At 61.1% G+C, this 57,671-nt stretch carries 49 protein-coding genes (1 of these 49 running past the window's edge); 17 read left to right on the top strand and 32 right to left on the bottom strand.

The features are described 5' to 3' along the window. Positions 1-99: 99 nt before the first annotated feature. From H7698_RS15575 to H7698_RS15585, 3 genes are all read left to right on the top strand, one after another. On the top strand, positions 100-801 hold the full coding sequence (locus H7698_RS15575) for an AzlC family ABC transporter permease (protein ID WP_194691996.1): 702 nt from the start codon (positions 100-102) through the stop codon (positions 799-801). Then, positions 801-1,112, top strand: coding sequence for an AzlD domain-containing protein (locus H7698_RS15580; protein WP_194692226.1), 312 nt, complete (start codon positions 801-803; stop codon positions 1,110-1,112). Before H7698_RS15575 ends, H7698_RS15580 begins: the two co-directional genes overlap by 1 nt. 66 nt (positions 1,113-1,178) lie before the next feature. Continuing rightward, positions 1,179-1,349 (top strand): hypothetical protein, encoded by a 171-nt coding sequence (locus H7698_RS15585; protein WP_178114319.1) that lies wholly within the window; start codon positions 1,179-1,181, stop codon positions 1,347-1,349. 143 nt (positions 1,350-1,492) lie between these two features. On the opposite strand, the gene H7698_RS15590 is transcribed toward H7698_RS15585, so the two are convergent. From H7698_RS15590 to H7698_RS15610, 5 genes are all read right to left on the bottom strand, one after another. Then, positions 1,493-1,765 carry a hypothetical protein gene (locus tag H7698_RS15590; RefSeq protein ID WP_194692227.1) on the bottom strand — a complete coding sequence of 91 codons (273 nt, stop codon included), beginning with the start codon at positions 1,763-1,765 and terminating at the stop codon, positions 1,493-1,495. 264 nt (positions 1,766-2,029) lie between these two features. Next, on the bottom strand, positions 2,030-2,710 hold the full coding sequence (locus H7698_RS15595) for an SOS response-associated peptidase family protein (protein WP_194691997.1): 681 nt from the start codon (positions 2,708-2,710) through the stop codon (positions 2,030-2,032). Between the two features lie 216 nt (positions 2,711-2,926). Beyond that, a complete protein-coding gene (locus H7698_RS15600; protein WP_194691998.1) occupies positions 2,927-5,107 on the bottom strand; it encodes a TonB-dependent siderophore receptor in 2,181 nt (726 codons plus the stop codon). 94 nt (positions 5,108-5,201) lie between these two features. Next, positions 5,202-6,089 carry a YghX family hydrolase gene (gene yghX / locus H7698_RS15605; protein WP_194691999.1) on the bottom strand — a complete coding sequence of 296 codons (888 nt, stop codon included), beginning with the start codon at positions 6,087-6,089 and terminating at the stop codon, positions 5,202-5,204. Positions 6,090-6,165: 76 nt separating this feature from the next. Then, on the bottom strand, positions 6,166-7,929 hold the full coding sequence (locus H7698_RS15610; RefSeq protein ID WP_194692000.1) for an L-lactate permease: 1,764 nt from the start codon (positions 7,927-7,929) through the stop codon (positions 6,166-6,168). A 193-nt stretch (positions 7,930-8,122) separates the two neighbouring features. Between H7698_RS15610 and H7698_RS15615 the strand changes: the two genes are divergently transcribed. Further along, on the top strand, positions 8,123-8,359 hold the full coding sequence (locus tag H7698_RS15615) for a hypothetical protein (protein WP_162439222.1): 237 nt from the start codon (positions 8,123-8,125) through the stop codon (positions 8,357-8,359). Between the two features lie 106 nt (positions 8,360-8,465). On the opposite strand, the gene H7698_RS15620 is transcribed toward H7698_RS15615, so the two are convergent. From H7698_RS15620 to H7698_RS15650, 7 genes are all read right to left on the bottom strand, one after another. Then, the gene (locus H7698_RS15620; protein WP_194692001.1) at positions 8,466-9,890 is read right to left on the bottom strand and encodes a gamma-aminobutyraldehyde dehydrogenase; all 1,425 of its coding nucleotides are present in this window, start codon (positions 9,888-9,890) and stop codon (positions 8,466-8,468) included. Positions 9,891-10,062: 172 nt separating this feature from the next. Then, positions 10,063-11,601 (bottom strand): APC family permease, encoded by a 1,539-nt coding sequence (locus H7698_RS15625; RefSeq protein WP_194692002.1) that lies wholly within the window; start codon positions 11,599-11,601, stop codon positions 10,063-10,065. Positions 11,602-11,856: 255 nt separating this feature from the next. Further along, entirely contained in the window at positions 11,857-12,897 is a 1,041-nt protein-coding gene (locus H7698_RS15630) for a heme-dependent oxidative N-demethylase family protein (protein WP_162440915.1), read from the bottom strand. Positions 12,898-12,915: 18 nt separating this feature from the next. After that, positions 12,916-13,884 carry a PDR/VanB family oxidoreductase gene (locus H7698_RS15635; protein ID WP_194692003.1) on the bottom strand — a complete coding sequence of 323 codons (969 nt, stop codon included), beginning with the start codon at positions 13,882-13,884 and terminating at the stop codon, positions 12,916-12,918. After that, positions 13,881-14,483 carry a dimethylamine monooxygenase subunit DmmA family protein gene (locus H7698_RS15640; protein WP_162440917.1) on the bottom strand — a complete coding sequence of 201 codons (603 nt, stop codon included), beginning with the start codon at positions 14,481-14,483 and terminating at the stop codon, positions 13,881-13,883. Before H7698_RS15640 ends, H7698_RS15635 begins: the two co-directional genes overlap by 4 nt. 280 nt (positions 14,484-14,763) lie before the next feature. Next, the gene (locus tag H7698_RS15645) at positions 14,764-16,203 is read right to left on the bottom strand and encodes a sigma-54 interaction domain-containing protein (RefSeq protein ID WP_194692004.1); all 1,440 of its coding nucleotides are present in this window, start codon (positions 16,201-16,203) and stop codon (positions 14,764-14,766) included. Beyond that, the gene (locus H7698_RS15650) at positions 16,200-17,330 is read right to left on the bottom strand and encodes a PAS domain-containing protein (RefSeq protein WP_194692005.1); all 1,131 of its coding nucleotides are present in this window, start codon (positions 17,328-17,330) and stop codon (positions 16,200-16,202) included. The genes H7698_RS15645 and H7698_RS15650 overlap by 4 nt, the downstream gene beginning before the upstream one ends. Positions 17,331-17,736: 406 nt before the next feature. Here H7698_RS15650 and H7698_RS15655 point away from each other — a divergent pair, with 406 nt between their 5' ends. Then, positions 17,737-18,624, top strand: a complete 888-nt coding sequence (locus H7698_RS15655) for a Dyp-type peroxidase (protein WP_162440920.1) — start codon at positions 17,737-17,739, stop codon at positions 18,622-18,624. Between the two features lie 14 nt (positions 18,625-18,638). Beyond that, positions 18,639-19,607 carry a Gfo/Idh/MocA family protein gene (locus tag H7698_RS15660; protein ID WP_194692006.1) on the top strand — a complete coding sequence of 323 codons (969 nt, stop codon included), beginning with the start codon at positions 18,639-18,641 and terminating at the stop codon, positions 19,605-19,607. Positions 19,608-20,074: 467 nt separating this feature from the next. On the opposite strand, the gene H7698_RS15665 is transcribed toward H7698_RS15660, so the two are convergent. After that, positions 20,075-20,812, bottom strand: coding sequence for a TorF family putative porin (locus H7698_RS15665; RefSeq protein ID WP_194692007.1), 738 nt, complete (start codon positions 20,810-20,812; stop codon positions 20,075-20,077). Positions 20,813-20,920: 108 nt separating this feature from the next. After that, entirely contained in the window at positions 20,921-22,663 is a 1,743-nt protein-coding gene (locus tag H7698_RS15670; RefSeq protein WP_194692008.1) for an amidohydrolase, read from the bottom strand. A 103-nt stretch (positions 22,664-22,766) separates the two neighbouring features. Between H7698_RS15670 and H7698_RS15675 the strand changes: the two genes are divergently transcribed. The 5 genes from H7698_RS15675 to H7698_RS15695 all read left to right on the top strand — a co-directional run bounded on the left by H7698_RS15675 (position 22,767) and on the right by H7698_RS15695 (position 31,110). Next, entirely contained in the window at positions 22,767-23,702 is a 936-nt protein-coding gene (locus tag H7698_RS15675) for a LysR family transcriptional regulator (RefSeq protein WP_194692009.1), read from the top strand. 1,676 nt (positions 23,703-25,378) lie between these two features. Beyond that, positions 25,379-25,996 (top strand): transcriptional repressor LexA, encoded by a 618-nt coding sequence (gene lexA / locus H7698_RS15680; protein WP_194692010.1) that lies wholly within the window; start codon positions 25,379-25,381, stop codon positions 25,994-25,996. Continuing rightward, positions 25,996-26,613 (top strand): translesion DNA synthesis-associated protein ImuA, encoded by a 618-nt coding sequence (imuA, locus tag H7698_RS15685; RefSeq protein ID WP_194692011.1) that lies wholly within the window; start codon positions 25,996-25,998, stop codon positions 26,611-26,613. Before lexA ends, imuA begins: the two co-directional genes overlap by 1 nt. A 7-nt stretch (positions 26,614-26,620) precedes the next feature. Continuing rightward, on the top strand, positions 26,621-28,036 hold the full coding sequence (locus tag H7698_RS15690) for a Y-family DNA polymerase (RefSeq protein WP_194692012.1): 1,416 nt from the start codon (positions 26,621-26,623) through the stop codon (positions 28,034-28,036). Further along, on the top strand, positions 28,012-31,110 hold the full coding sequence (locus H7698_RS15695; RefSeq protein WP_328803741.1) for an error-prone DNA polymerase: 3,099 nt from the start codon (positions 28,012-28,014) through the stop codon (positions 31,108-31,110). Before H7698_RS15690 ends, H7698_RS15695 begins: the two co-directional genes overlap by 25 nt. Before the next feature lie 229 nt (positions 31,111-31,339). Here the strand turns inward: H7698_RS15695 and H7698_RS15700 are convergent, their stop codons facing one another. The 7 genes from H7698_RS15700 to H7698_RS15730 form a co-directional block, all read right to left on the bottom strand. Continuing rightward, positions 31,340-32,002 (bottom strand): flavin reductase family protein, encoded by a 663-nt coding sequence (locus H7698_RS15700; protein ID WP_162439298.1) that lies wholly within the window; start codon positions 32,000-32,002, stop codon positions 31,340-31,342. A gap of 12 nt (positions 32,003-32,014) precedes the next feature. Then, complete coding sequence (locus H7698_RS15705) at positions 32,015-33,517, bottom strand: amidohydrolase family protein (RefSeq protein WP_194692014.1); 1,503 nt, start codon at positions 33,515-33,517, stop codon at positions 32,015-32,017. Further along, positions 33,514-34,710: an amidohydrolase family protein gene (locus tag H7698_RS15710; RefSeq protein ID WP_194692015.1), complete on the bottom strand. Its 1,197-nt coding sequence runs from the start codon at positions 34,708-34,710 to the stop codon at positions 33,514-33,516. The genes H7698_RS15705 and H7698_RS15710 overlap by 4 nt, the downstream gene beginning before the upstream one ends. A 158-nt stretch (positions 34,711-34,868) precedes the next feature. Further along, positions 34,869-35,930 carry an extracellular solute-binding protein gene (locus H7698_RS15715; protein ID WP_194692016.1) on the bottom strand — a complete coding sequence of 354 codons (1,062 nt, stop codon included), beginning with the start codon at positions 35,928-35,930 and terminating at the stop codon, positions 34,869-34,871. 26 nt (positions 35,931-35,956) lie between these two features. Beyond that, complete coding sequence (locus tag H7698_RS15720; RefSeq protein WP_194692017.1) at positions 35,957-36,745, bottom strand: ABC transporter permease; 789 nt, start codon at positions 36,743-36,745, stop codon at positions 35,957-35,959. Next, complete coding sequence (locus H7698_RS15725; RefSeq protein WP_194692018.1) at positions 36,742-37,659, bottom strand: ABC transporter permease; 918 nt, start codon at positions 37,657-37,659, stop codon at positions 36,742-36,744. The genes H7698_RS15720 and H7698_RS15725 overlap by 4 nt, the downstream gene beginning before the upstream one ends. A 1-nt stretch (position 37,660) precedes the next feature. Then, positions 37,661-38,746: an ABC transporter ATP-binding protein gene (locus H7698_RS15730; protein WP_162439303.1), complete on the bottom strand. Its 1,086-nt coding sequence runs from the start codon at positions 38,744-38,746 to the stop codon at positions 37,661-37,663. A 140-nt stretch (positions 38,747-38,886) separates the two neighbouring features. On the opposite strand from H7698_RS15730, the gene H7698_RS15735 reads away from it, so the two are divergent. The 3 genes from H7698_RS15735 to H7698_RS15745 all read left to right on the top strand — a co-directional run bounded on the left by H7698_RS15735 (position 38,887) and on the right by H7698_RS15745 (position 44,762). Continuing rightward, entirely contained in the window at positions 38,887-39,576 is a 690-nt protein-coding gene (locus H7698_RS15735; protein WP_162439304.1) for a GntR family transcriptional regulator, read from the top strand. A gap of 300 nt (positions 39,577-39,876) precedes the next feature. Then, the gene (locus H7698_RS15740) at positions 39,877-41,988 is read left to right on the top strand and encodes a hybrid sensor histidine kinase/response regulator (RefSeq protein ID WP_194692019.1); all 2,112 of its coding nucleotides are present in this window, start codon (positions 39,877-39,879) and stop codon (positions 41,986-41,988) included. 140 nt (positions 41,989-42,128) lie between these two features. Next, positions 42,129-44,762: an excinuclease ABC subunit UvrA gene (locus tag H7698_RS15745; protein WP_194692020.1), complete on the top strand. Its 2,634-nt coding sequence runs from the start codon at positions 42,129-42,131 to the stop codon at positions 44,760-44,762. A gap of 146 nt (positions 44,763-44,908) precedes the next feature. Here H7698_RS15745 and H7698_RS15750 read toward each other — a convergent pair whose 3' ends face one another. The 6 genes from H7698_RS15750 to H7698_RS15775 are packed head-to-tail and all read right to left on the bottom strand — an operon-like array spanning position 44,909 to position 50,336. Then, positions 44,909-46,852, bottom strand: a complete 1,944-nt coding sequence (locus tag H7698_RS15750) for a response regulator (RefSeq protein ID WP_194692021.1) — start codon at positions 46,850-46,852, stop codon at positions 44,909-44,911. Continuing rightward, complete coding sequence (locus tag H7698_RS15755; RefSeq protein ID WP_194692022.1) at positions 46,842-47,717, bottom strand: sensor histidine kinase; 876 nt, start codon at positions 47,715-47,717, stop codon at positions 46,842-46,844. The genes H7698_RS15750 and H7698_RS15755 overlap by 11 nt, the downstream gene beginning before the upstream one ends. Beyond that, on the bottom strand, positions 47,710-48,720 hold the full coding sequence (locus H7698_RS15760; protein WP_194692228.1) for an ATP-binding protein: 1,011 nt from the start codon (positions 48,718-48,720) through the stop codon (positions 47,710-47,712). Before H7698_RS15760 ends, H7698_RS15755 begins: the two co-directional genes overlap by 8 nt. Beyond that, a complete protein-coding gene (locus H7698_RS15765; protein WP_194692023.1) occupies positions 48,717-49,121 on the bottom strand; it encodes an anti-sigma regulatory factor in 405 nt (134 codons plus the stop codon). Before H7698_RS15765 ends, H7698_RS15760 begins: the two co-directional genes overlap by 4 nt. After that, on the bottom strand, positions 49,118-49,480 hold the full coding sequence (locus tag H7698_RS15770) for an STAS domain-containing protein (protein ID WP_162439310.1): 363 nt from the start codon (positions 49,478-49,480) through the stop codon (positions 49,118-49,120). The genes H7698_RS15765 and H7698_RS15770 overlap by 4 nt, the downstream gene beginning before the upstream one ends. A gap of 4 nt (positions 49,481-49,484) precedes the next feature. Continuing rightward, on the bottom strand, positions 49,485-50,336 hold the full coding sequence (locus H7698_RS15775) for an STAS domain-containing protein (protein ID WP_194692024.1): 852 nt from the start codon (positions 50,334-50,336) through the stop codon (positions 49,485-49,487). 261 nt (positions 50,337-50,597) lie between these two features. Here H7698_RS15775 and H7698_RS15780 point away from each other — a divergent pair, with 261 nt between their 5' ends. Then, entirely contained in the window at positions 50,598-50,858 is a 261-nt protein-coding gene (locus H7698_RS15780; protein ID WP_194692025.1) for a hypothetical protein, read from the top strand. 70 nt (positions 50,859-50,928) lie between these two features. Here H7698_RS15780 and H7698_RS15785 read toward each other — a convergent pair whose 3' ends face one another. Then, positions 50,929-51,450 carry a DUF4142 domain-containing protein gene (locus tag H7698_RS15785; protein WP_162439313.1) on the bottom strand — a complete coding sequence of 174 codons (522 nt, stop codon included), beginning with the start codon at positions 51,448-51,450 and terminating at the stop codon, positions 50,929-50,931. A gap of 206 nt (positions 51,451-51,656) precedes the next feature. Between H7698_RS15785 and H7698_RS15790 the strand changes: the two genes are divergently transcribed. Both H7698_RS15790 and H7698_RS15795 read left to right on the top strand, forming a co-directional pair. Next, a complete protein-coding gene (locus tag H7698_RS15790) occupies positions 51,657-51,899 on the top strand; it encodes a YdcH family protein (protein WP_162439314.1) in 243 nt (80 codons plus the stop codon). Positions 51,900-52,008: 109 nt separating this feature from the next. Further along, on the top strand, positions 52,009-52,251 hold the full coding sequence (locus H7698_RS15795) for a hypothetical protein (protein ID WP_194692026.1): 243 nt from the start codon (positions 52,009-52,011) through the stop codon (positions 52,249-52,251). Between the two features lie 234 nt (positions 52,252-52,485). Here H7698_RS15795 and H7698_RS15800 read toward each other — a convergent pair whose 3' ends face one another. From H7698_RS15800 to H7698_RS15815, 4 genes are all read right to left on the bottom strand, one after another. Then, a complete protein-coding gene (locus H7698_RS15800) occupies positions 52,486-53,577 on the bottom strand; it encodes an SMP-30/gluconolactonase/LRE family protein (protein ID WP_194692027.1) in 1,092 nt (363 codons plus the stop codon). Continuing rightward, the gene (locus H7698_RS15805) at positions 53,574-54,719 is read right to left on the bottom strand and encodes an SRPBCC family protein (protein ID WP_194692028.1); all 1,146 of its coding nucleotides are present in this window, start codon (positions 54,717-54,719) and stop codon (positions 53,574-53,576) included. Before H7698_RS15805 ends, H7698_RS15800 begins: the two co-directional genes overlap by 4 nt. Before the next feature lie 107 nt (positions 54,720-54,826). Beyond that, the gene (locus H7698_RS15810) at positions 54,827-55,690 is read right to left on the bottom strand and encodes a LysR family transcriptional regulator (RefSeq protein ID WP_194692029.1); all 864 of its coding nucleotides are present in this window, start codon (positions 55,688-55,690) and stop codon (positions 54,827-54,829) included. 398 nt (positions 55,691-56,088) lie between these two features. After that, positions 56,089-57,671, bottom strand: the 3' portion of a protein-coding gene (locus H7698_RS15815; RefSeq protein WP_194692229.1) for an amidohydrolase. 265 nt of this gene lie beyond the right edge of the window; the window shows 1,583 of its 1,848 coding nt (coding positions 266-1,848); the start codon falls outside the window, past its right edge; its stop codon occupies positions 56,089-56,091.

Here is a 57,671-nt window from a genome sequence, read left to right on the forward strand (position 1 = left end):
CGTAGGGATTCGTGCACCCTTCAACGAATGACAAATTTTTAAAGCCATCGGCGATGAGTGCTGGCAAAGTCTGACATCTTTTTTTCGGTCAAGAGCGTTATGTCCAACTCACACCTGCCCCGCAGCGCATTTTGGCGCGGCGCTGTGGCGATCCTGCCATTATCCCTGGCGACCGCGCCTTGGGGGCTGCTGGCCGGCTCCATGGCGATTGAAGCGAATCTCACTCCTCTGCAAGGCCAGGCGCTGTCCGGCATTGTGTTTGCCGGCGCCGCGCAATTGGTTGCCATTGGCATGCTCAAGGGCGGTGCCGGGATCTTTTCGATTCTGCTGACCACGTTGTTGCTGACGTCGCAACATTTGCTCTACGGCATGAGCCTGCGCTCGGTGATTTCGCCCCTGCCGGGTCGCTGGCGGGTGGGGTTGGGTTTTTTGCTTACCGATGAGCTGTTCGCCCTGACCAGCCAGTATGACAAGCAGCAATTCAACCGCTGGTACGCGCTGGGTGTCGGGCTGACGTTCTACATCGCCTGGAACCTCTTCACGCTGGCCGGCATCGTGCTCGGCAGCAGCATTCCGGGGCTTGAGCATATGGGCCTGGATTTCTCCATCGCGGCGACCTTCATCGCATTGATCACACCCGTGGTGCGCAACGTGCCGACGGTGGCCTGCGTGGCGGTCTCGTTGTTCTGCTCGGTGCTGTTCAGCTACTGGCAATTGGGCTCGGCGCTGGTCCTGGCGGGACTGGCGGGGATGACCACAGGGTTTCTCTGCAACAAATTCTATGTGAGGCAAGCAGCATGATGGTCTGGGCGGTGATTTTCGGGATGGGCGCGTTGGTGTTTCTCAACCGCTACGTGTTTCTCGAGCCACGGCTGCCGGTGCGCCTGAGCAGTAATGTCCGGCAATTCCTGGGGTTCGCTGTGCCCGGCATGTTGACGGCGATCTGCGGGCCGATCGTATTCATGCCCGACAGGCAACTGAACCTGCAGTGGGACAATCCGTACCTGATCAGCTCGTTGGTGGCCGTTGTGCTGGTGATTTACACCCGCAACACGCTGCTGAGCATGTTGTTGAGCATGGCGTTTTTCTTCTTGCTGCGTTGGTGGCTGTGAGCCAGATGCCGGAATGTGTTCTACGCTGAAACCTGATGACTGATCCCTTCAGGAAGAGAGGTGAACATGGCAAATGATCCCAAGCATCCAGGCTCGGATAATGGCGTGAATGAAGACACGGATGAACCAACGGAAGAAGAGATTCAGCGGCAGCGACGTTCTTCGCCGGACTGGAAGCATCCCGACGATGGTAAAGAATTGTCGGACCGCGACAGAGAGTTCCCTCTAAAACCTTGATCAGATCAAAAGATCGTCCGCACGCGGCCCGAGCCTTCGGCATCTCTCACGATCCATGTGAGCCGCCGGAGGCTGCGATCTTTTGATCTTGATCTGCTGATTTTTTGCGGTCACAACGAATAAGCAAACCCTGTCGAGTCGCCTCAAACATCTTCCACAAGCAGCTCGTCAGGGTGAGCCGCTCGATAACCCAACGTCTTGTCGATCCAGGCATTCAGTTCATTGACCATCACCGGATGTTTACCCGGATAGTTGCGCAAGGCGGCGCGCAGGACCGCTTCAATGGCGGGTATTGATTGCAGGTTTCGGGTGTTGATGTATTGCCCGATAAAACAATCGAGTGCATAGCGTTCAGTGGTCGAAAGAAAAACACACTCCAGACCACCAGGTACATTGGTAGATAAATCGTCGCGCAACTTAATTCTCTGCAAGGCTTGAGTTTCAGGGGCTCCTTTTTCGCTTGTTGACTCTTCGGTCAATCAAGCTGAGGCCATGGGAATGGCGGCGCGCATGCTAGCGGCAGTCGTCTCAAATGTATGTATGACAATCGAAATGTCAGACAGGCGGTGGAGGCGGCAAACTGCCACTTTTGCAAGGCAGTGTTTCCTGGATGAAACAGTGAGTGTAACGATTTAACTTATGGGCCTGTCTATACAACTAAGACTGATTCGTTGAAGTGTTCAAGCAACTTTCTCAATTAACGCCGGCCCCTGGTTTCTTGAATTGCCGACGGCTTTGTCCACCTTGTACCACTCGAAAACGTCACTGCTTTCACCTTGCATCAGCGCTATCTGTTCTGCGCGTTCCCTCGGGGTCGCAGGATCAAGCCACTCCCGCGCAAGTTCGGGTGACAATACGATCGGGCGTCGGTCATGGATGTCGAGCATGCCGCCAGCGCTGTCCGCCGTGACAATAACGAATCCGTCATCCGCCCGCGGCTCGGTGCCTCGGCTGGGGAACTGGCCGATGGCGGCGCAGAAAACCGGTTCGCGGTCTTTGCGGCGGATGAGCCAGGGCTGCTTCGTCTTGTCCGTGGCCTCCACCCATTCGAACCAGTTGTCGATCGGCACAATTGCCCGGTGCGGCCAGATCGCCCGAAAGAAAGGTCCATGGGCGACTTTTTCAACACGCGCATTGATCGGCGGCGGGCGATCCTTGGCCCAGTGCGGGCGCCATCCCCAACGAACCGTGTCGGCGTGCAGACCGTCGTCTTCCAGATGCAGCAGGGCGAGTTGGGTGGTAGGCGCGGCGTTGTAGCGGGCCAGCGGCTCATCACCGACGTGATTGATCATCGCGTCTGGAATGCTCAGCGCGGCGACGAAATCGTGAATACCCCGGTACTGCGACAAACGTCCGCACATAGGCCGATCCTCGGGTGGATAGTTTCAGCATAGGTGCAGTTTGTCGCAATGCCGCCGGAGCAGGTCGTGTCAGGCGACCTCGATGCTGAATGTCCCACCGCTATCGCGAGCAGGCTCACTCCTACAGGGTATTCGTGTTGAGCGCAGATCCAGTGTCCAGCGCCGATCAAAATGTAGGAGTGAGCCTGCTCGCGATGGCGCCTTGTCAGGCAACACTCAGAAGTTGATCGAAGCACTCAACCGTGCGGTCAGCGGTGCGCCCTGGAACACATAGTCATCCCCCATGTATTCACCTGCATCGCGCCAATAGCGCTTATCAAACAGGTTGTCCACGCTCAGCCGGAACACCGTCTCATAGCCGTCGATGCGCGTACTGAAGCGACTCCCCACGTTGAAGATCGCATACGCCCCCGTCTCCACTTCACCCACCTGACTGGCGTACTTGCTGGCGCTGTACTGCACGCCGCCCAGCACTGCCAGACCCTCGACCCACGGCAGCGCATAATCCCCATAAAGGCTGGCACGCATCGTCGGCACATTGATCGTCTGGTGGCCTTCATAAGCGGGCGTACCGGTACCGGTCACCCGCGATCGAATCGCCGCAACGCTGGCGCTGATCTGCAGCCGCTGCGTAGCCCAACCGTTGGCCGAGAGTTCCAGCCCGGTGTTTTTCTGTTCGCCCTGTTGGGCAAAGGTAAAGGTGCCGTCGTCATTCGGCCGGGCGTATTGGTAGTCCTGACGAATCTGGAACAGCGCCGCGCCCAGGGTCATGCGCTGCCAGTCGTACTTGATCCCTGCCTCGATCTGCCGGGAAACCGTTGGCGCCAGGATCTCGAACGCGTTGGTAGTGAACCAGGCCGCTTCGCCGCCCAGGGACAGCCCTTTGCTGTAACGGGTATACAACGACAGGTTGTGCACCGGCTTGTAGATCAGCGCGGCCTGGGGCAGGAATTCATACCGCTGGGTATGGCGCGTGGTGTCGCCCTGGCTGTCGAAGGTTTCTTCATCCAGTCGCACTTCGCGTCCGCCCAGCACGGTTTGCCAGCGTTCGTTGAAACTGATCCGGTCATTGAAAAACACTCCGTACTGGCGACTGTCCAGACGGCGGAAGGAATCGTTGAGTGGTCCGTCGTAGCGGGCGAAGTCTTCCGGTTCGCGGTCGATGTTGCCGCTGCCGATCATCACGTTGATCGGGTCGCGTTTATCCACCACCCGGCGAAATGCACTGGTACCAACAGTCAGTTCGTGCCCGAGGCCGGCCGTGTCGAAACGCCCGCTGAGTGTCGCCTGGACCTCGTCATTGCGGCGGGTGTCGTCGGGGCTGCGGAAATCATAGATGTCGTAGTCGCCTTCGGGGCTGAAGTAGTTCGGCACCGCGGCGTCGGCGCAACTGGCGGCGCCGTAGCAGCCCCAGGCGAAAGAACTGTAATCGTCGATCACCACTCGGCTGCGCGACGCGCTGAGGTTGCCTTTCCAGTCGTCGCTGAAACGGTATTCGAAGTTGCCGTTGAGGTTCAGCGCATCGGTGGTGACCGGCCTGGAACCGCTCTGGTGAGCCAGCAGTTTTTTCGGTGAGGCGTGGTGCGGCAGCGTCGTGCCGCCGAGTAGCTGGTAGCCCGGTGCCGAGCGCTGTTCCTTGGTCTGGTATTCCGCGTCCAGTTGCAGGAGCGCGTCAGGGCTGATGTTCCAGTCAAACGCCAGGGAGGCGAAATCCCGCTGGCCGTTGGTGTGTTCGACATACGAATGAATGTCTTCATGGGCGAGGTTGGCGCGCAGTCCGAACTGCTGCTCGCTGCCGAAGAAACCGCCGACATCGGTGGCCAGGTAGCCGCTACCCCGATCGTCTGTCGACACGGTTACCGACTGCACATCGGTGGGCCGTTTGGTCACGTAGTTGACCAGTCCGCCCGGTTCGGAGACGCCACTTTCCAGGCCGGAAAGCCCTTTGAGCAACTCCACCTGTTGTTTGTTTTCCAGCCCGACGTTCTGTTCGCCAGTGATGGTGCGCCCGTTGATCTTGTAGCTACTGGCGGAATTCAACGAGAAGCCGCGCACCACGAAGTTTTCGTAGTAGCCGACCGGCGCGTAGCTCTGGCCGACCGATGCATCGTTGCGCAGCACTTCGCTGAGCAGGCGGGCCTGTTGATCCTTGATCAGGGCGTCGTTGAAAACCGAAATCGACGCCGGCGTGTCAAGCAAGGGGGCGGCATCGAAACCACTGACCGATGCGCTGTCGGCTTGATAGCCGGAGGTGTCTTCGCCGGTGACGGTCAGCGCCGGCAGCTCGGTTTCGGCCGCCAGGGCGGTGTTGGCCGAGAGCAGGCCCAGAGTGAAGCAGTTGAGCGCGAACCGCGGAGCGGACATTCCCTTGTGACGTGTCCGGTAATGCCTGCCCATGAAAACTCCTCGATGAATGACCCGCGCTAAAAGCGCGCCATCATACAGAGGACGTATCGGGATCGGGATGTGTTAGTGCGTCGTCGCATTGCTTTTAAACCAGATAACGCCGAAACCACGCCAGTGTGCGGTCCCACGCCAGCTTCGCCGCCGCCTCGTCGTAGCGGGGTGTCGAGTCGTTATGAAAGCCGTGGTTGGCGCCGGGGTAGATGTACGCCTCGTACGTCTTGCCCCCGGCTTTCAGCGCCTGCTCATACGCGGGCCAGCCCTCATTGATGCGCGTGTCCAGTTCGCCATAGTGAAGCATCACCGGGGCCTTGATCCGGGGCACGTCCTTTGCCTCAGGCTGGCGACCGTAGAAAGACACCGCGGCGCCCAGTTCCGGATAGGCCACGGCGGCCGCATTGGCGACCCCGCCGCCGTAGCAGAAACCGGTGATACCGACTTTCCCGGTGCCCATGTCGTGCTTCATCAGCCACTCGATGGCCGCGAAAAAATCATTCATGAGCTTTTCCGGATCGACCGTGGCTTGCAGCTCGCGCCCCTTGTCATCGTTGCCTGGATAGCCACCCACGGATGTCAGTCCATCGGGGGCGAGGGCGATGAAACCGACCTTGGCCACACGCCGGGCGACGTCTTCGATGTAAGGGTTGAGCCCGCGATTTTCATGCACGACCACCACCGCCGGCACCTTGCCGGTGACCTTCGCCGGTCTGACCTGATAGGCACGAACCTGGCCGTTACCCTTGGGCGAAGGGTAGGTGATGTACTCGGCGAGGATGTCCGGGTCGGTGAATTCCACTTGCTCGGCGAGGGCGTAGTTCGGGCTCAGGGCAGTCAGCAGGGCGCTGGCGGTCAACCCACCGAGGGTAAACAGCGCCGCACGGTCCAGAAATTCGCGCCGATTGATCTTGCCGTGAGCGTAGTAGTCATAGAGTTCGAGCAATTGCGGGGAAAAGTCTTTCGCAGTGAGACGCGTCATCGGTCTACCTCTCTAATAGCGACACTGTACCTGTGGCGAGGGAGCAAGCACCCTCGCCACAGGCCTTCATCGATTGTCAGTGTCCTCCGACGACCATATGGCTGAATGGCGCGACGTACGCCTGCAAGGTTACCAACCCGCCGACCAGAATCGCCAGAACGATCGAGTGGAAAAACACGTAGCGCAGAATTTCCCCTTCATGCCCATACCAGCGCGTTGCCGTGGACGCCACGACGATCGACTGGGCATCGACCATCTTGCCCATGACCCCACCGGAACTGTTGGCTGCGGCCATCAACACCGGACTGATCCCCAGTTGTTCGGCGGTGACGCGCTGCAAGCCACCAAAGAGCACGTTGGACGCCGTGTCCGAGCCCGTCAGCGCCACGCCGAGCCAGCCGAGGAGGGTGCCGAACATCGGGTAGAAAATGCCCGTCGCCGCGAAGGCCAGGCCCATGGTTGCGTCCAGACCGGAATAGCGGGTGAGGTAGCCCAGCGCAAGCATCGCCGCGATGGTGATCAGCGAATAGCGCACCACCCACAACGTTCGCACGTACTGGCTGATCAGCTGCGGGATGGAATAGCCCATCAGCAGCCCGCCGAGGATCGCTGAAAACAGGATCCCGCTCCCGGTCGCCGTGAACCAGTTGAACTTGTAGATCGCCTCCTCGGTTTTTGGTGCAGGCACCACAGGCGGCACCTTCTCGACTTGCTGGTGCAAGGTGGTGAATGTCAGGGCCGGCGAGAAGATCGGGTTCGCTTCGCGCATCGGCTTGCCCTGAGGATCAAGCTTGGCCGATTGGGTGACCGGGTCGATGGCGGGACGGGTGTCGAACATGTTTTTGAAGCCCTGGGTGCCCCAGGCAAACACGAAGACGGTCAGGATGATCCACGGCATCCACGCGCGCATCACGGCGGGCTTGGCGTCGGTGGCAAAGGCTGCGGTGGGTTCGGGCTTCTTGTCATGCTCGGCGTCGATTTTTGAGTTGTCGACACGTCCGGACAGGGCTGCGGAGGTGTGCACCGTGGCGGGTTTCCACACCTTGAGGAACCCGGCCAGGCAGGCCATGGAGATCAGCGCCGCTATCACATCCACCAGCATCGGCCCGTGGTAGTTGGACACGAGGAACTGCGGTACCGCAAAACTGACCCCGGCCACCAGGATCGCCGGCCAGACTTCGAGCATTTTGCGCCAGCCCGCGAACGCCCAGATCAACCAGAACGGCACGAGCACCGAGAAAAACGGTAGCTGCCGGCCAACCATCATCGACAGTTCCATTTCATCCAGCCCGGTGACTTTGGCCAGGGTAATGATCGGCGTGCCGAGCGCCCCGAAGGCGACCGGCGCGGTGTTGGCGATCAACGCCAGGCCGGAAGCGGCGAGGGGCGAAAAGCCCAGGCCGATCAGAATGGCACCGGTGACCGCCACCGGGGTACCGAACCCGGCAGCCCCTTCGAAGAACGCGCCGAAGCAAAACGCGATCAACAGCAGTTGCAGCCGTCGATCATCGGTAATCCGCGCCAGCGAGTCTTGCAGCACCTTGAACGAACCGTTCTCGGTGGTCAGCCGGTGCAGGAAAATAATGTTGAGCACGATCCAGCCAATCGGCAGCAAGCCATTGGCGGCACCGAACAGCGCTGCGGAGCCTGCCATGTTCGCAGGCATGCCGAAGGCAAAAATGGCGATCAGCAAGGCCGATGCCAAGGCAAGCAGTGCAGCGAGATGCGCCTTGATGTGAAAGAAAGCCAGGGACGCCAGCATCACCACGACCGGCACGGCGGCCATGATCGTGGATATGACCGGGTTGTTGAACGGATCGTAGATTTGCTGCCAAACCATGTTCCACCTCTGCTTTTTATTGTTGGACGTGCAGACCCCGAGGGGGCGGTGGCTATGAGTATAGGTGGCATTGCGCCGCTGTCAGGGCGCTGCTTGCAGGCGATTCAGTGAGCCATTTTGGTGCGAAATGGTGAGCTAACATGAGTGCAGGGGAACACCTGACTCGGACTTCAACGACCGGAGGATTGCCGCAATGACTGAACGCCATTTGGACCATAAGGAGACGTTGTCGAACGGATGCACCATCGAGGTAAAAGCGGAAATATTGCGGGACGGCTCGTTGAAGATGTTGATCGGTGTTTACCGGCCGGACGGTTCGGTCATCTTTGAAGACCCCGATCCGAAGCCGCACCTGCTTGATATGGAAGCGGCGCTGGATTGGGGGGTGGATATTGCCAAGGGGATCGGGAACGGGCAGCGGACGTTGTGACCGGACGAACGCCATCGCTGGCAAGCCAGCTCCCACACGTTTTGTGGTTGCCCACAGGACCGGAGTACACCGCAACCCTGTGGGAGCTGGCTTGCCAGCGATGCTGTTAGTGCTTGAACATCACATGCCGAACCACCGTGTAATCCTCCAGCCCATACATCGACATGTCCTTCCCGTAACCGGACAATTTCTGACCGCCATGGGGCATTTCGCTGACGAGCATGAAGTGCGTGTTCACCCAGGTGCAGCCGTACTGCAGGCGCGCTGACAGGCGATGCGCGCGGCCGACGTCCGAGGTCCAGACCGACGACGCCAGGCCGTAGTCCGAATCATTGGCCCAGCCCAGCACCTGCGCTTCGTCGGTGAACTTCGTCACCGACACCACCGGTCCGAACACTTCGCGGCGGACGATCTCGTCATCCTGCTGCGCATCCGCCAGCACCGTCGGTTCAAAGAAGAACCCGTTGCCTTCTACAGCCTTGCCGCCGGTGATCAAACGGATGTGCGACTGCGCCACGGCGCGCTCGACGAACCCGGCCACGCGGTCGCGGTGTTGCGCGGTGATCAGCGGCCCCAGCTCGGTTGACGGATCGTCCTGCAAGCCGTACTTGATGCTGCTCACGGCCTCACCGAGCTTCTCGACGAATTTCTCGTAGATGCCGGCCTGGGCGTAGATGCGGCACGCGGCGGTGCAATCCTGGCCGGCGTTGTAGAAACCGAAAGTACGAATGCCTTCCACGGCGGCGTCGATGTCGGCGTCGTCGAAGATGATCACCGGGGCTTTGCCACCCAGTTCCATGTGCATGCGTTTGACGCTGTCGGCGGTGCTGGAAATGATGTTCGAACCGGTGGCGATCGAACCGGTCAGCGACACCATGCGCACTTTCGGGTGGGTAACCAGCGGGCTGCCCACGGTAGGACCCCGGCCAAACACCAGATTGAGTACGCCGGCCGGGAAAATGTCCGACGCCAGTTCGGCCAGGCGTAATGCTGTCAACGGGGTTTGTTCCGACGGCTTGAGCACCACGGTATTACCCGCTGCGAGGGCCGGGGCGATTTTCCAGGCAACCATCATCAGCGGGTAGTTCCACGGCGCGATGGAGGCGATCACACCCACCGGATCGCGGCGGATCATCGAGGTGTGGCCGGGCAGGTATTCGCCACCCGCCGAACCGCTCATGCAGCGGCTGGCGCCGGCGAAGAAGCGGAACACGTCGGCAATCGCCGGGATCTCGTCGTTCAGCGCCGCGCTGTAGGGCTTGCCGCAGTTGTCCGATTCCAGCCTGGCCAGTTCTTCGCCGTGGGCTTCGATGGCGTCGGCGAGTTTGAGCAGCAGCAACGAGCGGTCTTTCGGCGGCGTTTGCGACCAGCTGTCGAACGCGGCATCGGCGGCGCGCACGGCGGCGTCGACCTGGGCTTCGCTGGCTTCGTTGATCTCCACCAGAACGCGGCCGAGCGCCGGGTTGAACACGGCTTGGGCGGGGCCTTCGCCATCGATCAGCTGGCCGTTGATCAGGAGTTTGGTTTGCATGGGATTGTCCTCACTAACAATTTTATTCTTCTGCCTGAACGAGATCTAAATGTAGGAGTGAGCCTGCTCGCGATAGCGGCCGGACAGTCGACTTCACTGTTGAATGACAGTCCGCCATCGCGAGCAGGCTCACTCCTACAGAGATTCGGTTTCTACAGGGATTTATGTGTCTTCAAATCGTCGGTCTATTGACCGCCGCACCGGACACATCAGCTGCCTTGACCTGCGGTTTCGAAAACTTCCACGCATCACCAGCCGGTGCCGTGCCCTTGTCGTAGGGCTTGCCCAGCAGCATGTAGACAAGACCCGCGCCCATCACCACCAGCGTGGTCAGGATCATTGCGTAGTTGATGTACCAAGGGGCATCCGGCGAGCGGGGCCAGACCATATTGACGATTGCGCACAGGCCATACACCAGCGCGGCCAGGTTCACCCACAGGCCCCACGCCCCGAGGGTAAATTGACCGTTCGGGCGCCAGCCCTTGGCGCGGGCGATCAGGGCAGCGATGACGATCAACTGGAAGGCGACGTAGATGCCGATGGCCGCGAAGCCGACGATGGTCGCCACGGCATCGGCCATGAATATTCCCAGGCAAACAATGGCCGCAGGCACCAGGCCGCTGATGATCAAGGCGAACGATGGCACGTGGTTGCCCGACAGGCGTTTGAGCAGCGAACTGCCAATGATCATTTCGTCGCGGGCGTAGGCGAACAACAGACGGCTGGCCGCCGCTTGCAAGCTCAACACACAGGAGATGAACGACACCATGACCACCGCCATCACCAGGCGCGATCCGACCGGGCCGAAGGCATTGGCCAGGATGGTGGCGACCGGATCGGTGTCTTCGCCAGCGAGCACCTTGGCCATGTCCGGCACTGACAGGATCAGCGCCAGGCACGCGAACATCGCTGCCGCACCACCAATGTAGATGGTCATGCGCATGGCTTTGGGAATGCGCTTGCCGGGGTTCGGGGTTTCTTCGGCGACATCGCCGCAGGCCTCGAACCCGTAGTACTGGAACAGGCCGGCCAGGGACGCCGCGAGGAAGGCCGGCAAATACGAGCCGTTGACCTGCAGGTTGAAGGTGTCGAACAGCACGCTGAAGGGTTGATGACGCTCGAAGATCAGCAGGTAGCCACCGACGAGAATCGCCCCGACCAGCTCACAGAGAAAACCGAACATCGCCACCCGCGCCAGCAGTTTGGTGCCAACCAGGTTCAGCGCGGTCGACAGCAGGATGATGCTCAAGGCGATGTAGATGTTGGCTTCGGGGCCAGGGTTGAAGCCGAGCATAATGGCCAGATACGGTCCGGCGCCCATGGCAACCCCGGCGATGGTTGCGCACAAGGCCCAGGCATACACCCAGCCGACCATCCACGCCCAGCGCTTGCCGACCAGCCGACGCGCCCACGGATAGACACCGCCGGAAATCGGAAACTGCGAGACGATTTCACCAAAGATCACGCACACCAGCAGCTGGCCGGCGCCGATCAGCAGGTAGGACCAGAACATCGGTGGACCGCCAGCGGCCAGGCACAACCCGAACAACGTGTACACGCCGACGACCGGCGACAAATAGGTAAAGCCCAGGGAAAAGTTCTCCCACAGGCTCATGCTTCGATTGAAATCCGAACTGTAGCCGAGGGCGCGGAGCTGTTCCGCATCCTGATCGGCACTGACGCTTGCACGCGTGTTGGATGAGCCACTCATGTTATTTCCTCATTATCAATGGCAGTGGATTAGTGCTGGCGGGTGATCCCGAGCTTGTTGTTGTTGTTGTTGTTGTTGTCATGCACACACGGACCCGTTCGCTGGCGAAACCTGTGGCGAGGGGATTCATCCCCGTTCGGCTGCGCAGCAGTCGTAAAGATCTGGGACCGCTGCGCGACCCAACGGGGCGGTGCGACGTTCGCTAAATCCCCTCGCCACGACGCAGGCTTCGCCAGCTGCTACAGGTTTATTGATTTACGCCTGCTTTTTGATTTCGCTGTCACGCCCGTCGTCGTACTGCGACAGCCATTCAACAGCCGCATCGCGGTAGCGGCTGAAGCCCTTGTAATCGACCAGCTGCTGGTTCAGGTCCCGCAGGACCCGATGCATGCGCCGCGCCCACGCCGGGTTGGTGGCGATGTCTTCCAGGCTCAGCAGATAGGTACGAATCGGGAACACGATGGCGTTGCTGCGCGGCAATCGATGCAGCGGCTGCAACTCGATGCGCAGGTAAACCAGCTTGCCGGCGTTTTCAGCGGTCACGATGGTGCGGTCCGGTGCCCACTCCGGCAGGCTTTCGGCCGAGACTTCAAGGCGCGGATTGACCGTCAGCGACCAGTTCAGGCGACGCACCGGGTGCCCGGTACGCAAGCGCAGCAGAAATTTGAGCGCGCGATCGAGCATGCCGATTTCCTTCACCAGCGGCACCGGTCCGTGGAACTCTTCCCAACTCATGCCCAGGTTGAAACGCAGGGAGTAATCGGCGCGTTGGGTGGCGATTCCGGCGCCCCAATAGAGCGTGCCGTCGCGTTCTTCCTGCAGCACCCAATCCCCCTGAGCCTGGCGCGTTACGTATTCCATCGGCTCATAGGGCAGGGTGGCCGGATCGCCAAAGGTGAAACGATCGTCGATGTCCAGCAGGCGGTTGATCCAGTGCCACTGACGACCTTCGCGCGCCAGGCTGAAGTACTGCGGATAGTCGCGGGCGTAGGACTCCATGATCAATTCGAGCAAGTCCCATTGCGCCTCCATCATGTGGGGCGCCGAGACGTAATGCATGCCCGGGTCTTTTTCCAGGGTGATCGCGCGGTCCTTGCACTCGCTGATGTAATGCTCGTCGATATCGAATGCGGCCCTGAACGCACCGTCACCTACCGGGACATGCGGCTCCAGGTTCATCGAGTACATGTAGTCGTCATCGGGGAACGGGAAGGGTGCGCGGGCGATGGTCTCCGGGCTGTTGGCGAAGGTGTAGTCGTCGCGGTAGGTTTCGTCGGGATTGAATTTTATGTTCATTGTTTTTTTCTCCGTCGATCAGAGGTCGATGACCAGGCGATTGCACTTGGCGCGGGATACGCAGGGCATGATTTTCTTGCGGCTGGTTTTGTCTTCATCGGACAGCCAGTCATCGCTGTGCAGCAGCTCTCCATCGAGCTCGAGTACCTCGGTTTCGCAATGACCACAGGCGCCGCCGCGACACAGGTAGGGCATGGTGTAGCCGGCAGCTTCCACCGCTTCGAGCATGGTCTGGTCGGGCGAGACTTCGATGGTTGCGCCGCTGCGGCCCAGGGTGAAACTGAAGGCTTCACCGCCGCTGCTTTGTTCGAGGAAGCGCTCGAAGTGCACATGGCTGTCGGTCCAGCCCAGATCCCTGGCGCACACCAGCGTGGCGTCGATCATGCTGTCCGGACCGCACACGTACACGTGGCTGCCCAGCGGGCGGTCCGCCAGGACCCGGCCGATCTCCATGCGCGCATCGACACCCTTGCGGTACAGATGAACCTGGGCGCCATAAGTGGCCTGCAACTCCTTGCCGAGTTGCGCATGTTCTTCACCGCGCACGGCGTAATGCAGCTCGAAAGGCACCTTGCTCAGGCGTAACTCTTCGAGCTGGGAAATCACCGGCGTGATACCGACGCCGCCGGCAATGAAAATGTGCAGCCGCGCCTGCTTGATCAGCGGGAACAGGTTGACCGGTGGCGTGACCTCGATCAGGTCCCCTTCACTGACATCGTCGTGCATCGATACCGACCCGCCACGGCCGCTGTCCACCCGGCGCACGGCGATCTGATAACTGCTGGTGTCGTAGGGTGAACTCAGCAGCGAGTAAGGATTGCGCAGTGTGTTGTGCGGGTTGGAAATCAGCACCACCACGTGGCTGCCGCCGGAGAAGGCCGGCAAGTGCGCACCGGTTGGCGATACCAGGGTGAAGCGTTTGATTTCCGGCGTCACCGCTTCGATGCGGGCAACCCGCAGGTTCAACGTCCCATTGTTCTGGCTCATGTATCGAGCTCCTCGGCTTCGGGCAATTCACCCGGGACTTCGGCATCGGCCTTGACCGCCTGAAAGGCCGCCAGACGCCGGGAATAGTGATCGCGCACCACCAGCGTGACGCCGCAACCGGGGCAGTCGTAAACGCGTTGGGTGACGTTTTCGGTGTAGGTGTCGCAGTGCACGCACCAGACCCGGCGCACCAGTGTCCCGGAGTGCTCGCGCAAGACTTCGTCGCGGTTGAGGTCGAAATGCGTGGCCACTTGCATGGCGCTGCCCAGGAAACTTTCCGAGCCAGCGAGGTACAGACGAGTACCCATGCGCGCATCGCCGAGCAAACTTTTGAGCTCGTCGATCAGCGCCTGATTGGTCGCGTGCAGGTGAAGGGGGTGTTGTGGGTGCTGCTGCAATTGGGCGAGGAAATCCTGGCCGGAAAAAGACTCCTGGGAGTACAGCAAGGTGATGGGGCTGTTCTGCCCGTTCATGTCAGCTAACAGGCGCAACATGGCGCGACCGCCGCTGCCTTGCCCGGCAATGATGTGCCGGATACCTCCTGGCAGCGGTTGCAACCGGTCATAGACGGGTCGGCTTTTGATCCCGGTAATCAACATTTTTATTATTCCTCCTGGCTACCGGCTCGGCTTTAGGAAGCCGGCCCTGATGCAATGCCCAGCGATGGTGGGTTGCAGATAGCAGGAGCACAGGTCGTGCCAATTGACTAAGTTGTTGTAAATAAAGGTGTTTTCGTTCTTGTGGCAGAAACGGACAGGCAAAAGTAACTAGATATGTATGCGTTTTTGCAGCGGTAGAATGGCAACACACAGACCCTTGGGTGGGATCGCTGTGGAGCGCCTCCTACACAGCTGCTACATAGCTTCTACAGGGAGGGCGTTACTCGTCGCGCTGGAGCTTGCGGATCAACGTGCCGATGTCGATCCCCAGGTGCTGCGCAGCTTTGCGCTTGCTGCCACACAAATGCACCGCTTTGAGAATGATCTGCCGTTCAAATTGCTGCACCTGAAGCTTCAGATTCTGCTCCGGGTCATCCTGCGAAATATCGTCCGTGACCCGCGTTTTCAATGGCTCCTGCACAGTTCCCGTTTCCAGCAATTCGGCAGGCAGGTGATGCTCTTGCGCTTCATCGTCGGCGAGGACCGCCAGGCGTTCGAAAATGTTTACCAGTTCACGGATATTGCCGGGGTAGTCATAGCTCATCAGCCGCTTGCGGCAGCCGGCAGACAGACTCAACGACGGCTCGCGATCGCCATTGATGCGGCTGAGCAAGATGTCGATGAGAAAGGGCAGGTCGTCCCGGTGCTGGCGCAGTGGCGGGATTTCTACCGGCAGGACGGCCAGGCGATAGTAGAGATCGGCGCGAAATTCGCCGACGCTCACAAGATGACGCAGGTCCTTGTTAGTGGCCGCTATCACCTGTACCTGAACGGTTTTGCTCAGGGGCGAGCCGACTGACTGAATGGTGCTGTCTTCAAGAAACTTCAACAGCTTGGCCTGGACATGCAGCGGAATTTCACCGATCTCGTCGAGGAACAACGTCCCGCCCGCAGCGGCCTCGATGTAGCCTTGCTTGCCGCCCGCCAGTGCGCCAGTGAAGGCGCCGCGTTCATAGCCGAACATCTCCGACTCGAACAGGCTTTCCGGGATGCTCCCGCAATTGACGTGGATGAACGGCCGATCACCCCAGCCGGCCGCGCGGTGGATATGCCGCGCGATGGCGGTTTTGCCGACACCCGGCTCACCGAGCAACAGCAACCGTGCGCGACGCCGAAAGGCCCGCACGCCCGTATCGGCAATGCTCGATAACTGCGGTGAAAGATGCAGCGCGTTGTCCTGTGGATCACGCAGGCCCTGGGGTTCCACGGGGCGGGCACCCAGCGATGCGCGACGTTGCGGTTGGCTGCCGTCGAAGTCTTTCTGGGTCAGCATCCTGAACGGTTTTTCATACGCCCCGGTGGGTATGGCGTGGGTGCTGCTGAGCATCACCCGGCCTTCCCGGGAGCGGGTCAAGGCATTGTTGCCGCCGCGATTCAGCGCGGCCTGCAAGTCGTCGTAGTTCAACGCCGAACGCTGGAAGAATTCACTTTCGGACAGCCCGATGGCCTGCTGCTTCGAGAGGCGGTTGACCCGCTCGGCGGCCAGGTTGAGAAAACGCACACGACCCTCGCCATCCGTCACGATCAGCGCTTCGCTGAAGCTGTCGAGCAGGGCATGCAGCGCCGGGGTTTCCAGCAGCGCCGCGAGCACTTCACTGCTGACGTTGACTGAAGAGCGCATGCCCATCTGCAAGGTAGGCGGCAGGTTGGAGTCTTTCATGGGTGCAACTCTTGGGCGTGCAGCACACCTTGTCGTTCACGAAACACCGCGACGCGCCAGGCCACGCCTTCACGAATCTGAATGCGCGAACAATGCACGTCGAAGTCCGGCTCGCGGCCACTCAGGTCGGGCAGCGGCAAGCGGTGCCAGGTGCGCTCGGGCAGGGCATTGTCCAGCAGGAGGCGAGCGATGCCGGCGCCATTGGTAATGCCGAAGGTCTCTTCAAACGCTGCGTTGCGCCATTGCGGTTGCAGGTGCTCATCGATCACCAGCACGGCGTCCGGTACAGCGTCGAAGACCCTTCGCAAGGCGTCGATACGCTGCTCGGCGTCGTGTTGCATGCGCAGTTCCTGACTGACGTCGCGGATGCTGCCCCACATGCGTAACAGGTGCCCGTTGACGATGGTGGCCCGAACATCGTTCTCGACATAGGCGGGTGAACCATCGTGGCGACGGTCCACGGACAGCGCGCAGTCGACGCTGAAACCGGCTTCGATCAGGCGTCGCACGAACTCTTCGTTGGCCGGGCTGCGTGGCCAGTAAAGGCGAACCGGTTGCTGGTTGAAATCAACATCGGACGGCATCTCGTAGACATCGGCCATCGCCCGGTTGCACAGACGCCAGTGCGAGTCGTTTTCGAAGACCTGGCGAACGATTTCATCCGGCGAGTTGTTGATGTCCACCGCCTCGGCAAACTCGATGCACCAGTAAGCGACTTTGGCGCTTTGCAGCATCTGGCTCATCACTTCGTTGGCGTTGTGCATTTCCCGCACGCGATGGCCCAGCGCACCGAGGGCAATGTTCAGCAAATGCAGGCGCGCCGTTTGAACCGAACGCCATTCCAGCAGGCCGCTGGCGATCACGTGCAGCAACCCGCCGTTGTGGCGAATGAGGGTCAGTTCCAGGCTGTGGACCTGTTCGTCGGCGGGTGGATTGGCAAACAGCAGGCGCAAGGCACGCACAGACTCGACGCTGTAGAAGCGTTCGATCGGCTGGCTCAATGATTCTTCAGGCGCATAGCCCAATTGATCGCTCAAGCTCTCGGACAGGCTGACGAGTAACCCGTCGGCACTCAGGGTGCTGGTAAGCGGCGGGGCCTTCTGGGCCAGGAAATCAAGAGTATCCATCGGTCAATCGGCTCTGGTTGGCTCGGGGGGACCTGACTGTGAATGCTCAGGTGATCAATACAGGGCACATCCCATGCCATGCGCCGCACATTGCACACCACATCCCTGTGACCGCTTGCGAATTTGTGGCGAGGGGATTCATCCCCGTTGGGTCGCGCAGCGGCCCCAAAACCTTTGCGACTGCTGCTCAGCCGAACGGGGATGAATCCCCTCGCCACAACAGCCTCGTGCCTCGACGGCTGCTACAGGGATGCCGAAGGGTTTGAATGCTGTGATTTTGCAGGTGATGTGCATTTTTGCAGCGCTCGCATCGAGCTTAATGCGTTTTCAGAGGGCAACGAATCTATCCGATCAATGACCATCCTCTTCGCGGCGGGTAAACTGCGCCTCTTTTCAAGGAGTTCATATGAGTTACTACCAGCCGGGCATTCTTGCCACCCCCGTTCCACTTCAAGCCCGTCATATGTTCTTCGCGCTGGAATCCGTTGACGCACTGCCGGCAGCGCTCGACAAGCTCATGCAACTGGTGGACGGCAAGTCGGCCGTGGTCGGTTTTGGTGAGTCGCTGGTGAAAGCGCTGCACTGTCAGATTGATGGTTTGCGCCCGTTTCCGGCAATGACCGGCGTCGGCGTCGACAACCCGTCGACTCAGCACGCACTGTGGTGCTGGCTGCACGGTATCGACCGGGGCGAATTGCTCAATCGCAGTCAGGCCATCGAAACGGCGCTGGCGCCGGCGTTTCGCCTGGTGCAGATGAACGAAACCTTCCGCCACCTCACCGGCCACGACCTCACCGGTTACGAGGACGGGACGGAAAACCCTCACGATGAAGCCGCCGTGGCGGCTGCATTGCTGGGTGAAGGTGCCGAAGGCCTGGTGGGTGGCAGTTTTGCTGCGATCCAGCAGTGGCAGCACGACCTGAAGGGCTTTCGTGCGTTGCCGTCCCATGAAACCGACAACATCATGGGCCGTCGCCTGAGCGACAACGAAGAGCTCGACGATGCGCCGATTTCGGCCCACGTCAAACGCACGGCGCAGGAAAGCTTCGCCCCGGAAGCGTTCGTGGTCCGTCGTTCGATGCCGTGGATCGAGGGTGACCGCGCCGGGTTGATGTTCCTGGCGTTCGGCTTTTCCCTCGACGCCTTCGAAGCCCAGCTGCGCCGCATGAGCGGTCTGGAAGACGGGATCACCGACGGCTTGTATCGCATCAGTCGTCCGATCACGGGGGGTTACTACTGGTGCCCGCCGCTCAAGGATGGACATCTGGACCTGCGCGCATTGCGCATCGGCTGATATCAGGAGTGACAATGAACGTGGTGCGCTGGGGCATGATCGGTTGTGGCGACGTTACTGAACGCAAGAGCGGGCCGGCCTTTTACAAGGCACCTGGCTCGGCGTTGGTGGCAGTGATGGGGCGGCGCCTGGACGCGGTGAGCGATTACGCCGCGCGCCATGGCATCGCACGGGTTTACACCGACGCCGACGCGTTGATCAACGACCCTGAAGTCGACGCGGTGTACATCGCCACGCCACCCGACAGTCATCAGGCTTACGCCCTGAAGGTGGCCGCCGCCGGCAAGCATTGCTGCGTCGAGAAACCCATGTCGCTGAGTGCCGGGCAAAGCCAGCAGATGCACCAGGTCTTCGCTGATGCCGGACTGCACCTGTTCGTGTCCTACTATCGGCGTTCCCTGCCGCGTTTTCTGCAAGTGCGCCAATGGCTGGAAGAGGGGCGGATCGGTGAGGTTCGGCACCTCACCTGGACACTGACCAAAGCCCCGTCCGCAACGGACAGCGAAGGCGCTGCCAACTGGCGCACCGATCCGGCAGTTGCCGGTGGTGGCTACTTCGCTGACCTCGCCAGCCATGGTCTGGACCTGTTCCAGTACCTGCTCGGCGATATCGTCGACGTTGCCGGGTTCACCGCTCGGCAAGCCGGTTTGTATGCCGCCGAAGATGCCGTCAGCGCCTGTTGGCAGTTTGCCAGCGGCGCGACGGGCATGGGTTGCTGGAACTTCGTCGCCGACCGTCGCGAAGACCGGGTAGAGCTGATCGGCAGCCGCGGCCGAATCAGTTTTTCGGTGTTCGACGAACACCCGGTGCAGCTGGAGGCCGAAGAACACCTGAGTATGCACATCGACAACCACCCGCACATCCAGTGGCATCACGTACTGGGCATGAATGCTCATATCCGGGGTGAGTCGCAGCACCCTGCGGTGGCCGAGGAGGCATTGAAAACCGACTGGGTGATGGACCGTATTCTCGGCAGAATCTGAACCTTCGGCCCTATCTCGTATGGGAGCAAGGCTTGCTCGCGATGGCGGACTGAAAGCCGACAGGTTTCTTCCAGATATCCCCGGATCAAACTGTGGGAGCTGGCTTGCCGGCGATTGCGGTCTGATTGGCGGTGAGATTGTTGCTGGTGTACATATCCGTTTCTGCGGTCATGGCCGCTATTGGTTTCGCCCTTACGGCGAGTCACTTGGAAAAGCGCCAAGTAACCAACCGCTCTTGCCCCTTTCGTGCGGTGCCTCGCCTGGGCTCGGCCTTCCCAAGGGGCAAGAAGATCAAGATCAACAGCAACAGCAACAACGAGGCGGCCTTCGAGCCGACCTGACGCTTCAGGCCTGCGCATTTCCCTGTAGGAGTGAGCCTGCTCGCGATAGCGCACTGGTATTCAACATCAATGTCGGCTGATCCACCGCTTCGCGAGCAGGCTCACTCCTACAGGGGATCAATGGGATCAAAAGGATTTGCTGACACTCGCCACCACCGTCGCGCCGCACACATCGTCGAAGCCCCAGTTGCTGGTGCACTGGCTCTTCGACAGGTCGGTATCGATGTAGCTCAGCCCCAGCATCGCCCCGGCCAGTTCGTGGGTCAGTTTGACCTCCCATTCGCGGTACGAGTCCTCGGCTTCGCCCGAGCTTGAGTACAAATGCGGGTCCTTGAAATCCATGTCGCCGTAGCGCAGCTTCAGCCCCACGCCATAGGGCAGTTCGGTCTCGTAACCGACATAGCTGTAGAGCGAGTTCTGCTTGCTGTCGATCCCAGGCGCATCGTCGGAATAATAGGCGCCTAGCTTCACCCCATACACGCTGAGAATGCCGTAGACCTCGCTCTGGTTGAACTGGCTTTCTTTCGGGTAGGTATATTTCAGGTAACCGAGGTCTAGGTTGACGTCCTCGGTGGCCTCCCAGAACCAACCGCCGTAGTAATCGACTTCCTGCCGGGTTTTCAGGCCGCCGCCGAAGTCGACGTTGGAGCTCCAAGCCCCCACGTACAGGCCGCTGCTGTGGTTCAGGGTGGCAGCCGCCTGCAGGGCCGGATCGTTCTGGGTCTGCGAGATGCCACGGGTGCGGTAGTCGCTGGCCAGGGTCACGTCCAGCACCACGGCGAAGTCATCGTTCAATTGGATGGCCTGGCTGCTCAAGGGCAGCAGAGTCAAGGAACCTAGGGCGAACAAGGTGAAAGCTTTCATGGGGGCACGTTCCGCTATTGTGATTGTTTTGGGCAGATGTCGGGCAAGGCTGCGCCGGGCCTCGTGTGGACAACACGAGGTCGGGCAGTAAAGGAGTTGCGGTTTTTATTAGAGGGTTGGGGCGTAGACCTGGCGGCCGGCGAACCAGGTCTGCAGCACCTGGGTGTCGTTCAGGGCTTTTTCGTCGACCTTGAACACATCGCGGTCCACCACGATGAAGTCGGCCTGTTTGCCAGCGCTCAGGGAGCCGATCTGTTTGTCCAGGCCAATGGTGCGGGCGGCGTTGATGGTGTAGGCGTAGAACATGGTCTCGCGGTCGATGCGCTCATCGGCGTTGAGCACCCCCAGCGGGCCGATTCGGGTCATCGCCTGGGCCATGGCGTTCCACGGGTTGGGTGTGGACACCGGCCAGTCGCTGGCCCCGGAGATAGTCGCGCCCTGTTTGAGCAGCGAGTGCGCGGGGTACTGGTAGCGGAACGCCTGGGCGCTGACGTAAGGCTTGATCATGTCGGTGGTGTAATCGTCGGCGCTGGCCCAGAGCAACTGCATCGAGGCGATGACGTTGAGCGGTTTGAACCGGGCAAACTCTGTCGGGTTGACCATCTGCAGGTGGGTGATGGAGTGCGTCACACCGCTCTGGCGGTCTTTGCGCGCCTGCTCGATACCATTGAGCGATTCACGCACCGCGCGGTCGCCGATGGCGTGAATGTGCACCAGCCAGCCGCGCTGATCGATGGCACTGACCAGTTCACCGAAATGCTTGGGATCGATCAGCAACTCACCCGGTTTGTGCGAGTTGGTGTAGGGATCGATCATCGCTGCGCTTTGCGCCGGGTACTCGATCACGCCGTCGGCGAAGATCTTCACCCCGGGCAGCGTCAGGTTGGGAATGCCCTGAAATTGCTGGCGGACCTTGTCCAGTGTATCGAGGTCGGCGGGAACGCTTTTGCCGTTGGCCACCAGCAGCGCTGCGACGTGGGCGGTCATGCCTCCGCTTTCCGACAGCGCCTTGTACACCGGCAGCACGCCGACGGTTTTCTCCGTGGGTTTGAGGGCGAATATCGGCTCCCCGGGCGCGGCGTTGGCGGCGGGGTCCATCCACGCTGTGATGCCGAGGCTGTTGTTATAACTCACGGCCGTTTGGGCCGCTTTGAGCATGGCGGCAGCACTCGGCGCCGGCATCTTCGAGGCCACCCGGTCCCAACCGGCGTCGACGAGGAAGCCGCTCGGACGGCCGTCTTGAAGTTTGCCAATGGTGTCGCGTTCAGCTTCCGGCAATGACGTGAGCAGCGCGGCATCAATGCCGGCGCGCTTGAGCATCACGTCGTTGGCCCAGGCCGTGTGGTGGTCGCTGCCGACAAACACCACGGGGACGCTGGCCCATTCGCCACTGTTGAATTTTTTGCCCAGAGCTTCGGACTGCGCCCAGTAACCCGAGCTCATGCCGGCTATGACCAGTACATCTTCATGCTTCGCCGTGCCGTCTTCACGCCAGGTCCGCAGGCGTTTTTCCAGTTCGTCGAGCTCGACCACCTCATCCGCCATGTTGGCCGAGACCCTTTCCAGGCCGCCGAAAATCGCGTGGGAATGGCTGTCGATCAGGCCGGGCATCAGGGTCTTGCCGCCCAGGTCGATGACTTGGGTGCCAGGCTCGATCAGGGCCTTGATCTGCGCATCGCTGCCGACTTTCAGCACTTTGCCGTCTTGTACAGCCAGGGCTTGGGCCTTGGGCTGGTTGTGGTCAGCAGTGAAAATCTTGCCGTTCAACAACACCAGATCAGCCGCCGCCATGGCTTCCAACGAGGCAAAACTCACTGCCGCTACCAATAGATTCGGGATGAATCTTTTCATTGAATGTTTCCTTGTTATTGCGTCTGATGGCCAGACTAATGGCTTGCCGCGCTCGGCAGAACGCCTCGCTCACGAAAAACGTTTTTGCCTGAATGGAAAAAGAATGGACAAGTTGGGTGCACTGAAAATGTTCGTGGTCACGGCGCAACTGGGCAGTTTCAGTCGTGCCGCCGAGCAACTGGGCAAGACCCCGTCGGCCTTGACCAAGGCGGTCAACCACCTGGAGGCCGAACTCGGGGCCCGTCTGTTCGAACGCAGCACCCGGCGGATTTCGCTGACGGAATCGGGCCGGCTTTACCTGGACACCGCGCGCCAGGTCTTGCAGCGTCTGGACGAGGCCGGCGAAGAAATCGAGCAGTTACAGCATGGCCTGCGCGGCAGCCTGAAAGTCACCGCGCCGCTGGCGTATGGGCAGGCGTTTCTCGATCAGGTGTGTGGTGGTTTTCTTGAGCAATATCCGCAAATCAACCTGCAAGTGGACTTGTGTGACGAGTTCGTCAATTTGCTGGAGAGCGGTTACGACCTGGCCTTGCGCGAAGGTCATGACAACTTGCCGGGGCTGATCGCGCGCGTGGTCGGCAGCAATCGCCTGGCGCTGTGTGCCAGCCCGCAATACCTGGCGTGCAAGGGTGTGCCGGTCACCCCGCACACCCTCGATGACCACGATTGGCTGCTGTACAGCCACCCTTTGCTCAGCCGTGAATTCTGGTGGGTCGAGCGCGACGGTCAGCGCCTGAGCCTGCCGCAGCCCCAGGCACCGCGCTTGCGCAGTGACAATTACGACTTGCTGCTGGCCAATGCCCTGGCTGGGCGTGGTCTGCTGCACACGCCACTGTGGAGCGCCGCGCCGTACCTGGCCGATGGACGCCTGGTGCGCCTGATGGCCGACTACGCCATCGACCCTGACAGCTTTGGCCCGCACATTCTGGCGGTGTACCCGAGTCACCGCCGGGCCACGGCCAAAGTGCTGGCGTTCATCGATTACATCACCGGGTTTCTGGCGTCCCGTGGTTTGGATGACAACGCTCACCCCCTGTAGGAGCTGAGCTTGCTCGCGATGACGGCCTGATAGCCGACAGGTTTCTTCCAGATGTCCCCGGATCAAACTGGTCTGACCCCAAATTGTGGGAGCTGGCTTGCCAGCGATGGCGGCCTGACAGTCGCTCATTTCTGGCGGGTGTACCCAAATCAAACTGCAGAAGTTGGCCTGCCGGCGATGGCGGCCTGATCGGCGGTGTGATCTTGCTGGGGTACATATCCGTTTCTGTGGTTACGGCTTCTATTGGTTTCGCCCTTACGGCGAGTCACTTTCGAAAAGCGCGAAAGTAACCAAAGCGCTCTTGCCCCTTTCGTCCGGTGCCTCGCCTGGGCTCGGCATACCCTCGCTCCGGTCCTGCTTCGTGGGCCCGCCGCGATCGGCCATCCATGGCCGTGCGCGGCTAACCCGGCATCCATGCCGGGTTGCCCACTGCGCAGAACCTGCGCTCGGCCTGCCGAGGGGGCAAGAAGATCAAAAGCAGATCAAAAGCAGATCAAAAACAAAGCGAGGCGGCCTGACAGCCGACCTGACTTTCGGAGCGTGCGCGTTCTCCTGTGGGAGCCGGGCTTGCTAGCGATGGCGGCCTGACAGTCGCGCATTTCTGGCGGGTGTTCCCATATCAAACTTGGGAGCTGGCTTGCCAGCGATGACGGTCTGACAGCCAACCCATATCTCACTGATCCACCCGGATCAAACTGTAGGAGCGAGCCTGCTCGCGATAGTGGTCTGATCGGCGGTGAGATTCTTGCTGGTGTACATATCCATTCCTGCGGTCACGGCGGCTATTGGTTTCGCCCTTACGGCGAGTCACTTGGAGGAGCGCCAAGTAACCAAACGCTCTTGCCCCTTTCGTCCGGTGCCTCGCCTGGGCTCGGCATACCCTCACTCCGGTCCTGCTCCGTGGGCCCGCCGCGATCGGCCATCCATGGCCGTGCGCGGCTAACCCGGCATCCTTGCCGGGTTGCCCACTGCGCAGAACCTGCGCTCGGCCTGCCGAGGGGGCAAGAAGATCAAAAGCAGATCAAAAACAAAGCGAGGCGGCCTGACAGCCGACCTGACTTTCGAAGCGCACGCGTTCACCTGTGGGAGCCGGACTTGCTCGCGATGGCGGCCTGACAGTCGCGCATTTCTGGCGGGTGTTCCCATATCAACTGTGGGAGCTGGCTTGCCAGCGATGACGTTCTGACAGCCAACCCATATCTCACTGATCCACCCGGATCAAACTGTAGGAGCGAGCCTGCTCGCGATGGCTGCCTGATCGGCGGTGAGATTCTTGTTGGTGTACATATCCATTCCTGGGATAACGGCTTCTATTGGTTTCGCCCTTACGGCGAGTCACTTGGAAAAGCGCCAAGTAACCAAACGCTCTTGCCCCTTTCGTCCGGTGCCTCGCCTGGGCTCGGCATTCCCTCGCTCCGGTCCTGCTCCGTGGGCCCGCCGCGATCGGCCATCCATGGCCGTGCGCGGCTAACCCGGCATCCTTGCCGGGTTGCCCACTGCGCAGAACCTGCGCTCGGCCTCCCGATGGGGCAAGAAGATCAAAAGCAGATCAAAAGCAGATCAAAAACAAAGCGAGGCGGCCTGACAGCCGACCTGACGTTGAGGCGTTCCTCCCTCCAACGTTTCATCGGACATTTCCTATAAGTCCTTGCCAGAAAAAAACCGAAAGAGTACAAATGTACTCCATGACGACTCTCACTCCCCGCCGTACCGCCATCCTGACTTTTATCCGCGAACGCATCGCTGAGAAAGGTCAGCCCCCGAGCCTCGCTGAAATCAGCGAGGCGTTCGGTTTTGCCTCCCGCAGCGTGGCGCGCAAGCATGTGCTGGCGCTGACCGATGCCGGTTTTATCGAGGTCAACCCGCATCAGGCCCGAGGCATTCGCTTGCTCGGGCAACCACCGCGCCCCGAGCTGCTGGACATTCCGGTCCTTGGCCGGGTTGCGGCCGGTGCGCCGATTGGCGCCGATGCCGAGGTGCATAGTCGCCTGCTGCTCGATCCGTCGATCTTCTCCCGGGTGCCGGACTACATGCTGCGGGTTCGCGGTGACTCGATGATCGGGGACGGCATTCTCGACGGTGATCTGGTGGGCGTGCACCGCAGCCCCGAAGCGGTCAATGGCCAGATCGTCGTGGCGCGACTTGACGGCGAAGTCACGATCAAGCGTTTCGAGCGGGTCGGCGACACGGTTCGCCTGTTGCCACGCAACCCGGCCTATCAACCGATCATCGTCGAAGACGACCAGGACCTGGCCATCGAAGGCGTGTTCTGCGGTCTGGTGAGGCAAGGCTGATGGGTGCCGTCGTTGCGTTGGATATGCTGTTCAATGGCGGCCAGGTCTGGAAGGGTCGGCCTGCGCCCCCGGCCGTCAGCCCGCAACCCACCGGGCATGCCACGCTGGATGCGGCATTGCCCACCGGTGGCTGGCCGGAAGCGGCATTGACCGAAATTCTGTTGGCCGGGCAGGGCGTCGGCGAGTTGCAACTGGTGTGGCCGGCGCTGGCCAGGCTGTCGGCGGCGGGCGAGCGCATCGTGCTGGTGGCACCGCCTCACGTGCCGTACCCCCAGGCCTGGCAGAGCGCCGGGGTCGATCTGCGCCAGTTGTCGATCATCCAGGCCAGCGAGCGCGATGCGCTGTGGGCGGCGGAACAATGCCTGCGCTCGGGCAGTTGCGGCGCGGTGCTGTGCTGGCCGCACAAGGCCGACGACCGCGCCTTGCGCCGCTTGCAGGTGGCGGCAGAAACCGGCTCGACCCTGGCGTTCGCCTATCGCTCCATCAGTGAAGCCATCAACCCGTCGCCCGCGGCCCTGCGCATTGCCATCGATGCCAGGCCCGCGCAATTGCGCGTGCTCAAGTGCCGGGGCGGCCTGGCACGTTCGGCACCGATTGCTTTTCCCGTGGGGCATTGAGGTTGCCATGCGCTGGGTGTGCATTCTTTTCCCGCAATTGGCGCTGGACGCGGTCCTGCGTCAGCGCGCCAATCCCGAGGAGCCGCTGGCGCTGCTGACCGGTCCGGCCCAGCGCCGGGTGTTGCAGGCGGTCAACGGTCCGGCGCGGGCGCTGGGTTTACGCCCCGGCCAGTCCATGAGCGCTGCTCAGGCGTTGAGCAAAGGCTTTGTCACGGCCGAGTACGACGTCGCCGACATCGAACACTGGCAGCAATTTCTGGCGGCCTGGGCCTACCGGTTCAGCTCCCAGGTCAGCGTGCATTACCCGCGTGCGCTGGTGTTTGAGATCGAGTCCAGCCTGGGACTGTTTGGTGCCTGGCCGCAATTCGAGGCGCGCTTGCGCAACGAACTCGGCGAGCTGGGCTTTCGCCACCGCATTGTCGCCGCGCCCAACCCGGTGGCGGCGCGGGTGCTGGCCAACGCCTATGACGGTCTGGTGGTGCCCGACGATCAAGCCTTGCAGGATCGCCTCGGGCAAATGCCGGTCGACCGGATCGGGCTGGAAGCCGATGTCGCCACGGCGCTGTCGCGCATGGGGTTGCGCACCCTGAGTCAGGTGCAGGCGTTGCCCCGGCACAGCCTGGCCCGGCGTTTCGAAGCGCAAGTGCTCAAGCACCTGGACGCGCTGCTCGGGTTGCGACGGCTGGCGCTGGTGTACTACCTGCCGCCGGACCGTTTCGATGTGCGCATCGAGCTCAACTTCGATGTGCAATCCCATCAGGCCTTGCTGTTTCCGCTGCGGCGCTTGACCGGCGACCTGTCGGCGTTTCTCTGCGGTCGTGACAGCGGCGTGCAGCGTTTCGACCTGCACCTGGAACACGCAGGGTTGCCGGACAGCGTGATCAAGGTCGGCCTGCTCAGCGCCGAACGCGATCCGGCGATGCTGTTCGAACTGGCCCGGGGGCGGCTGGAGCAGGTTCAGGTCGAAGCCCCGGTGCGCGGTTTTCGCCTGTGTGCCGAAGACTTGCCGGCCTTTGTGCCGCAGTTTCAGGAACTGTTCGACGATCGTCCGCAGCAATCCTTGCCCTGGGAGCAACTGCGTGAACGGCTGCGCGCACGGCTGGGGGATGACGCGGTGCATGGCTTGCGTTTCCAGGCCGATCACCGCCCCGAGTGCGCGTGGCAGGCCAGTGCCGACAGCCAGCCTTGCGCAGGCTTTGGCAGCGTGCAACGGCCGGGCTGGTTGCTCAGCGAACCGCTGGCGATCCACGAAGGCTCGACCCGCATCCTCATGGGGCCGGAACGCATCGAGTCCGGATGGTGGGACGGCGACGACGTGCGCCGGGACTACTACCTGATCGAAACCCGTGCCGGCCAACAGGGGTGGGCCTACCGTGCGGTGGGCGAGGGCGGCCCGTTGTGGCTGCAGGGCTGGTTCTCATGAGCATCGGGTATGCCGAACTGCACTGCCTGTCGAACTTCAGTTTCCAGCGCGGTGCCTCCAGTGCCCTGGAGCTGTTTCAACGGGCGAAAAAACACGGCTATCAGGCGCTGGCGATCACCGATGAGTGCACCCTGGCCGGGATCGTCCGCGCCTGGCAGGCGGCCAAATCCGTTGAGCTGCCGCTGATCATCGGCAGCGAAATCCGCATCGAGAAGGGGCCGAAACTGGTGTTGCTGGTGGAGAACCTCGAGGGCTACCAGACCTTGTGCCGACTGATCACCCGGGCCCGGCGTCGCACGCAAAAAGGCCAGTATCAGCTGCTGCGGGAAGATTTCAGCGAGCCGTTGCCGGGATTGCTGGCGTTGTGGGTGCCGGACGCGGTCGATGCCCTGGAAGAGGGCCACTGGCTGAAGCAGGTCTTTGCTGAACGCCTGTGGCTGGCGGTGCAGCTGCATTGCGGTCAGGACGATAGCCGGCGCCTGCACGATCTGTGGGCCCTGGCCCGGGAGCTGGGCATTGCGGCGGTGGCCAGCGGCGATGTGCACATGCACGCGCGCGGGCGCCGGGCCTTGCAGGACACCATGACCGCGATCCGTCATCACCTGCCGGTGGCGGACGCCGGGCTGCGCCTGCACCCCAACGGCGAGCGGCATTTGCGCAGCCTCGATGCCTTGCAGTCGATCTATCCGCAGGCCCTGCTCGACGAAACCCTGAACATCGCCCGGCGCTGCACCTTCGACCTTGGCCAGTTGCGTTATCAGTATCCCCGGGAGTTGGTGCCGCAAGGTCACAGCGCAACGTCCTGGCTGAGTGAGCTGACCGAACGCGGCATTCGCGAGCGCTGGCCAGAAGGGGCCAGCCCGAAGGTGCGCGGGTTGATCGACAAGGAGCTGGGACTGATCGCCGAGCTCGGTTATGAAAGCTATTTTCTCACCGTCCAGGACATCGTGGCCTTTGCCCGAGGGCAGAAAATTCTCTGTCAGGGCCGAGGCTCGGCGGCCAACTCGGCGGTGTGTTTCGTCTTGGGCATCACAGAAATCGACCCTGAGCGGATGAACATGCTGTTCGAACGCTTCCTCTCCAAGGAGCGCAACGAACCGCCGGACATCGACGTCGATTTCGAGCACGAGCGCCGCGAGGAAGTCCTGCAATACGTGTTCCAGCGCTATGGCCGCAATCGTGCGGCGCTGACGGCGGTCGTCAGCAGCTATCACGGCGCCGGCGCGGTGCGCGATGTGGCCAAGGCGCTGGGCCTGCCGCCGGATCAGGTCAATGCGCTGGCCGACTGCTGTGGTCACTGGAGTGATCAGGCGCCGCCCCTTGAGCGCCTGCGCGAAGGCGGCTTCGACCCCGACAGCCCGGTGCTGCGCCGGGTGTTGAGTCTGACGCAACAGCTGATCGGTTTCCCCCGTCACCTGTCCCAGCACCCCGGCGGCTTCGTCATTTCCGAGCAACCGCTGGACAGTCTGGTGCCGGTGGAAAATGCCGCCATGGCCGAGCGCACGATCATCCAGTGGGACAAAGACGATCTCGACGCGGTCGGGCTGCTCAAGGTGGATATTCTGGCGTTGGGCATGCTCAGCGCGATTCGTCGTTGCTTCGATTTGCTGCGACGCCATCGCCATCTTGACTTGAGCCTGGCATCGATCCCTTCCGAGGACCCACAGACCTACGACATGATTGGCCGTGCCGATACTGTCGGCGTGTTCCAGATTGAATCCCGGGCGCAGATGTCGATGCTGCCCAGGCTCAAGCCTCGCACGTTTTATGACCTGGTGATCGAGGTGGCCATCGTCCGCCCCGGACCGATTCAGGGCGGCATGGTGCATCCGTATCTGCGGCGTCGAAACAAGGAAGAGCTCGAAAGCTATCCTTCCGAACAGCTACGCGATGTGTTGAAGCGCACGCTGGGTGTGCCGCTGTTTCAGGAACAGGTGATGCAGATCGCCATCGTCGCCGCTGACTACAGCCCCGGCGAGGCGGATCAGTTGCGGCGTTCCATGGCGGCCTGGAAGCGTCACGGCGGACTCGAACCGCACAAGGAACGACTGGCGGCCGGAATGAAGAAAAACGGCTACACGGCGGAGTTCGCCGCGCAGATTTTCGAGCAGATCAAAGGTTTTGGCAGCTATGGGTTTCCCGAGTCCCACGCTGCCAGTTTTGCCTTGCTGACCTACGCCAGTTGCTGGTTGAAATGCCATGAACCCGCGGCATTCGCCTGTGCGCTGATCAACAGTTGGCCCATGGGTTTCTACAGCCCGGACCAGATTCTGCAGGACGCGCGGCGTCATCACTTGCAGATTCGCCCGGTGGACGTACGGGCCAGCGACTGGGATTGCAGCCTCGAACCGATCATGGGGGCGCAGCCGGCCATTCGCATGGGGATGCGCATGATCAAGGGCTTTCGTGAGGACGATGCCCGGCGCATCGAGGTGGCACGGGCACGGGGGGTATTTGTCGACATCGCCGACCTCGGCGAACGGGCACGACTGGACGCTCGCGCCCAGGAACAACTGGCCGACTCCGGTGCTCTGCGCGGGCTGGCCGGTGATCGGCATCGGGCACGCTGGGAAGTGGCGGGGGTGGAAAAACAGCTCGGCCTCTTCGCCGGCCTGCCGCGGCAGGAGGAGGGCGCGGTGGCGTTGCCCAAGCCCACGGTCGGCGAAGACCTGCTGGCCGATTACAACAGCGTCGGCACCACCCTCGGGCCACATCCGCTGGCGTTGTTGCGCACTGAGCTGAAGGCCCGGCGCTGCCGCAGTTCGAAGGAACTGCTTGAGGTCGAGCATGGGCGACCGGTAAGCGTGGCCGGACTGGTGACCGGCCGACAACGTCCGGGCACGGCCAGTGGCGTGACCTTCGTCACCTTGGAAGACGAGTTCGGCAACGTCAACGTGATCGTCTGGCGCGACCTGGCCGAGCGGCAACGGCAAGTACTGGTGGGCTCGCAGTTGCTCAAGGTCGATGGGCGCTGGGAGAAGGAAGGCGAGGTCCGGCATTTGATCGCCGGACGCATGAGTGACCTGAGTGAACTGCTGGACGGCATCAGCGTGCGGAGCCGGGATTTTCGTTGAACTGTTGCGAAGGAATGCCTGCGTTGCCTGCTATTGGAAATGGAAAACCTGTGGGAACCTGCTCGCGATGAGGCCTGCACATTCAACATCACCTTCGCCTGACACACCGCCATCGCGAGCAGGCTCACTCCTACAGGGATGGGTGGTCGCTCGCAGATTTTGTGCCCGCTACAGTTCACTGTAGGAGTGAGCCTGCTCGCCGCTCCCACAGGTTATGTGTGAAGGCTGGTTACTTGGTGTCAGGCCAAAAACGTTCGCCACCGCCCGGTGCATCTGTCCATGCCTGCAACGAGCGTGTCGGCAGGTCGAAATAATCACGGGTGCGCGCATATCCATGGCCGCCCATCCGGCCAATGGCATCCAGCCCCAGTTGATCGATGTACAGGGTTTTGGGGTCGATCAGTTCGTCGCGCACATGGGCCATCAGCACTTCGCCAAAGATGATCTCCCGGGATTGCCCGATGGACAGCGCCATCATCCGTCGGCATTCAAGCGCTACCGGTGCTTCGCCGATGCGTGGGCATTTGACCGTGGTGCCGGGGATGGCCGTGAGGCCGGCAGCGGTCAGTTCGTCGAAGCCCGGCGCAAAGGGCACGGCGCAGACGTTCATGGCTTCCACCAGCGCATCGCTGACGATGTTGACGGTGAATTCCTGGTTGAGCTGAATGTTGCGCGTGGTGTCCTTGGGGCTCTGATCGCCGTAGTTTTCCACGCCCAGCGCAAGGATCGGCGGATCGGCGGACAGCGCATTGAAGAAGCTGAACGGCGCTGCGTTGATGCGGCCTTCGCCGTCGATGGTGGTCACCAGTGCAATCGGCCGTGGCACCACACTGCCGATCAGGATTTTGTATTTGTCACGGGCACTCAATGTGCTGAAGTCAAAGCTTTGCATAGGCAGAAAACTCTAAAGGAGAGGATCAATCGCGCTCAATGGCGCGTGTGCGCTGTAGTTGTCGGCGAACGGGATCGCCGATTGGAAAAGACCTTTCCAGTCCGGTTGGCCAAAGGCCCGGTCGCTGTGACTGCGCATCAGTTTTTCGAATTGTTGTTGGGCCTGCCGTTGCAGGGCGGGGTAGTCGACGCCCTGGACCTGGCCGTCCTGCATCACGCAGCGGCCATCGATGTAGCTGGCGATACAGTCGTCACCGCGCCCGGCCAGCATCAGGTTTTTCAAGGGATCAAACAGCGGCCCCAGGTGCAGACCCCGCAGGCTGAACACAGTGATGTCGGCCTTGCACCCCGGTGCCAGCCGGCCGAGATCATCACGGCCCAAGGCTTTGGCGCCGCCGAGGGTGGCAGCGTTGTAAAAGTCCAGTGCACAGGTCAAAGCACCATCGCCTTCCATCAATCGGGCGATGTTCAAGCCCTGGCGCATGTTGTCCAGCAAGTCCGCCGGCCAGGTATCGGTGCCCAGGGCGAAGTTGATGCCTTTGGCCTGGTAGCGTCCAAACGAATTCAACGCCTCGCCATCCCTTGCAAACACCACCGGGCAGTGCACCAGGCTCGCACCGCCGTCCACCACCCGATGCAGGTCATCATCGCCACGGGTGTAGATGCCGTGGGGCAGCAGGCTGCGCTGGGTCAAAAGCCCAAGCTGCTGCAACCAGCCCAGGGGTGAAACTCCGCGAAGCTGCTCGACCATCGCCACCTCACCGAGCCCTTGACAGCAGTGCAGCCGCATCGGCGCGTTGAGTTCGCGGCTCAGCGCGGCCGTGCGTTGCAGCAGCGCCGGGGTGCAGGTCTGGATGCGGTCGGGCAGCAACGCACCGCGAATCAGGCCGTTGTTCGCACCGTCGAAATCCCGAAAGAAACGTTCAGCGGCATCGAGCCCGGCCATGCCACGGGCTTCATCCCAGTGGTGCGCCAACGTGCCGTCGGCCTGCCAGTAACTCATGCCGCTCATGTAGCAGGGACCGAGGTAGGTGCGCAGGCCCAACTCGGTTGCCACACCGGCCACGGCAGAAAACTCGTCGTAGGTTTCCGCCCACTCGCGGTAGTACATCGAGGTGATCGGCATGGCGGTGGTGATGCCGTTGCGGATCAACTGAGTGAAGGCGTAGCGGTACTTGAAGACCTCTTCCTGCGGGCTGTAACTCTCGCGCGGACCGCTGGCCAGATAGTCCGAAGACCACATCCGGCCCATGTCACGCTCGTCGCCGTTGTCCAGGGTCAGCACGGTGGAATCGAGATCACCCAGCGCATCCAGATCGATAAAGCCGGGGCCGATCAGGGCATTGCCGTAGTCGATCCACTGATCCACCGGCCCGCCATAGCCGCGCCCGACAAACAGGATGCGCGAACCTTCGAAGACCACCTCGCCATCGCGCCACAGCACGTGCTGCGTGCCGTCGAAACCGACCACGCAGCTGGCTTTAAGGCCGACAGTTTTGACCGATCCGGGTTTCACAGGCGGGTTTCCAGCAAGCGTCCATCGGCGGCGATCAAAACACCCGCGCGATAGACCTGCCGCAGCGGCCGCGAAACCACCGCTTCACCGAGGGTCTGCACCGGCATCAGCAGAAAGTCCGCTGGCTGGCCGATCTCCAGACCATAACCTTCATACCCCAGCGCCCGAGCGCCATTCACCGTCGCCGCCTCGAACGCCGCCGCCAGTTCATCGTCCTTGTTCAAATCGAAACGAAACGCCAGCAGCATCGCCCGTTCCAGCATGTCGCCGTTGCCCATGGGCGACCAGGCATCGCGAATCCCGTCCGAACCCAGGCACACATTCACCCCCGCTTCACGCAGCGCGAGGAACGGCGGCACCGCGCAATCGGCCGGTGCCGAGCTCATCAACGAAATACCCAGGGCGGCCAGACGTTCGGCGACGGGTTTGACCTGGCTCCACGGCAGCATGCCGAGGCAGTAGGCGTGGCTGATCATCACCCGACCCTGAAGCCCAAAGCGTTCGGTGTAGTCGGCAATCAGCGAAATTTGCCACAGGCCCAGTTCACCTTTGTCGTGCAGGTGAATGTCCACGCCACGCTCGAATTCGCTGGCCAGCTGGAAGACGAAATCGAGCTGTGCGATCGGGTCGTTGTCGATCCCGCACGGATCCAGTCCGCCGACATTCTCCACGCCAAGGGCCATGGCTTCGCGCATCAGTTCGGCGGTGCCGGGACGGCTGATCAGACCGGTCTGCGGGAACACCACCAGTTGCAGGTCGATCAGGTCACGGTATTTTTCACGCAATTGCTGCATGGCTTCGACGTGGCGCAGGCCGAATTCCGGGTCGATGTCGACGTGACAGCGCAGGGTCAGCGAGCCACGGGCGATGCAGTTTTCCAGCAGCGCGCCGGCGCGTTGGGCGATGGGGGTTTCGACTTCACGCAGGATGCGGCGCTCGTTGGCGATGTAGTCCTTGAGCGTGGGACCTGCGCTGTTGGGGCGCCAGGGTTGGCCCCAGAGGGTTTTATCGAGGTGCACGTGGCTTTCCACCAGGGCCGGGGTGAGGAGCTGGTGTTGGCCGTCGATGTCGGTGGCCAGCAGCTCGGTGGTCGAGGCGGGGCGACGTTGGGTGAACCGGCCGTTTTCGATCAGCAGGTCTTCGGCGGTGGCGCCGTAGGGGCGCACGTTGCGTAGCCAGCGGGGGTGGGACATATAAACCTCATTCAGGTTTTTGAATGTTGTAGTGACTGGACGGGCCTCATCGCTGGCAAGCCAGCTCCCACAGGGAATTGGGTTGGTCAAAACATTTGTGACCCCCCCAAACCTTGTGGGCGCTGGCTTGCCAGCGATGGCGGCGATCCGGTCTCGGGTCAGCCTTTAAGCTTCGCCCAGATCCGGTCCTGCAGTTCTCGCGCCTTGTTGCTGCATTCCTTTTCAGGCCGCAGGCGCGAGGCGAATTCGTCGGGCATGTTGATGGCGTCCATGACCTTCCATTTGGCGTCGAGCAGCTTGTCGCTCTGGATGCCGTTGGCGTAGGCAATGGCGTTGGACACGGCGGCAGCGTTTTCCGGTTTCATCATCCAGTCGATGAACACCTTCGCGTTGCCAGGGTGCGGCGCGCTTTTGGGCACGGCGAAGTTGTCCTGGAACATCGCCACACCTTCACGCGGATAAACGTACTTGATGGTGTTCTTTTGCAAGGTCGCCCGCGCCGTCGAACCGTTCCAGTTCTGCATCATGATCACTTCACCGGAGGCCATGCGGTCGACGGTGTTGTCCGAGCTGTACATCTTCAGGAACGGCTTCTGTTTTTGCAGCAGCTCCAGAATCCGCTTGGCGTCCTGCGGGTTTTCGCTGCATTCGTCGACATCCAGATAATGACTGGCAGCGTTGATCACACTGCTGGAGGTGTCGAGCGCCGCCAGTTGGCCTTGCAGCTCCTTGCGCGGCTCGAAGAACTCCTTCCAGGAATCGTCCAGCTTGCCGCCAGGCACCCGCGCACTGTCATAGGAGAATCCGGTGGTGCCCCACAGGTACGGCGCCGAGAACTTGCGGCCGGGGTCGAAGCTCGGGTCGCGGAACGCCGGTTTGACGTACTGGAAGTTGGGCAGGGTCGACGCGTCGATTTCCAGCAGCAGGTCCTGTTTGATCAGGGTTTGCATGATCGACTGCGACGGCACGATCACGTCATAGGCCGCACCGCCGGCCTGCAATTTGGCCAGCAGGGTTTCGTTGCTGTCGTAGCCGTCCATGGTGACCTTGATGCCGGTCTCTTTTTCGAACTTGGCCAGCAGCTCGACCGGGTAGTAATCGGTCCAGTTGTAGAAGAACAATTCTTTGGGCTCGGCGGCCTGTGCGCCGAACGCAGTGAGTGCGGTGAAGCAACTGAGGGCCAGGCCGGCGACGCCGCAACGCATGCTTTTATTTTTCATCGAGAACGCTCCAGAGGGAAAAGGACTCATTGGTTTTTGCCGCGCTGTCCCAGCCAGAAGGCCAGCACCACCAGCACGATGGAGATCACCAGCATCAGGGTCGAGATCGCGTTGATCTCCGGCGTCACGCCGGCCTTGATGGCCGAGAAGATGTACACCGGCAAGGTCGTGGAACCAGGGCCGGCAACGAAGAACGTCATGATGAAATCGTCCAGGCTGACCACGAACGCCAGCACCGAACCGGACAACACCGCAGGCCACAGCAACGGCAACGTGACTCGACGGAACACCTGCCACGGATTGGCGTACAAGTCGTTCGCCGCCTCCAGCAGGCTCTTGTCCAGATCATTGAGCCGGGCACGGATGGGCAGGTAGGCAAAGGGAATGCAGAAGCCGACGTGCGCCACGATCACCGTGAGCAAACCGAGCTTGATCCCCAGTGCCATGAACAGCAGCAGGGTGGCGACGGCGGTGACGATCTCCGGCAGGATCAGCGGCAGGTTGATCCCGCCCTCGACCATCTTCTGTCCATAAAAAGGCCGGTAGGTCGCCAGCGCTGCGAGCAAGGCAATCGCCGTGGCGCAGACCGTGGCGATGCTGGCAACGATGATCGAGTTCAGTGCGGCGGTCTGTATCGACGGGTTGGCCAGGATCCGCCCGTACCAGGCGAAGGAAAACTCGGTCCACACCGTCGCCGAACGGTTGGCGTTGAAGCTGTAGGCGATCAGCACGAAGATCGGCACGTACAGATAGGCCAGGATCAGCAGGCTGATTTCGCGGGTGAGCGGCAGTTTTTTCAGGTGCAGGGCGATCATGCGGTGGCTCCCCGACGAAGAGTTTTGGCGGCGCTGCGGCTGTAGAGGGCGTACAGCACCAGCGACAGCAACAGAATCCCCAGCAGCAGAAATGACAGCGAGCTGCCCAGCGGCCAGTTGCGCGCCGTGCCGAACTGCTGCTGGATCAGGTTGCCGATCATCAGCGTCTTGCCGCCGCCGAGAATCGCCGGGGTGATGAACGCGCCGAGGCTCGGCACAAACACCAGCAGCGCACCGGCAATCACCCCCGGCATCGACAGCGGCAGGATGATCCGCTTCAGCGCATGCCAGCGATTGGCACCCAGGTCGTAGGCGGCTTCGACCAGGCGCCAGTCGAGTTTTTCCAGGGTCGAGTAGATCGGTAAAATCATGAACGGCAGGAAGCTGTAGACCAGCCCGACGCTGACCGCGAAGTCGTTGTACAGCAGGGTGATGCCACCGGCCTGGGGGAACAGCGCGTTGAGGCTTTGCGCCAACCAGCCGTGCTCGCGCAGGATGATCAGCCAGGCGTAGTTGCGGATCAGCAGGTTGGTCCAGAACGGAATGGTGATGAGCAAGACCATGAGGTTACGTCGGCGGGGGGTGAGGCTCGACATCCACAACGCCACCGGAAAGCCGAACAGGAAACACAACACCGTGGTGCCGCCGGCCTGGAAAACCGAGCGTAACAATGCCTGGGCGTAGACCCAGTTGAGCTCGAGTTCACCGTCGAAACCTTCCTGGTAAAACAGCTGCACGTAGCTTTGCAATTGCCAGTTGGCCTGCCAGTCGACACCGCCATAGACGTTGCGAGGTAGCAGGCTGATATAGCCCATGATCCCCAGCGGGATGGCGATCAGGGCCAGCAGGGTCAGAACCACCGGGCTGAGCAACAGCGCACGGTTGAGGGCGGGGGAAGTGCTGCTGACGCTCATCTCAGGCCTCCATCAACAGGCAGGCATGGGGCGGCAGATTGACCGCGACGCGATCACCGACCAGCCGGCCACGGTTCAGGCCTTCGTTGTTCTCGCGCAGCATGACCTTGATGTCGTTGTTCAAACGGCATTGATAGAGCGTCGCGGTGCCGACATACAGCACCGCTTCGATCACGCCCCGCAGGTGATGGGGTTGCGTCGGGTCGACCAGTTGCGAACGCTCCGGGCGGAACGCCAATTGCACCTTGGCGCTGTCGACGCCTTGAGGCGCGCAGGGGATTTCCACCGGCATGCCATTGGGGATGAACAGGTTTTCGTTGTGCAGGCCGCGCTTGAGGTGGCCGGGAAGGAAGTTGATGTCGCCGATGAACTGCGCCACGAATTGATGTTGCGGGCGTTCGTAGATGTCGTTCGGAGTACCGATCTGCAGGATCTTGCCGGCGGACATCACGGCAATGCGATCGGACAGGGTCAGGGCTTCCTCCTGATCGTGGGTCACGAAAATGAACGTGATCCCGGCTTCCTTCTGCACGCGCTTGAGTTCGACCTGCATCTCTTTGCGCAACTTGAGGTCGAGGGCCGACAAAGGCTCATCCAGCAACAACACTTTCGGTTTCGGCGCCAATGCCCGTGCCAGCGCGACACGCTGCTGCTGGCCGCCGGACAATTCGGCGGGTTTGCGTTGAGCCAGGTGCTGCATTTGCACCAGGGCGAGCATCTCTTCCACCCGCTGGGCCGTCTGCTTGCGATCAAGACCCTGCATCTCGAGGCCGAAGGCGATATTCTGCGCGACACTCATGTGTGGAAACAGCGCGTAACTCTGGAACACCGTATTGACCCGACGTTTGAAGGGCGGCAAGTGGTTGACCGGTTCGCCGGCCAGGCGGATCTCGCCGTCGCTGACGTGCTCGAAACCGGCAATGGTGCGCAGCAGGGTGGTTTTACCGCAGCCGGAGGGGCCGAGCAGGGTGAAGAATTCGTTGTCGGCAATGTCTACAGAGACATTGTCGAGGGCGGGCGCCAGCCCGGGATCGTCGGAATACCGCTTGGAAACGTTACGCACTTCAATCGCGACTGGATGACCCATAATGGTGCATTCCTCTAATTATTGTATGCAATATCTGGATGCAATCTAGAAATAACCGGATTAATCTGCCTGTGCAACCCCCTTTTTCAATGGCTGCTCATCGCCAGGGGCTGGTTGCTCAGCGCATCAGGAGTGTTCAGATGACCGACAAAAAACTCGAGACGACCGTCGACCGCGTCTACCAAGGGGTTTACGAGGCGATCAGCAAACGTTCTTTACGCCCGGGCATGAAGCTGGGCGAGGCGTCACTGGCCGAACTTTTTAATGTCAGCCGGACGTCGGTTCGTGCCGCGCTCAAGCAATTGGAGGCGGATGGGCTGGTCACGACCGAGCCCAATAAAGGTGCGTCGGTGTCGTTGCCGAGTGACGAGGAGATCCGTTCGTTGTTTGAAACCCGGCGCCTGGTCGAGATCGGCATCGTCAGTGAACTGTGCCGTCGGCGGGACACTTCCGTAACCCGGGACCTGCGCGATCACTTGTTGCTGGAAGATGAAGCGCATCAAAGCGGTGACCACGAACGGCTGATTCATTTGTTGGGCGAGTTCCACATCAAGCTCGCGCGCAGCCTGAACAACCCGGTGCTGCTCGACTGGTTCCAGAAGCTGATTTCCCGTGCCTCGCTGTATGCGGCAGCGCTGGATGACGACAGCCACGAAGCCTGCCGTGACGACGAACACCTGCGTTTGATCGAGTACATCGAGGCGGGTAACCAGAGCGCGGCGATCGAACTCACCTGCCTGCATTTGAACGGCATCGAAAAGGCCATCCTCGACGTCGCGGCCACGCTGAAAACTGGCTACCATCCGTTTAAGCATTTGATTGAGGTGTGACGCTCGATCCATAGCCGCCACCCACCCTGTAGCAGCTGCCGAGGCACGAGGCTGCGTTGCGTGTCCGAAGGACCGCCCCCCGGGGCCGCTTCGCAGATTCTGTAGCAGCTGCCGAGGTACGAGGCTGCGTTGGGTTGCGAAGCGACCCCTTGGCGGTCCTGCGGACACGCAACGCAGCCTCGAACCTCGGCAGCTGCTACAAGGTCACAAAGGAACGTTCGGTCATACCTTAATGAAACCATTGGCGCCCCAAGTGCTCGAAGCAAACAGGTGTCATTTCAGGGACAAAAGAGTCAGTCAATGCAGTTTCTAGACGATAGCCACGGGTGTGCCGGATGGAACGGCGAAATGGCCGGACGCATTCGTGCTTTCGACTGGAGTCTGACCGACCTTGGAAGCTTTGACGCCTGGCCCAAAAGCCTGCGCAGTGCCGTGCAGATGATGCTCGCCTCGCCGCTGCCAATCGTGATGCTCTGGGGGCGGGCCGGGTACATGGTCTACAACGATGCGTACTCCGAATTCGCCGGTGGCCGGCACCCTTATCTGCTGGGTTCGCCGGTGGAGCTGGGCTGGCCGGAAGTCGCCGACTTCAACCGCCATGTAGTGGATACCTGCCTGGCCGGCGGGACCTTGTCCTATCGCAATAAAGAATTGGTGCTGCTCAGGAACGGTGTACCCGAGGACGTCTGGCTCGACCTGTATTACAGCCCGGTCGCCGACGATACCGGGTGTCCTGCCGGCGTCATCGCGATGGTGGTCGAAAAAACCGACCATGTGATTTCCGAACGCCGCCGACAAGCTGCCGAAGACGCCTATCGCGCCGACAACGAGCGGGTGCGCCTGGCGCTCAATGCCGGGGCATTGCTGGGCTCGTTTGTCTGGGACATCAAGGACAATGTGCTGTCCGGTGATGAACGTTTTGCCCGAACATTCACCTACCCGACTGACCAGGACCTGGTCAACTTGCCCATGGACATCGCCGAGTCGCGGATTCATCCGGACGATTTCAGCTGGGTTCAGGACCAGGTTAAACAAGCGGTGAAAACCGGTGAACCGTTCAACGCCGAATACCGCGTACGTCGCCCCGACGGCAGTTATCTGTGGGTACTGGCGAGCGGTTGTTGCGAGTTCGATGAACAGGGCAAACCGCTGCGCTTTCCCGGCGTGCTGATCGACATCAACGAGCGCAAGAACGCTGAAGAATCCTTGCTGCGGTTCACTCGCAACCTGGAGCAGCGCGTGGCTGAAGAGGTCGAGGCGCGCCTGGCAGCGGAAGAGCAACTGCGTCAATCGCAGAAGCTCGAAGCCATCGGAGGCCTGACCGGCGGCGTGGCCCACGATTTTAATAATCTGCTGCAGGTGATCGCCGGCAACCTGCATTTGCTGGCGCGGCACGAGCCGGACAATCCCAACGTTCAACGCCGGGTCAAGGCGTCGATTGTTGCGGTTGAACGCGGCGCCAAACTGTCCTCGCAGTTGCTGGCGTTTGCCCGCCGCCAGCCGCTGTCGCCTGCGGTCCATCTCCCCCGGCAGATCTTCGAAAGCCTCGGTGAACTGTTGCAACGCACGCTCGGGGAAACCCTGCAGATCGCGGTGCGGATGCCGCTGGATTCCTGGTACTTGCACGTGGACCGCAATCAACTGGAAAACGCCATCCTCAACCTGGCGATCAACGCCCGCGATGCCATGCAGGGTGAAGGCATCCTGGAGCTGAGCGCCGAGAACATTGTTCTCGATCGCGAGTTCTGTGCCGGCAAAGGCATTGTGCCCGGTGACTATGTGCGTGTTGCCGTGGTCGACAGCGGCGTCGGCATGTCGCCCGACGTCCTTGCCCAGGCATTCGAGCCGTTTTTCACCACCAAGGCGGATGGCCAGGGCACGGGGCTTGGGCTGAGCATGGTGTTCGGCTTCGTCAAGCAGAGCGGCGGCCATATCGAAATGACCAGCGTCGAAGGGCAGGGCACGCGGGTGCAGCTGTATTTCCCGCGCAGCCTGCGTGCACCGCAGAGTGAAACGATCACCCAGGAGGCACACTCTCTTGGCGGTCATGAAACCATTCTGGTGGTCGAGGATAACGAAGCGGTGCGCGTCGCCGCAGTGGAGTTGCTGCAGGAAGAGGGTTACACGGTCCTGACGGCGGCCAACGGCGATGCGGCCATGCAGATGCTGCTGGAGGGTTGGGAGGTAGACCTGATTTTCACCGACGTGGTCATGCCGGGGCTGATCAAAAGTTCGGACCTGGCGGCATGGGCCAAGGTGCAGAAGCCGCCGGTGGCCGTGTTGTTCACGTCGGGGCATACCCGCGACATCATTTCGCGCAATCACCAGCTCAGCGCTGATACCTTTCTGCTGAGTAAACCCTACGGGCCGGACGCGCTCACCCGCATGGTGCGCAGCGTGCTCAGCGGCTGAAGCGATTATTGTGGGAGTGAGCCTGCTCGCGATAGCGGTGTATCAGGTGAAAATATCGCGACTGATGTTCCGCTATCGCGAGCAGGCTCACACCCACATTGGTTCGTGTGTATTTTGTGCAATTTGACTAAGGCCATCCGATGACTTCCAGGCTCACTTCCAATCCAACCTCCGGCATGGTCAGGGTGCGGGGTGCCCGGGAGCACAATCTCAAGAATGTCGATGTCGACATTCCCCGTGACGCCCTGGTGGTGTTCACCGGTGTGTCGGGCTCGGGGAAATCCTCCCTGGCGTTTTCGACGCTCTATGCCGAAGCGCAGCGCCGCTATTTCGAATCCGTGGCGCCTTATGCGCGACGTCTGATCGATCAGGTCGGCGTGCCGGATGTCGACTCCATAGAGGGCTTGCCGCCGGCCGTGGCCTTGCAGCAACAGCGCGGCACACCGAGCACCCGCTCTTCAGTGGGCAGTGTGACGACCCTGTCGAGCCTGATCCGCATGCTCTATTCCCGCGCCGGCAGTTACCCGCCGGGCCAGCCGATGCTGTACGCCGAAGATTTCTCCCCCAACACGCCGCAAGGCGCTTGCCCGCAATGCCACGGTCTTGGCCGGGTCTATGAAGTTACCGAAGCGCTGATGGTCCCGGACCCGAGCCTGACCATCCGCCAGCGTGCCGTCGCGTCATGGCCCATGGCGTGGCAGGGACAGAACCTGCGGGACATCCTCGTGACCCTGGGGTACGACGTCGACAAGCCATGGCGCGATCTGCCGAAAAAGCAGCGCGACTGGATTCTCTTCACCGAAGAGACGCCGACGGTGCCGGTGTACGCTGGCCTCACGCCTGACGAAACCAAGGTCGCGCTCAAGCGCAAAATGGAACCCAGTTACCAGGGCACGTTCACCGGTGCCCGGCGCTACATCCTGCATACCTTCACTCACTCTCAAAGCGCGCTGATGAAGAAGCGCGTCTCGCAATTCATGCTCGGCAGCCCGTGTCCGTTGTGCGAGGGCAAGCGGCTGAAGCGTGAGGCGTTGTCGGTGACCTTTGCCGGATACGACATTGGCGAGTTGTCGCAGATGCCGTTGCTGCAAGTCGCCCAGGTGTTGAAACCGGTGGCGGCGCACAGCTACCTCGAACAGGCGGACGAGGCGGGCGACGTGTTGACGCACGTGCAGACCCGCGAAGCCCGTGAGCAGCGTGTGTCCCATGGCGCCAGTGGTCACGCCAATGCGCCAGATGTGCGCCACACGCCCAATCTGTCCGTGGAAAAACGCCTGGCGGCGCAGCGCATTGCCCAGGATCTGCTGGAGCGGGTCAGTACGCTCACGGACCTGGGGCTGGGGTATCTGGCGCTGGAACGCAGCACGCCGACCCTGTCCTCCGGCGAGTTGCAGCGATTGCGCCTGGCGACTCAATTGGGTTCGCAATTGTTCGGGGTGATTTACGTGCTGGACGAACCATCGGCCGGCCTGCACCCGGCGGATGGCGAGGCGCTGTTCGACGCACTGCAACGCCTGAAAGCCTCCGGCAATACCTTGTTTGTGGTCGAGCATGACCTGGAAACCATGCGCCGCGCCGACTGGCTGATCGATGTCGGTCCCGCGGCGGGCGAGCTTGGAGGCCGTATTCTGTACAGCGGGCCGCCTGCGGGCCTGGCGAACGTAGTGGAATCGCAGACCCGTGATTACTTGTTCGCAGCGCAGGTCGTCCAGCCACGAGACAGCCGCAAGCCGTCCGACTGGTTGCGCCTGGAGGGCATCACCCGCAACAACCTGAACAACGTCAGCGTCGAGTTTCCGCTGGGCTGTTTTACCTCGGTCACCGGGGTGTCCGGCTCCGGAAAGTCCAGCCTGGTCAGCCAGGCATTGCTGGAACTGGTGGGCGCGCACCTCGGCCGTGTGGTGAGTGACAACGACGCGCCAGAGCCGAGCCTTGAGGACGACGCGCCGCAAGTCAGCGGCGGCCAGGTTACAGCGGGGCTGGGGTCGATCAAGCGTCTGGTGCAGGTCGACCAGAAACCCATCGGCCGCACGCCACGCTCGAACCTGGCGACGTATACCGGTCTGTTCGACAACGTGCGCAAGCTTTACGCCGCGACGGACGAGGCGCGGAAGAAGCACTACGACGCCGGGCAATTTTCTTTCAACGTTGCCAAGGGCCGGTGCCCGACGTGTGAAGGCGAAGGGTTTGTCAGTGTCGAGTTGCTGTTCATGCCCAGCGTTTATGCGCCATGCCCGACCTGCCACGGCGCGCGCTACAACCCCGAGACACTGGCCATCACCTGGCAGGGCTTGAACATCGCCCAGGTGTTGCAGTTGACGGTGGACGAAGCGGTCGAGGTGTTCGCCGAGCAAGCGGGGATTCGTCGTTCGCTGGAGGTGCTGCGCGATATTGGCCTGGGTTACCTGCGTCTCGGCCAGCCGGCGACAGAACTGTCAGGCGGTGAGGCGCAACGCATCAAACTGGCCACCGAACTGCAGCGCAATCAGCGCGGGGCGACGTTGTACGTGCTCGACGAACCCACCACCGGGCTGCATCCACGGGACGTTGACCGGTTGATGGAACAATTGAATACCCTGGTGACGGCGGGGCACACGGTGATTGTTGTCGAGCACGAAATGCGCGTGGTTGCGCAGAGTGACTGGGTGATTGATATCGGGCCGGGAGCGGGGGATCAGGGCGGGAAAATTGTCGTGGCGGGGGGGCCAAAAAAGGTGGCGGCGAGCAAGAAGAGCCGGACGGCGCCGTTTTTGGCCAGGGTGCTTGGCATCTGAATTGGGGGGATCGGCTGGCCCTATTGCGGGCAAGCCCGCTCCCACAGGGGTTTTGGGTGACCAGGGATTTGTGGTTGTTTGCGGACCTGTGGGAGCCGGGCTTGCCCGCGATGGCGGCTGCACATTCAGCATCGATATAGCGGCTGTCAGCCGCCATCAATCGTGCGTCGTACCTTGTCCAGCAGTTCACTGATCTGGAACGGCTTGACCAGCATCTCCATGCCATCACCAAGAAATACCTGACGATTGATTGCGTTTTCCGCGTAGCCGGTCATGAACAGGATCGGCAACTTCTCGCGCCAGTCCCGCGCCACATCCGCCAGCTCCCGGCCGGTCATGCGGGGCAGGCCGACATCGGTCAGCAACAGGTCAATGGACGGGTCGTTCTGCAAGCGTTCAAGTGCGCTTTCAATGTCACCCACCTGGGTGCATCGGTAACCGGCATCCACCAACACTTCTGCCACGAACATGCGCACCGACGGCATGTCCTCGACAATCAACACATGTTCACCCTCACCCTGTGCGTCGACGAGGGTCGGAGCCACCTTGCTGATGGTCGGGTCGGAGCTGGCCGGCAGCATGATGGTAACTTCCGTGCCCCGTCGGGCCACGCTGCGGATGTGCGCATCGCCGCCGGATTGACGGGCGAAGCCGTAAATGGTCGACAGCCCCAGCCCCGTGCCCTGGCCTAACGGCTTGGTGGTGAAGAAAGGATCGAACACCTTGTCGATGACGCTGTGGTCGATGCCGGTCCCGTCATCGCGTACGGACAGGGCGACGTAGGCGCCATCCGCCAGATTAGGGTCGCCGTGGGAGTAGGCGGCGTAGGTGCTGACCCAGACATTGCCACCCTGTGGCAGCGCGTCGCGGGCGTTGATCACCAGATTGAGGACGGCACTTTCAAGCTGGATCGGATCGACCAGCGCGATGGCGGGTTTGGAGGTCAGCTCCAGCTTCAGGGCAATGCGTTCACCCATGGTGCGCGCCAGCAATTCCTCAAGGGAGCGAACGTGCTCGTTGATGTCCACGGGCCGGGTATCCAGCGGCTGCTGACGGGCGAAGGCCAGCAGGCGATGGGTCAGGGAGGCTGCGCTCATGGCCGAGTTCAACGCCGCTTCGGCATAGAACTGAACCTTGTCGGTGCGGGAGTCGGCGACGCGTTTCTGGATCAGTTCGAGGCTGGTGATGATGCCGGTCAGCAAGTTGTTGAAGTCGTGGGCGATACCGCCTGTCAGCTTGCCCAAGGCATCCATTTTCTGCACTTGCAGCAATTGGGCCTCGGTGCGCACGCGTTCGGCGACTTCCTTGGCCAGTTGGGTCGTGGCGTCATCGAGACGAGCCAGATGCGAGCGTTCGCGGTGGCGGTGCTCGGTGACGTCTTCGACGAACACCAGGCTCAGTTCGGGGGTGCGGTAAGGTGAAATCTGCCATTCGGCCTCACGGACCTCACCCTGGACGCGCATGTTCAGGGTGCCTCTCCAGCGTTCGCCGTACGCCAGACGCAGGCGCAGCTCGTCGATGACGGCGCCCTGGTCTGGCGCGAAGCATTCACGCAGGGTGTCTGGATCGAGGTTGTCTTGAATCAGCTGGGCGAACGCATGGTTGCATTCGTGGACGTTGAGTTGTGCATCCAGCACCGCGATGGGGGCGGACACATTGACGAAGATCTCGCGAAAGCGCGCCTCGCTTTCACGCAGGGCATTTTCGGTTTCGCGCACCCGCAGCAAGGTGCGCAGGGTCGCCAGCAGTACATCCGGGTCGACGGGGTGAATCAGGTAGGCATCGGCGCCGGCGTCGAGACCGGTGATGATGTCGCCCGTCTGGATCGACGCCGCCGACACGTGAATCACCGGCAACAGCGCCGTCGCGCTTTCGGAGCGCAGTTTGCGCACGATGTCGAAACCGCTCATGTCCGGCAGGTTGACGTCGAGGATCAACGCATCAAGCTCGACGTTGTCGATCAGGTCCAGCCCCTCGCCACCCGTACCTGCTTCCAGCACCTCGTAGCCGTGGCTTTCCAGGCGCCGGCGCAAGGCATAGCGCGTAGCCACGTTGTCATCGACGATCAGCAAGCGGATGTCACGTTTCATCGGCAGGTTCCATGGCAATGGCCAGCGGGATGATCACGAAAAAGGTCGAACCTGCGCCGGGTTTGCTTTCGAGCCCCACTTCGCCACCCAGTAACGCAGCAAAGCGTTTGCACAAGGATAGCCCGAGTCCGGTACCGCGAAGACGTTTCTGCAAGGGGGAGTCAACCTGAGAGAAGTCCTCGAACAATGCGCCATGTAGCTCCGGCGCGATACCTATTCCGGTATCGCTGACCGCAAAGCGTACGTGAGCGTCGCCCTGGAGCCGCGCCGAGACCCGTACTTCGCCGCGTGTGGTGAACTTCAACGAGTTGGATATGAAGTTGCGCAGGATCTGCGCGAGCTTCTTGTCGTCGGTATACAACCGGGGCAAGCCCACGGGCTCTTCGAAGATCAGGTCCACGGCGCTGGCGTCGACAATCGGCCGGAACATGCCGCGCAGGGCCGCAAACAGGTCGAACATGTCGAACCAGGCCGGGGAAATGCTGATACGCCCGGCTTCGATCTTCGCCAGGTCCAGCAGGTCGTCGACCATGTCGCTGAGTTCCCGCGCAGCAGTGCTGACGAACGCCACCTGCTTGTGTTGCTCGGCACTCAAAGGGCCATCGAGCTCGTCGGTCAACAGGCCGGTGATGCTCAGGATCGAGCCCAGCGGCGTGCGGAATTCATGGCTCATGTACGACAGGAAACGGCTTTTCAGGTCCGAGGCCTGGCGCAGCTCTTCGGCCTGGTTGTCGAGCTCGGCGTACAGCGCCAACACGCCCTGGTTGGTTTCATCCAGCTCTTCGCGCAGGGCGTTGGCTTCGCTTTGCAAGCGTGCAACCAGTGCCGTTTGCTCGTCCAACTGACTCATGGGTGTATCAGCCATGGGCGGCCTCCAGAGCAATTACCACCACCGTGACGTCATCGCGTCCCCGGCAAAAATCCCGATGCAGAATGGCCGCAATCACGGCGGGATGGCGATGCACCAGGCCGGGGTAATCTTGCAGGTTCCATCGGGACTGCAGGCCGTCGCTGTACATGATCAATAGTTGTCCGTTCACTTGAGCATAGTCAAAGGGTTGCGCCTTTCGATATTGGCCACCGACGATGCCGGGGTGGGAGGCCAGGCCGCGTGATTTTCCAGGTTCTATCAGGCTGGCGCCAATGTTACCGATACCGACGAATCTCAGCGCATCCCGGTGGCTGTCAAACTGCGCGATGGCCAGCGCGCCGCCCCGGGTGCCAAGCATGTCGCGATGGATGTCTTCCACAAGATGCACCGGCGTCGAAAACGGTGCCTGCGCGAAAGCTTTCTCACCGGCACGGCCCGCTCGTTCGGCGTCTTCGCCATGGCCCAAACCGTCGATCACCAGCGCGCTGATGCAGGGACCGTCAAACGCCAGGTGCCAGACATCGCCGCAGGCCGGGTCGTTGTGCAGCGAGTGCTGGCTGACACCAAACCGCTGATCCGGCGCCTTGTCGCCGCGTGGATACAGGCGTGCCAACAGCACGGCGCCCCGGGCATCCGCGTAGACGTCGAACACTTCAGTCTGGCGCGACACCGACCCCAACCCGATGCCCTGAGTGCCCCGGGTGGAAAACCCGTCCGCCAGGCAGGCGTCCACGTCGAAGCCACCGGCGCGATCCACGGCGATCATTTCAATGCCGGCGCCTGAGGCCCTGGGCAGTATTCGCAAGTGCAATTCGCCGCGGGTCGCATGCTTGAGAATGTTGCTCGCCAGCTCGGTGGCCACCAGCGCCACGCGCCCGCAATCAGTCGGGTCGAAGCCATTTCTCTCCGCGAGTTGCTGGGCGGTACGGCGTGCGTGGCCAATCTGGCTGCTGTCTTCGATGGGTAATACCTGCGTCATCGAACCGCTGATCGTCATGCCCATCGCGTTATCGTTATTCGAGTGCCTTTGCCTGGCTCGGTTTCGAGTTCGAACTCTTCTACCAGGCGTTTCGCCCCCGTCAGGCCGAGCCCAAGGCCGCCGCCGGAGGTCCAGCCGTCGGTCATGGCCAGCTTCAGGTCGGGAATGCCCGGGCCTTCATCGCGGAAAATCAGGCGCAGACCGGTGCGGGCGTTGTCCTCGAGGATCTGCCAGTCCATGTCGCCGCCACCGCCATAGACCATGGTGTTGCGGGCCAGCTCGCTGACGGCGGTCACCAGTTTGGTCAGGTCGATCAGGCGCATGCCGCACTCGGTGGCCAGCTTGCGCGCCGTCTGGCGCGCCAGGACGACGTCCTGTTCGATGGCGATGGGTTGGCTGCCGCTGCTGCGCACGTTCATTGCTCGCGTACTCGATCCTGCAGCAGTTTCATCCCGCGCTCGACGTTCAGTGCGGTGCTGACGCCTGGCAACGTCAGCCCCAATTCAACGAGGGTGATGGCGACGGCGGGCTGCATGCCGACCAGCACGGTCTGGGCATCCATGATTTTCGACAAGCCGGAAATGGTGCCGATCATCCGTCCGATGAACGAGTCGACCATGTCCAGCGCGGAAATATCAATCAACACGCCCCGGGCGGAGGTTCGGCTGATGCGCTCGGACAGATCGTCCTGAAGCGTCAAGGCCAACTGGTCATGCATGTCGACCTGAATGGTCACCAGCAAAAAGTCGCCCATCTGCAAAATAGGGATGCGATCCATGGGCTCAGCCCGCCTTGTTGACGGACAGGCCCAGTCGGGTAAGGGCCAGTTTCAGGGCATCGGCCAGGTTGGCTTTGGTGACCACGCCTTGCAGGTCCAGCCCCAGGTGCACGATGGTTTGGGCGATTTGCGGTCGCACGCCGCTGATGATGCAGTCGGCACCCATCAGGCGAATGGCGGTAACGGTTTTGAGCAGGTGCTGTGCCACCAGGGTATCGACGGTTGGCACGCCAGTGATGTCGATAATGGCGATTTCGGAGCCGGTGTCGACGATGCGCTGCAACAGCGATTCCATCACCACCTGAGTACGCTGCGAATCGAGGGTGCCGATCATCGGCAACGCGAGTACGCCATCCCACAGCTTGACCACCGGGGTCGACAGCTCCAGCAGTTCTTCCTGCTGACGCTTGATCACCGCTTCGCGGGACTTCTGGAAGGTGCGGATGGTGTGCATGCCCAGGGCGTCGAGCAGTTCGGAGATTTCCCAGAGTTGTTCGGCCAGCAGCGCAGGGTTGTCCTGGTAGTGATTCTGCAGCATCGAAAACATCGGGCCTTTGAGCGAGAAGATGAAGCTGGCGGTCTGGTGCGAGTCCTGGCCCAACAGGGCGCGGCTGTGGGAGAGCTTTTCGAGAAACAGGCGGATTTCGTCCCAGCCTGGCGCCGCCACATTCTGGCCGTTGCCGCTTTCAAGTCCCGAGACGATCAGGTGCAGGAGTTCCGTGGTCTGTTGCTTGAGGTCCTGCTCTTTAAGGTTGCGCGTCGCACCATTGGCTTCGAGGCGATGAGTCCAATCATTCAACAGTTGCGCCTGGTTGTGTTTCATCGCATCGAGTGTGCTGGTCTGCAGTGCCGCCATGTGCCTGAACTCCTTGAAAGTGTTGGCCGATTCCGTAAATGTTGATCGGCGCAAGTCAGTGACATTTGCCGTGCAAAATAGTTGTTCGCTTGCACAGGAATTTTTATCTCAAACACAGTCGAGTGTAGGAGCAGATCAACCCGAGGAGGAGATCAACTTCTGCAGGTGATTATCCAATGGAACCTTGCGGTCAGAGAAGGCTTCGAATCTACAAGGCCCGGCTGCTTCAGCTGTGCATTTGTACTGTTTTACGAGGTGATCATGAAAGACGATTCAATGACGCAAGGGCAGGATCAAGCAATTGATCGAAATGATCCGGCCATTGATCCGCAGACGCCGGGGGCAAGCGAAGTCGGGCAACAGCAGCAGACCGCCAAACCGGAAAGTGCCGACACCGAGGTCGATCAGAAAAACCAGCATAACGAAAACGACAACGAGTTCAGTCCGGGCTTCGAGCCGGAACCTGATCGGGCCAAACCCGGTGAGGACACTGACGCGGACATTGATACCGACGGCGGCTAGGTTGAGCGCTCTCGAGCGACAATAAAAAAGGCCGCATCCGGGGATGCGGCCTTTTTCATGGGTGCAGCGATTATTTACTTGGGTGGGCGGCTTGCAGTTTTTTCGCCATATCCAGGTGTTTTTCCAGCGCTGGCAACATTTCCTGCGCAAACGCTTTCAGTTCGGTCGCGCCTTTTACTTTGTCGTCAGTGACGGTGCCGGCTTCTTTCTTGAATAGTTCGATGGTTTCTTCGTGGGCCTTGACCTGATTATTGGCATAGGCCGCATCGAAGGATTCATCGCGCATTTCGAGGATCTTTTCCTTGGCCTGCTTGACGAACGTCGTGGTGTCCGGCACCTCGATGTCGTTCTTTTTCGCCAGTGCCTCCAGTTGGGTGTTCGCCTTGGTGTGATCAGTGATCATCATGTTGGCGAATGCCTTGATGTCAGCTGATGAGCTCTTCTCCAGCGCCAGTTTGCTGGTCTCGACTTCCGCGATGCCACCTTTGGCAGCGTTGTCGACGAAATCATTCGAAGTAGCAGCGAACGCCGTGCCCATGCTGGTGCTCAAGGCTACGGCCAGGGCGAGGTTACGCAGGGTGAATCCGTCCATTGGTCATTCTCCACACAGGTTTTATAGGCGATCCAGTGATCGTTATTAAGTGGAGGCTGTTGGATGGATAAAGGTTTTATCGCATTGCCGGCAGGGCGACGAACGGACATCACCGGCCTCGACAGAACCGTCCAACCGAGGCCATTCTGATGGTTGGTGAGCGCAATCGATCGCACTTGCCACCGATCAACAAACGGAGGTGTTCCATGCCGGTGCCACACGACCTTTATCAGGATCTCAAGTTTTCAAAGGAAGATATCCAGCAAAAACGCACCAAGGATCCGTTACTGGATTCACTGATCAACAAGTATGTTCAGGCGGACGCCGAAGTTGTCAAAGCCGAGACTGCGAAGTCGGATGCGCCCAGTGATGATGCGCTGAAGAAGCTCAAGGAGCGCCGCTTGCAGGTCAAGGACAAGATCGTTCAACAACTTCAGACACCGTCCTGACCTGCCATACCAGGCCACCGACGACCGGTGACTGAAAAATTGGAACGGGGACAAATACCAGCACCTCGAATGAACAGAGTTCCACTCACGGCTTCATTCGAGGTGCCTTATGAACGAACCAAAATTCCCCAGCGAAGAGCAGGGCGGGTATGACCCCATTCCGACCCATCCCGAACCTCTGAGTCCGGGGCGCACGACCGTTAACCCGGAAGACGAACCGGGCATCGACGAACTACCGGATAACGAAGGCGTACGGCCGATTGACGAAGACGACGTCACCGCCATCGATCCTGAGCGTGTGCGTGAAGAAACTGATAATGCGGTGCGCGATGGTCAGATAGACCCTCGCTGATGGGCGCCATACAGCCCCTGTGGAAGCGGGCTTGCCCGCGATGAGGTGATACCAGGCGACATCGATGTTGAATGTCCCACCGCTATCGCGGGCAAGCCCGCTCCCACATTTGATCATTACCGGGCACAGAATTTGTTTATGCCGCTGCCCCCTGTAGGAGTGAGCCTGCTCGCGATGAGGCCGTGTCAGGCGATGTAAATGCTGGAGCAGGATCACTCCCGTCCGGCCATCGCATTACTTCTCCAGCGCCTTGCCCAGCGGCAATCGCGTCATGTGATCTGCCTTCAGCGACCCGAAGTACAACCAGTCCCCGTATTCACGCACGGTGGTAATCGGTGAGTAGTTATTGCTGCTCGCGTCCTGCAGATTTGCAATCACCTTACCGTCCAGATCCAGTCCCAGAACGAAGGCCCGCTTCTCGACGGGTTTAGGTAAAACCAGCATCGCCCGCACGATCATCTTGCGCACGAACGGGTGCGGTGCGGTGGCGTCCAGCAGGGCATTGCGCGGGGAATAAAGAGCGACCCAAAAGCGCATCTGACCGTTAAATGACAGGTTGTCCGGCAGACCGGGCAGGTTATCGATGAACAGGTCGTGAGTGCCGGCTCTAGGCCCGCTCAGCCAGTAACGAGTGATGCGATAAGCACCGGTTTCGTTGACCAGCACAAAGGCATCGTCCGGCCCCAGCGTCACACCGTTGGCAAACTCCAGCGCGTCCAGCAGCACGGCCGTCTTGCCGGTCTGGAAGTCATAACGCAGCAAGCGGCCGTCGCCGCCATGTTCAAGGATGGCTTCACCGTCCTTGCCGTAGCCAAAACGGCTGGATGCGTCGCTGAAGTAGGCGTAGTGCCCGGACTTGTCGATGGCCACGTCGTCGGTGAAACCGAAGGGCACGCCGTTGGCGGTGGTGGTCAAAGGAATCAATTGCCCCTGAGCGTCCAGGGACAGCAGGCCCTTGACCCCGTCGGCGATCACCAACAGGCCATTCGGATGTCGGGCCAGGCCCAACGGGCGTCCGCCGGTATCGGCGAGTACCTTGGTGGTCTTGCCATCAAGGCTGGTGCGGATCACTCGGCCGTCATGCAGGCCGGTGATCAGGAAATCTTCCTCCAGCAGCAAGGCTTCCGGCCCTTCGATATTGGCCGCACCTACCGGCTCGAGACCCTTGAGGCGTTGGTTGTCGGCATAGATGCCGCTGGTGAGTGAAGGTGCGGGTGGCGGTGTCCAGGCCACGGGTTTGACCTTAGTGGGCATCAACAGCAAAAAGGCCGCGATGGCGACGATGACCAGCAGCACTACATGACGAAACCTGACCACTCGACTCACACGATGACTCCTGTCGGTACCAGCTGTTTTTGTGCCATTTCACGCAACGCGCGCATTGACTCCGCAGACTCGCGATCAATGCGCTGCTTGAGCACCAGCCGGTTGGCCATGCGCATGACCCATCCGCTGAACTGATACTCCAGCGTGCGCACAAAACGCGTGTCACTGCCCGATGCTTCGCACTCGTAGGTCAGCACCAGCGACAGCCCGTGATCACCTTGTGCCCGAGCGCGCCAGCGACGTCCCGGCAGATACTCATCGACCACCCAGCTCAAATGCCCCTCACGCCCGCCGGCGCGAATGTCTTCCTCAAATCGCGAGCCGGCATGCAGCGGGCCGCTTTGGCCATCGACATTGAGGGAGGAAGGGTGCCACTCCGGCCAGCGGGTCACCGTGCTGGCGTACGCGAGTACGGCAATCGGGTTTCCGGCGATGTCGATCTGGTGCTGCATGCGCGTCATGGCGATTCTCGTCGAGTCTGTGGTGGTGTCTTCCGGCTCCCAATAGAGGGTGCCAAACAGGTAATCCATCAACGGAAAAACGATATTGAAATTGCGTTCCTGCATGACCTCGCGACGATGATGCAATTCGTGCAGACGGCGCATCTGGCGAATCCACGGCAGGCGTGTGACCGGGTTGCGTGGAGGCAAATGTTCGCAGGCATGGAACACTTCATACAGGATGTAACCGAGCACCAGGCAGCCACTCAACAACCCGGCCACGTTGGCGTTGAGCTGTGAAACAAGCCACCACAAGGGCAGGGTGAAGACGACGGTGTGGACCACGATCAGCCACGCCGGAAACAGAATCACCCGCCAGTCCCGGGCACTGTCGTAGGTCATGTGGCCGGGGGTGAAAAAGCTGTGATGGTCGCCGGCGTGGCGTGCGTAAAACATCCGCGCGAAACTTTTTTTGTGGTGCCCCAGGTGGCGATGGACCATGTACACACCGAAGTTGAAGAACAGCAGGGCGATTGGCACGGCCAGCCATTCCAGCGGCTGAACCTGATGCACGGTGCTCCAGAACCCGCCGATGGCCAAGCCGCCGAACAACAACACGAAAGTGCCGTGCAACCAGGGGTTGTAGCGCGGGTGAATGTCGGCTCGGTAGCGGCTGCGGAATGTATCGGTGGTCTGCCTCACTGCAATCACCTGATCTAACGGTTATCACCCAGCAGATTAGCCGATTTCAGCCATTCGGCTTTACCAACCTTCAGGCCACAAACGCCATGCTCCGGTGCAAACCGTCATCAGGTCAGCGGGTCCCAGCGTTGCGACCAGTCATCGTCGTTCTTGATGACTTCGCGCAGGAGTTCGAACGCTTGCTGCAACGTCGCCGAATCACGATCACGGGAGTACACCAGATAGGTCGGATAGTTGAATTCCGGGGCCTTTGGCACCTTCTCCATCACGCCGCTTTCCAGATAGCTCTGGACCACCCGGGTACGAAAATAGCCGCTGCCGCCGTGTTCCAGGATGAACTGCAACGCCAACGGGCCGAGGTTGAAGCTCAACGCTGCCTTGGCCTTGTCCGGCAGTGCCGCATCGTGCTGACGGCGAAAGTCCGGGCCCCAATCGATGTAGACATAAGGGTCTGGCTTGGCGACCAGACGCACAAGGATGAGTTTTTCTTCCAGCACCTGCTCGACTTGCAGCCGTGGCCAATACTCAGGCTGGAAGACCAGCGCCGCGTCGAGGACGCCCAGTTCCAGTTGGCGCAACAGGTTCTCACCGTCGCGAATTTCCAGTCTCAGCGCGTGGCTGGGAATCTTCTCCCGCAGTTCGCCGGCCCAACTGAGCATCAGCGGGTTGCACAGGCTGACCTCACCACCGATATGCAACACGTTGTGGTAGCCCTCGGGCAACGGCAAATCCCGGCGGGCGGCTTCCCAGGTTTCCACCAGTTGGTTGGCGTACACCACGAACGCTTCGCCATTGGCTGTGAGGCGGGCACCGGCGCGATTGCGTACAAACAAGGTGCTGCCCAGCCGGGTTTCGAGTTTTTGCACCCGCGCGGTGATGGCGGTCTGGGTGACGTGGAGTTTTTCCGCCGCTGCCGCGAGGCTGCCGTGACGGACGATTTCCAGAAAGGTGCGGGCGAGTTCGATGTCCATGGGGTGGCCGGTGTGGGAGGTGGGCAGAGTGTAAATGTTAATCCACACTCGTGTAGCCGATGGCGAACCCTGTGGCGAGGAGATTTATCGGAATGCCGCACCACCCCGTCCGGCGGCGCAGCAGTCGCCTGCGAGCGCCTGCCTTGTGTTGTTCCATGCGTATTGTCATGGGGCGACCGGGCGCGGGTTGGGGGCGAGTCATCAAACGGGGTGGCCGGCGTTGGTGGCGTTGTTGTTGCAGCGGTAAAGCATCCACTTCGCTGCCACAGAGTTCACCTGTGGGAGCAAAGCTTGCTCGCGATGACGATTTATCATTCAACATTGATATTGCCTGTGCCATCGTTTTCGCGAGCAAGCTTTGCTCCCACAGGGGGCTTCGGTTATCTGGCAGTAGCCGTTCAAAACGCGAAGCACGAACAGCCGAACGCTCCCCAGAATCCTTGGAAATCGCTGACCGGCGCTGAGGATAATCGCGCCCGTTCATGGCTGTGGGCGTGCACCGCACATGCCCCGACGCAGTGATGAACTTGCGCCGTCATCGGCGCCAGGGGTTTCCAGTGCCCCGGCACGTTGACCACTGGCGACCATTCCGGCACGACCGGCACTGGCGGTGGCCCGAGTTTTTCGAACTCCGCCGTGCCGTAGACGATCTTGCCATCCACTATCGTCAGCACCGACTCGATCCATTTGACGGCTTCATCCTCGATGTGGAAATAGTCGGCAGACAGCGCGATCAGGTCCGCCAGTTGCCCGGCTTTGATCTGGCCTTTCTTGCCTTGTTCGGACGAAAACCAGGCGCTGCCATGGGTGAACAACTCCAGCGCCGTGTCGCGGCTCAAGCCCTGGGGATACAGCTCCAGGCCGCCGACGGTACGGCCGCTGACCAGCCAGTAGAGGGAGGTCCACGGGTTGTAACTGGACACCCGCGTGGCATCGGTGCCGGCGCCGACCGGAATACCTTCGGCAAGCATGCGCGCAATGGGAGGCGTGTGCTCGGCTGCTTTGGCGCCGTACCGGTCAACGAAATACTCGCCCTGAAACGCCATGCGATCCTGGATCGCAATGCCGCCGCCGAGGGCTTTGACCCGTTCGATGTTCTGCGGGGTGATGGTTTCGGCATGGTCGAAGAACCACGGCAAACCATCGAATGGTATATCGCGATTGACCTTCTCGAAGACGTCGAGCATGCGGCTGATGGATTCGTTGTAAGTGGCGTGCAGGCGGAACGGCCAGCGTTGTTCCACCAGATGCCGCACCACCGGTTCCAGTTCCTGTTCCATGGTGTGCGGCAGGTTGGGACGAGGTTCGAGGAAATCCTCGAAATCCGCCGCCGAGAACACCAGCATCTCCCCGGCGCCGTTGTGTCGTAAAAAGTCATCGCCCTGACCGTAACGGGAAGTGCTGGTCCAGTTTTTGAAGTCGGTCAGCTCTTCCTTGGGTTTTTGGGTGAACAGGTTGTAGGCAATGCGGACGGTCAGTTGCTTGTCCCTGGCCAGTTGCTGGATGACCTGATAATCGTCCGGGTAGTTCTGATAACCGCCGCCGGCATCGATGGCGCTGGTGACCCCCAGGCGATTGAGTTCGCGCATGAACTGGCGGGTGGAATTGACCTGATACTCCAGGGGCAATTTCGGGCCTTTAGCGAGGGTCGAGTACAGGATCATCGCGTTCGGGCGGGCGATCAGCATGCCCGTCGGCTCACCGTTGGCGTCGCGCTGGATCTCGCCGCCAGGCGGATTCGGGGTGTCGCGGGTGTAGCCCACCACTTTCAATGCCGCGCGGTTGAGCAGGGCGCGGTCGTAGAGGTGCAGAACGAATACGGGGGTGTCCGGTGCGGCTTTGTTCAGTTCTTCAATGGTCGGCAGGCGTTTTTCGGCGAACTGGAACTCGTTCCAGCCACCGACCACCCGCACCCATTGCGGCGTTGGTGTGCGGTCCGCCTGGTCCTTGAGCAGGCGCAGGGCGTCGACAAGGGAGGGTA

Origin of the sequence: Pseudomonas sp. p50(2008) (assembly GCF_015351605.1) — a bacterium.
In the GTDB taxonomy this organism is placed as follows: Bacteria; Pseudomonadota; Gammaproteobacteria; order Pseudomonadales; family Pseudomonadaceae; genus Aquipseudomonas.

Excerpts from the sequence above, each read along its gene's own strand:
- H7698_RS15655 (WP_162440920.1), top strand. The coding sequence starts at position 17,737 with ATGAGTTACTACCAGCCGGGCATTCTTGCCACCCCCGTTCCACTTCAA.
- H7698_RS15595 (WP_194691997.1), bottom strand. The coding sequence starts at position 2,710 with ATGTGCGGACGTTTGTCGCAGTACCGGGGTATTCACGATTTCGTCGCC.
- H7698_RS15615 (WP_162439222.1), top strand. The coding sequence starts at position 8,123 with ATGACTGAACGCCATTTGGACCATAAGGAGACGTTGTCGAACGGATGC.
- H7698_RS15585 (WP_178114319.1), top strand. The coding sequence starts at position 1,179 with ATGGCAAATGATCCCAAGCATCCAGGCTCGGATAATGGCGTGAATGAA.
- H7698_RS15665 (WP_194692007.1), bottom strand. The coding sequence starts at position 20,812 with ATGAAAGCTTTCACCTTGTTCGCCCTAGGTTCCTTGACTCTGCTGCCC.
- H7698_RS15650 (WP_194692005.1), bottom strand. The coding sequence starts at position 17,330 with ATGGATACTCTTGATTTCCTGGCCCAGAAGGCCCCGCCGCTTACCAGC.
- H7698_RS15675 (WP_194692009.1), top strand. The coding sequence starts at position 22,767 with ATGGACAAGTTGGGTGCACTGAAAATGTTCGTGGTCACGGCGCAACTG.
- H7698_RS15785 (WP_162439313.1), bottom strand. The coding sequence starts at position 51,450 with ATGGACGGATTCACCCTGCGTAACCTCGCCCTGGCCGTAGCCTTGAGC.
- H7698_RS15760 (WP_194692228.1), bottom strand. The coding sequence starts at position 48,720 with ATGACGATCAGCGGTTCGATGACGCAGGTATTACCCATCGAAGACAGC.
- H7698_RS15770 (WP_162439310.1), bottom strand. The coding sequence starts at position 49,480 with ATGGATCGCATCCCTATTTTGCAGATGGGCGACTTTTTGCTGGTGACC.
- H7698_RS15780 (WP_194692025.1), top strand. The coding sequence starts at position 50,598 with ATGAAAGACGATTCAATGACGCAAGGGCAGGATCAAGCAATTGATCGA.
- H7698_RS15715 (WP_194692016.1), bottom strand. The coding sequence starts at position 35,930 with ATGAAAAATAAAAGCATGCGTTGCGGCGTCGCCGGCCTGGCCCTCAGT.
- H7698_RS15580 (WP_194692226.1), top strand. The coding sequence starts at position 801 with ATGGTCTGGGCGGTGATTTTCGGGATGGGCGCGTTGGTGTTTCTCAAC.
- H7698_RS15765 (WP_194692023.1), bottom strand. The coding sequence starts at position 49,121 with ATGAACGTGCGCAGCAGCGGCAGCCAACCCATCGCCATCGAACAGGAC.
- H7698_RS15775 (WP_194692024.1), bottom strand. The coding sequence starts at position 50,336 with ATGGCGGCACTGCAGACCAGCACACTCGATGCGATGAAACACAACCAG.
- H7698_RS15645 (WP_194692004.1), bottom strand. The coding sequence starts at position 16,203 with ATGAAAGACTCCAACCTGCCGCCTACCTTGCAGATGGGCATGCGCTCT.
- H7698_RS15700 (WP_162439298.1), bottom strand. The coding sequence starts at position 32,002 with ATGCAAAGCTTTGACTTCAGCACATTGAGTGCCCGTGACAAATACAAA.
- H7698_RS15810 (WP_194692029.1), bottom strand. The coding sequence starts at position 55,690 with ATGGACATCGAACTCGCCCGCACCTTTCTGGAAATCGTCCGTCACGGC.
- H7698_RS15725 (WP_194692018.1), bottom strand. The coding sequence starts at position 37,659 with ATGAGCGTCAGCAGCACTTCCCCCGCCCTCAACCGTGCGCTGTTGCTC.
- yghX (WP_194691999.1), bottom strand. The coding sequence starts at position 6,089 with ATGACGCGTCTCACTGCGAAAGACTTTTCCCCGCAATTGCTCGAACTC.
- H7698_RS15740 (WP_194692019.1), top strand. The coding sequence starts at position 39,877 with ATGCAGTTTCTAGACGATAGCCACGGGTGTGCCGGATGGAACGGCGAA.
- H7698_RS15720 (WP_194692017.1), bottom strand. The coding sequence starts at position 36,745 with ATGATCGCCCTGCACCTGAAAAAACTGCCGCTCACCCGCGAAATCAGC.
- H7698_RS15635 (WP_194692003.1), bottom strand. The coding sequence starts at position 13,884 with ATGAGCCAGAACAATGGGACGTTGAACCTGCGGGTTGCCCGCATCGAA.
- H7698_RS15795 (WP_194692026.1), top strand. The coding sequence starts at position 52,009 with ATGAACGAACCAAAATTCCCCAGCGAAGAGCAGGGCGGGTATGACCCC.
- H7698_RS15600 (WP_194691998.1), bottom strand. The coding sequence starts at position 5,107 with ATGGGCAGGCATTACCGGACACGTCACAAGGGAATGTCCGCTCCGCGG.
- H7698_RS15755 (WP_194692022.1), bottom strand. The coding sequence starts at position 47,717 with ATGGCTGATACACCCATGAGTCAGTTGGACGAGCAAACGGCACTGGTT.
- H7698_RS15735 (WP_162439304.1), top strand. The coding sequence starts at position 38,887 with ATGACCGACAAAAAACTCGAGACGACCGTCGACCGCGTCTACCAAGGG.
- H7698_RS15690 (WP_194692012.1), top strand. The coding sequence starts at position 26,621 with ATGCGCTGGGTGTGCATTCTTTTCCCGCAATTGGCGCTGGACGCGGTC.
- H7698_RS15670 (WP_194692008.1), bottom strand. The coding sequence starts at position 22,663 with ATGAAAAGATTCATCCCGAATCTATTGGTAGCGGCAGTGAGTTTTGCC.
- H7698_RS15660 (WP_194692006.1), top strand. The coding sequence starts at position 18,639 with ATGAACGTGGTGCGCTGGGGCATGATCGGTTGTGGCGACGTTACTGAA.
- H7698_RS15610 (WP_194692000.1), bottom strand. The coding sequence starts at position 7,929 with ATGGTTTGGCAGCAAATCTACGATCCGTTCAACAACCCGGTCATATCC.
- H7698_RS15745 (WP_194692020.1), top strand. The coding sequence starts at position 42,129 with ATGACTTCCAGGCTCACTTCCAATCCAACCTCCGGCATGGTCAGGGTG.
- H7698_RS15625 (WP_194692002.1), bottom strand. The coding sequence starts at position 11,601 with ATGAGTGGCTCATCCAACACGCGTGCAAGCGTCAGTGCCGATCAGGAT.
- H7698_RS15575 (WP_194691996.1), top strand. The coding sequence starts at position 100 with ATGTCCAACTCACACCTGCCCCGCAGCGCATTTTGGCGCGGCGCTGTG.
- lexA (WP_194692010.1), top strand. The coding sequence starts at position 25,379 with ATGTACTCCATGACGACTCTCACTCCCCGCCGTACCGCCATCCTGACT.
- H7698_RS15630 (WP_162440915.1), bottom strand. The coding sequence starts at position 12,897 with ATGAACATAAAATTCAATCCCGACGAAACCTACCGCGACGACTACACC.
- H7698_RS15620 (WP_194692001.1), bottom strand. The coding sequence starts at position 9,890 with ATGCAAACCAAACTCCTGATCAACGGCCAGCTGATCGATGGCGAAGGC.
- H7698_RS15750 (WP_194692021.1), bottom strand. The coding sequence starts at position 46,852 with ATGAAACGTGACATCCGCTTGCTGATCGTCGATGACAACGTGGCTACG.
- H7698_RS15730 (WP_162439303.1), bottom strand. The coding sequence starts at position 38,746 with ATGGGTCATCCAGTCGCGATTGAAGTGCGTAACGTTTCCAAGCGGTAT.
- H7698_RS15790 (WP_162439314.1), top strand. The coding sequence starts at position 51,657 with ATGCCGGTGCCACACGACCTTTATCAGGATCTCAAGTTTTCAAAGGAA.
- H7698_RS15710 (WP_194692015.1), bottom strand. The coding sequence starts at position 34,710 with ATGTCCCACCCCCGCTGGCTACGCAACGTGCGCCCCTACGGCGCCACC.
- imuA (WP_194692011.1), top strand. The coding sequence starts at position 25,996 with ATGGGTGCCGTCGTTGCGTTGGATATGCTGTTCAATGGCGGCCAGGTC.
- H7698_RS15640 (WP_162440917.1), bottom strand. The coding sequence starts at position 14,483 with ATGTTGATTACCGGGATCAAAAGCCGACCCGTCTATGACCGGTTGCAA.